Consider the following 57,671-nt stretch of genomic DNA (forward strand, 5'->3'; position numbering starts at 1 on the left):
AACGCAATCGTGTAGCCGATGAAGATGCCCCATAGCAGAAAAATACACAGTTCGGTCAGTAGTGTATTCCAACCAATCATCGTCAGCTTATCCATCATGCCAAGCGCTGGACCAACGAAGCCAAAGATGACGACCCACCATAGAAACCCATACACAACTCCCATATGCGGTCCGCGGATTCGGCCAAACAGGGCAAAATATAGCAGCGCGCTAATCATGCTGAACACAATAAACACGCCGATACCTACCGCATAACCCCACCCCGTCTTCAAAAAAGACAGTTGGAAGAATGGATCAGCCAACAAACCAGGTGTAAGCTTCGTAAATTTGAGCCAGTAGGCGACTCCGCGAAAGGTCCCCCAGATTAGTCCTGCAAAAAAACCAAGCGATAAACAAAAGGTTAGCGGGTTCGTATGGCCTTCCTTATCGCTGCTGCCGTGGGATCTGCTATTGCTCCCATTGTTACCGCCATCGTTCGAACGCGTATCTCTTGTGCTCCATACCTTCGCATGCTTGTTCATGTTGTAAGCCCTCCCCTAGCTCCTGTACATACGCCCCTTCAATTGCGCGAGCTGTACAGATTATGCAGAATGTGCAGGTTATCGTATTTAGTATGGCAAGAACCGACTAACGATAACCGCATACAGCAGGTGGCAAACGTCTATTTTATCAAGTACAATAGATGTATAGTCGCACAATCGCTTATACGCGTCATGCGCATCTCATAAGGAAGGTGAATCCCTCTTGCCGCAATCAAACAGCATATATGGCGGGCAAGCCGTTATTGAAGGCGTTATGTTCGCGGGCAAACATGTGAATGTAACTGCCGTCCGCCGTAAAAATGATGAAATTATTTTTTATGAGGTCCCTCGAACGACCAAAAGATGGATTCAGCCACTAAAAAAAATACCGCTCGTTCGCGGTGTTGTCGGCATTTTGGAATCGAGCGCTAAAGGATCGCAGCATTTGAATTTCTCAGTTGAGGCCTACGCCGAGGACGAAACAGCGGACGAGAAATCAGAGAAGGATGTTACGACTTCCAGTACGACATCTGATGCCAAGGAAGAGAAGAAATCAGGACTCAGCCTGACTGCTATATTCGGCGTCGCTATTGCAGGTATCATCTCGTTTGTAGTCGGAAAAGCAATCTTCACACTTGTGCCAGCTTTAGTTGAACAAATGCTATTTGGACAATCATTCAAGAATATAATATTACACAACCTTATCGAAGGACTTATCAAGATTATTTTCTTGCTCGTCTACTTGTACGCCATCTCCTTGACGCCGATCGTCAAACGGTTGTTCCAATACCATGGCGCCGAGCATAAAGTCATCAGTGCTTACGAAGCGGGCGTTGAGCTTACCGTCAAAAATGTTCAGCGCTTCACCAGACTGCATTACCGCTGCGGAAGCAGCTTCATTGTATTCTCCGTTCTCGTAGGTGTAATCGTCTACTCCTTCTTCACTTGGGATACGCTCTGGGAACGCATTTACTTGCGTTTGCTGCTGCTGCCGGTCGTACTCGGCGTTTCGTATGAGGTGCTTCGCTTCACGAATGCGCTTCGTGAAGTTCCAGTGCTGCGATTCCTTGGCTATCCTGGCCTGTGGCTGCAGAAGCTGACGACCAAAGAGCCAAACGACGAGCAAGTAGCGGTATCCATTGCTTCCTTCAATCGGATGCGCGAAATCGACCGTCAGGTAGAACAAGGTGAAACGACTGCCGCCGTCTCTTAAGGCGCAGAAAGTTTCATTCCGGTCAATCGAAAGCCTCTTAAATTACGTATAGGTACGGAACAATCGGCAGAGAGGGTGGGGTATTATGGTACGGCGGAACAAGGATTCAATTTGGGGCATCGTCGTAGTCGCTTTGGTATTTCTTGGACTCGCTCAGATTATGCGGTCAGGGGTATGGACGGTGTTCGTCCTCCCGGCAGTCATTCTGGGCGGAATATTATTGCTGTACTTGTACCCGCCCGGTCGAGCCCGTGGTTATCGAGCTAGCAATCCAAAGCCTAAGCCGTCTTCGCGGACTACACGTAATCATGCAAAGCCTCGCTCTCGCAAGCCGGCGCCATTCAAGGTTATTGAGGGCGGTAAGGATGACGATCAGTATCCGCGTTACCACTGAGATTGGAGGGGCTTGGCCCCTCCCACCCCTTTAATTTCGAGTTTCTCTACCCACCTAAATCCTCCCTGCTAGGGAGGACCCCCGGGGACTCCCGTCCCCGGGACCCCGGAAGGGGAAACGTGAGATGGGCAGAGACGCGATATCGTACTTAAGTGGTGGGGACCGCGTGCCCCTTTGGGGCAAAGCTAACTGTTGTTCTTGATAAGTGTGTTATAAGTTCCAATACAAGAAAAAGGCTGCTCTGACGCGATTGCGTCGGAGCAGCCTTTTCTTATCACTCGTTATCCAATTGGGAACGGATTGCGCGAAGCTCTTCAAGCCTTGTGCTGTCGAGCTTGAAATATTCGACGAGCGTCTCAATGCAAGTAATCGAATCCCAGCTTAGATGATGCTCGATTCCTTCAACGTCGCGATATATGTTCTCTTCCTGAACGCCAATTATTTCTAAGAATGATTCCAGAAGTTGATGCCTGTCCACAAGCCTCTTGCCCATCTTCTTGCCCTTGTTCGTCAAGATGAGGCCGCGGTATTTCTCATAAATCAAATAGTTGTCCTTATCAAGCTTCTGAATCATCTTCGTCACTGAGGACGGATGAACCTCGAGACCTTCGGCAATATCGGAAACTCTCGCATAGCCTTTCTCATCGATCAGCTTATAAATCCGCTCCAAGTAGTCTTCCATGCTCGGTGTCGGCACTGGAGAACCCCCTAACTCCCAATGTGCACCTTGTCTTATCGGCGCTGCTCCTAGTATCATACAACGTTCATCAAGCGACTGCAACCGAAGGGGGTGTCCATTGGGGTTAGAACTTCAACCATTCTGGCGTAAGCATATTGAGCCAAATCGTTATTTTGGTCATGCGATCGGTAAACAGCAGAATGCCCATCAGCAGCATAATAGCGCCGCCGATCTTCATTAATTTGTCCGAATAACGGAGTATCCATCTCGTCGAACCAATGAAGAACGCGAGAGCAAAGAATGGGATCGCGAAGCCAAGCGCATACGCGGTTGTCATCTGGAACCAGGTCCCCGGCGATGAAGCTGCAAGCGCAAGAATGGCCGTTAATACAGGTCCCATACACGGCGACCAGCCGGCGGCGAATCCGAAGCCGAATACAAAGGCACCGAAATAACCTGGCTTCTTCATACGCAAATACATTTTGCGGTCTTTCATCAATGCTTGCGGTTGAAAAATACCAAGCAGGAACAATCCCATCAGTATGATCAAAATTGCAGACAATTGGCGAATTAACGACGAATATTCGCTGAAGAAATCAGCGAAGCGATTCGTACCGTATCCAAGTGTATAGTAAACGACCGAGAACCCGAGTACGAAAAACAACGTATGCGTCATCGTACGCCATTTGACAATGGCAGGCTTCTCCTCAGCCTTCAATTCGGTTACGGAAACACCGGTTATGTATGACAAGTAGGACGGATACAAGGGCAAGCAGCATGGCGAAATGAACGATGCGATTCCCCCGATAAACGCAATTCCAATGTTAACGTCTGTCAACTAGAAACCACTCCAGTCTATAGTTGCTCTATCGACGCCCGTCATCCGCTTATGCGGAAACGGACGCGACCAACGAGCAGCAGCAGCAAAATTGCAATGAGCAGCAATACGATTGTGCCTCCTGGCGCCAAGTTCCAAACACCAGCGATTAATAAGCCCGCAATGACGGCAACCTCTGCCACGAGGACAACGGTGAACACGGACTGTCTGAAGCTGCGAGCCGCTACAAGACTGCATGCCGCCGGAATCGTCAGAAGCGCCGATACAAGCAGCGCGCCGACAATTTTGATCGAAGCGCTAATGACCAACGCGGTCAATACACTCATCATCAAATTATAATATCGAACAGGCAACCCGTTAACTGCAGCAGCCTCTTCGTCGAAGGTGAGCAGGAACAGCTCCTTCACATGCAGTCGGATCAGCACAAGAACAACTACCGTTACAACACCTATAACGATCAGGTCGGTATTATTCAGTGTATAGATGCTTCCGAACATGTAGCTCGTGACTGTCATATTAAAGCCTTTGCCTAGTGTAAAGAGAAAGGATGCCAGCGCAACACCGCCAGACATAATGATTGCAATCGACAGCTCTGCATAAGTCTTATATGCTTTGCGCAGCTTCTCGATCGCGAAGGATGCTGCCAATGCGAATACGAGGCCGACAGCAATCGGGTACACACCGATCAGAAAGCCCAGCGCAACCCCTGCGATGGAAACGTGCGCGAGCGTGTCACCAATCATAGATAGTCTACGCAGCACGAGGAATAGCCCCAACAGCGGCGCAGTGACACCGATCAACAATCCGCCGATCAATGCACGTTGAAAAAATTCACTTGTCAAGATGTCCAAGATGTCACGCCTTCTTTCTCTCTCTCCAGCACTTGTCTTAAGTTCTTCAAGCTGTGCGAAATATTCGTCTCCCCGCAATCTTCAAGGTCATGCGAGTGTCGAACATAAAACTTCAGCTTGCCGCATTCACGCGCAGGCTTGTCTCCTAAATAGCCTTGAATCATGTCCATGTCATGCGACACCATCAGGAACGTCATGCGGTGATGTTGATGCATATGCTTGATCAGATGAAAGAATCCCGCTTGTGTTTCCGTATCAATGCCGACCGTCGGCTCATCCAGAATAAGCAGCTCCGGATTATTAATGAGTGCTCTTGCTAGAAACACGCGCTGCTGCTGACCACCCGACAGCTGACCGATCTTCTTCAGTGCGAGATCCTCGATATTCATCGCATGCATCGCTTCATCCGCCTTGATCTGATCCGCCTTCGTCAGGCGTCTGAACAATTTGTTACGCCCATACAAACCCGACATAATCACTTCACGCACTGTCGCTGGGAACAGCGGATTAAACGAGTTCTTCTGTGGTACATAACCGATACGATGCCAGTCCTTGAACTGCGACGCTGGCGTTCCGAACAACGATATCGAACCGGATGCCGGCTTCAGCAGTCCAACGATCATACGCAGCAGCGTTGTTTTACCAGCACCATTGCTCCCGATCAACCCAACGAAGTCGCGCTGCTGTACGGAAAACGACAGCTTATCAATGACTTGCTGCGACTGATACGAGAACGCAACATCTTTCAACGTAATGATATCGGCATGGCATGTGTTTACAATCGGCTTCGTTTGCTCACGATCTATTACATAAGGTTCGGGCATATTCACCCTCCTTCCATCATCCTTCTAGTTATTGTAATGCCTTGAGCAGGTTTTGCAAATTCGATTCCATAATGGTAACATAATTGTCACCATTCTTCTGCTGTTTGTCCGTCAATCCTTCAACTGGATTCAGGACGAGCGTTTGCACATCCGCCTCGTTAGCCAACGTTTCAGCCAGCGTGCTCGACACGAGTTCCTCGAAGAAAATGTATTTCACACCGTTCTCCTTCACGAACTTCGCTAGGTTAAGCAGATCCTGTGCACGCGGCTCAGAATCCGGTGACAACCCCATAATCGATTGTTCATTCAGTCCGTAGTCACGAGCCAGGTAACCGAATGCTTGGTGAGAAACGATGATATCCTTCTTCTGGACCGCGCCCAATTCTCTTGTATACTGCTCATCAAGCGTCTTCAGTTGTTCTACAAGCTTCTCGTAGTTAGCGCTGTATTGTTCTTCATGCGCTGCGTCAGCCTTAATCAGCATTTGCTTCACATTGTCCGCCATTACAAGCATCGACTTAGGGCTTACCCACGTATGAGGGTCAACGTCCAGATCGCCATGATCATGATCATCATCCTCTTCGTGTTCCTCACTGTTACCATCCAACAGTGTAATGCCTTCGCTCATCGCGCCTGTCATGAGCTCCGTATTCTTCGGCAGCCCTTCGAGGAAATCGTCGATCCAGCCTTCCAGCCCAGCACCATTATAGAGCAGCAGCTGCGCTTTCGCAGCCGTGTCTAGATCGCGGCTCTTCGGACTCCATTCATGCGGCTCGACACCAGTCGGAACGAGATTAATAACATTCGCATATTCGCCGCCAATTTCACTTGCCAAATAATAAAGTGGATAAAAGCTTGTAACTACATTCGTTTTATCATCAGAAAGCTTCGAAGATGCCGAATTACTACAGCCAGCAATGATCAGTGCCATTGCTGCGATCATAATCAAAGTATAACGCGCTTTACTCAATCCTCGCATTGCTAGTTTCATATTGTACCTGTCTCCATTTCGTTACTCGGTTGCGAGCTTAATCGTAATCGTAATGATAACTATTACGTTTGTCATTATACGAGAGGCTCGAACAGTGTGTCAATGCCTAATCGTAGAGATTACGAAAAAGAATATTCATAACTTTATCGTCTCATAAATCTCGCAACTTCGCAGCAGGAGGTCTATTACCACTATTGGAACATTACGTCCAATCTATTCAATCCATATCCATTTGATTCATAATTCCCTCATGTAAAAGACAGCCCTGATCGTCCTACTATAGGACTTTCAGGGCTGTCTTCACTCACTTGAATTACTTCACTTTCGCACCGTTCGGCATGCTGTCTGGAACCGTAGCAAGCGTAAGTTGATCGCCTTCGGACGCAGCCAGAATCATGCCTTGCGACAGCTCGCCGCGCAGTTTCACTGGCTTCAGGTTCGTTACACAGATAACTTTGCGGCCCACCAACTGCTCAGGCGTGTAGAATTTCGCAATGCCGGATACAACTTGGCGCTGTTCGAAGCCAAGATCCAGCTGCAGCTTCAGCAGCTTATCTGCCTTCGGAACTGGCTCTGCTGCAATGACCTGCGCCACGCGCAGCTCAACCTTCGCGAAATCCTCGATGCCGATCTCATCCGCCATCTCAGGTTTCTCTTTCGTGCTTTCCGAGGAAGCTGCAGCTTGTATGGCCGGCTCAGCTGGAGCTGTTCCGCCGCTCATCGACGAAATGATAAACGCAATCTCCTCCGCTGCATCCAGACGAGGGAAGATTGGTTCGCCTTTACCGACACGCGTGCCGCCCGGCAGCGTGCCGAACTGCTTCGCGCTCTCCCATGCCGTCAGCTCGCCTGGCTCGATGCCGAGCTGCGACCACATCGATTGCGGAGCGTTCGTCAGGAACGGCTGCAGCACGATCGAAACAATGCGCAGCGACTCTGCGAGATGATACATCGACGATGCAAGCTCGCCGCGCTTCGCTTCATCCTTCGCGAGTACCCATGGCTGCGTCTCGTCGATATATTTGTTCGTACGGCTGACAAGCTGCCAGAGCGCTGTCAGCGCGACGGAGAACTCCATCTTCTCCATTGCAGCTTCAAGCGTTGCAATGGACTCTGCCGCCTGCTCGCGAAGCGGCGCATCGAATGGTGTCACATCCCCCGCATAATCCGGAATGACGCCGTCGAAATATTTGCTAATCATCGCGACAGTCCGGTTCAACAGGTTGCCGAGATCGTTCGCGAGATCGAAGTTCGTGCGCTCAACGAAGCTTTCAGGCGTGAACGTACCGTCGGAACCAAATGGCACTTCGCGAAGCAGGAAGTAACGCAGCACATCGAGGCCGTAACGGTCGATCAGCTTCACAGGGTCGATTACCGTGCCCTTCGACTTGGACATTTTGCCTTCCTTCGTCAGCCACCAGCCATGTGCGAACACTTTCTTCGGCAGCGGCAGGTCAAGCGCCATCAGCATGATCGGCCAATAGATCGTATGGAAACGAACAATTTCTTTGCCGACGAGGTGAACGTCAGCCGGCCAGAATTTACGATACAGCTCATCATCCGGCGTGTCGTAGCCCAGTGCTGTGATATAGTTCGACAATGCATCGATCCATACATAAACGACATGCTTCGGATCATTTGGTACTTTAATGCCCCAGTCGAATGTCGTACGAGAAACTGCAAGATCTTCGAGACCTGGCTTGATGAAGTTGTTAATCATCTCATTCTTGCGCGATTCCGGCTGAATGAAGTCTGGATTGTCATTGTAGAATTGAAGCAGTCGGTCTGCATATTTGCTCATACGGAAGAAGTAGCTCTCTTCCTTCACAAGCTCGACTGGACGTCCGCAGTCAGGGCAGTTGCCATCTACGAGCTGACGCTCGAGGAAGAACGATTCGCAAGGCGTACAATACCAGCCTTCATAGGCACCTTTGTAGATGTCGTCCTGCTCAACCAGCTTCGTGAAAATCCGTTCGACGACACGCTTGTGACGGTCTTCTGTCGTACGGATGAAATCATCGTTCGAAATATCGAGCTTCTTCCACAGCTCCTTGATCCCAACGACGATGTCGTCAACGAACTGCTGAGGCGTCTTGCCCTTCTCCTGCGCTTTGCGTTCGATCTTCTGTCCATGCTCATCCGTACCTGTCAAATAACGTACCTCATAGCCGCGAAGACGCTTGTAGCGTGCCATAGCATCGCCTGCTACCGTCGTATACGCATGTCCGATATGCAGCTTATCACTCGGATAATAGATCGGTGTCGTGATATAAAATGTTTTGTTACTCACCATTAATCGCTCCTTCGTTATTGAATATGTGTATTTGGACGACAAAAAGCCCCCGTCCAACATGGGACGAGAGCTCTCACTCACGCGGTACCACCCAATTTCCTTCCCAAGACGCATAGCGGAACCGCTAATGCGCTAGCATGGAAAGCTTCATTCGCCGTTCGTGTCGACGGCACATTCCTTAACGCGGAACGAAACGCCGCACCTTGCCGCGCAGTCGACTAAAGTGCTTATTGCACCTTAGCGCTTCGCATTGCTCGATAGCGGTACCTCCCGGACCATATTCCTAGCGCGTCTCATACCGGTTCTCAGCTGCTCCGGCTCTCTGGAATGACCGCTTGCTCGTACTTATCCGTTCATTGGCTGCTCATATAACCTTATGTCCAAAATATAACGAAACGATCGATAAAATGTCAAGGACTGCCGCCCTGCTGCATTCGATTTACTTTCGGTTTGGGCTCAGGCACCGGATCAAATCCGCCAGGATGGAATGGATGACAGCGACAGATCCGTTTGACCGCGAGCCAAGATCCCCGAACTGCACCATGTTGTTCCAATGCCGTCAATGCGTATTCTGAGCATGTCGGATAATAACGGCAGGTTGGAGGCTTGAGTGGTGAAATGACACGGCGATAGAAATGGATCGGCACCTTCAGCACTTTATTCATCATGTTGGCGATCCCTCCTATCCTGCAGCCGCGTCGGACGCACAATTTTATACAGATCGCTGTTCTGCTTCATCTTGTCGACAGTCTTTGCAATAACCGAACACTTCAAACTTGTGCTTCACAACTTGGAAGTTGTCCGGCACATCGGTCGCATCCATCGGGCAATGCTTAATCGGATATGTCTTGCTGCATTGGAGGCAAATCAAATGGTGATGGTGATCATGCTCACGGCAGTGCAGCTTGAAGCGTACGCCTTCTTCGAACATAACCTGCTCCAGCACACCAAGCTCCTCCATGACCCGAAGGTTCCGGTACACGGTGTCGAAGCTGAGACCCGAATAAATGCGTCCCATATATTCATATACATCCTTTGGTGTTCTATAACCAGGCGATTCGGCGAACAGCCCTGCCAGCGTCTTGCGCTGGTCGGTAATGCGCAGCCCCTGCGCAGCCATCTTCCGAACGATCTCTTCCGTCGTCATCGTTTGCAAAATAAACCCTCCGAATCAAGGAAAAACGACTGCCCTTGTCTTGTAAAAAGGCGCAATGCGTTTCATTCCAGAGAAATCCAAGCACAAAAATGAGTTGAAAACTTATACTCTCTTGTTCCTCAAGCAATCTTCTACTGTTCATAATGCCCGAAAATAGATGCATCGTCAATGCGGCGCAACAATTGCACACCTGCAGATGTATGCAAAAAGCCGCAGCCAGCATACATATTACGTACGCCGCTGCAGCTTATTAGGTCAGGAGCTGCCGTTCTATTCCATTCTACCAGCGAACCTCTGGCAGAGGGGTGAACATCAGTGAGAGCGGCAGATTGCCGCCTGGTGCGATCATAAAGATAAGTTCGACTGTCTCTTCCGTATTGCCGGTCCGATACAACACACCCGCCTCATTGGAATCGGAAATGATCGGAGTCGATATCGGCAGCGTGACGAGCTTGCCGTTCACGAGGAACGCGCCCATGTAGTACCCACCACGTGGATTAAGCGAGATGAGCGTACGTGGTGCAACATGCGACAGCTTCATTTTGTACATTACACCGAAGTTGCCTTTGTTAATCTCCAGGTTGCCTGTCAAGCCATCATAACCAGTCAAATACGGATCCAGCTTGCCATCACCAATAACGAGCCGCTGCGCTGTATTGCCTAGCGTTTCATTGATTTCGATTGAACGGTTCGTACCATCAAACGTGCCGCGTACGTGAACATCACGTTCAAGATACGTCAGGTTCGGGAGCTCAGTAACCGGGTTTTTACCGTCCTTCACGACAACAACATGGAACTCCAACCTTTGATCGGTTACGAGATCAGCGAAAGCCGAGATAACTTCATTCTGCTTAAGCGCCTTCTGGGAGATCATCGGCAATATTTCCTTCGTCTCACCAGGCTTGACGGTCTGCCAAGTCGTAGCAGGATTGGAAGCGAGCGACGTCAGGTAGCGAGCGGTCGACATTTTGCCCGTAGCCGATACTTGTGTATTCGGTCCGCCCATACCCGTTGCGCCGGTACCTACGTTCGCCGTTACGCTGCCGTAGTTCGTTGCAAGCAAGTATATTTTGACCGGTTCACCCGTGTTATTCAGGTTATGGAACATGAAGCGAATGTCACCTATCAGTTGATCCTCGTAACCAATTCCTTCGCGAACTAGCGTCTCTGGGCTGTTGCTGCGCACCATCTGAGCCGGCTCCGATACTGGCGTGTACGAAACAACGGGATAAGTCAGAACAGTCGATCCACTAATAGCATATTTCTCGCCCACCGCCGTGTAGAGGCGGTTATACTCATCGCGAGTATACAGCACTTCACTGGAAACCGTAATGTTCTTCGTTAATTGCGAAGTCAGACCATGGCGGTCCGTTACTTCGAGTGTTACTGGATATTCGCCGGCAGCGAAGAACACGCTCTCGTTACCCGACCATTTCGTCGATTCGATCGCATTCTCATCGTCCGTGCTCTTGTCGGTGTACAAAATGTTCTCGCCAATGCGATATACCGTCTTATCGGTTGTGAAATCCGCTACTGGTGCTTGGTTCGGAGCTTTAACCTCGATTGTTACCGAATACGGATCGCTCCATACCCCATTGCCGTCTTGCACTTGACGCGTAATCGTATGCTTGCCTGCTTCTTGGAAAATATCCTCGCGCCCGCTCCACACTTCATTCACGATGCCAGTTCCGCTAGGAACAACCGACTTATCGACATACTGCACCTGCGTCTGCTGCGCATAAATCTCGGTAGGCGTTACCTCGAATGCTGCAGTCGGCGCCTTAGGCGCTGTCGACCAAGAGAGCGTCATCGTCGTTCCGACAAGCGACAGCTTGGCACCTGTGAGGATCGACCATGATTTAACTGGAATCATGAACGAACCTTGCTGGTTAATCGCCGGTCCGGTCAGCGCCGTTGCGACACCATCCTTCGTAACGGCAGCCGAGTTCGGCTTGAAACGAAGCTCGACTCCATCCTTAGAAGTCGCGATCGACTCCTTCGTCGGAGCGTTGTACGTGACTTTGTAACCGAATTCAACAGCAATCGCCTTCAGTGGGATATACGAAACGCCGTTAATGAACGTCAGCGGCTGTGCAGCCGTCGTCTTCACACCATTGTGCACAATTGTTGTACTATTCTTGACCATCGTCAGCGTATCCGTGACTGAACTTGCTGCGTTCAGAGAGGGCGCATCTACTACCATCTGCATCCAAAACAAAGATAAGAGCAACAACCATTTGAGCTTTTTCAAAAAATAACGACTCCTTTATCTCTACTTCATCCTATCCGTCCTACTTGGACGTGATTGAGTAGGTAAAGGTTGCGAAAAATCGTCAGGTTGTCACGATTTTGACACAAAAGATATACGAATGCTTAACAATTCGAATTAACCATTGACTTTCATGTTAATCACAAAACTTAGTGCCATGGCAGCAAACATCACAATTGCGAGGATGCCAATCGTTCTACGAAACCGGATCGACGCGGACAGCCGAGCTTGTCCAACCTCCATACGTCTGCCTTCCGTTACCGAACGGTGGGCAAACAGAAAGGTGATAGCGCTGACAACAAACAAAATATTCGTAAAGAACCAAATTCCCGACCACATATGTACATCCTTACCCCCTAGAGATATGTGCTGTAAAATGACAAAACCTCTACCGAGTCCGCCTGTAGAAGCGGCCACGTTTAGAGGCAGGATTCATCGCTAGCAGAGCTGCCAATTCCAGCATCCGATAGCGGTTTGTTTACGATGGAAGGCGCCAAGCTGGCGCCCTGTCTGCACCTGATATTCGTCCGTCAGACGAACCAGGTATTCAGAATAATTCCGAACACGACTGCACTAATGACTGCTCCCCCAAAAGAGAACCAACCTGAGCGGAAGCGCAGCTGAAACATCTTAAGAATGCCCAAGCTAAGCAAGGAGAAAATGAGCATAATAAAAACCGCTCCGACTACGAATAAGGCAGGCGACACGCTGCTGACGTCGACTAGAGTCATTGACAATCCTCCATCATCACTATATCTCGCTACATTATAGCGGAACGTCGGGAGCGTTTCCAGTAGCGCTAGTGAAGAATTGATGACGATTGCTAGAAACTAGGCGAAACGGCTTACGCCGCCCATTATAAAGTGCAGTAAGTTTTATTCCGGAGAAATATGAGAAATACGTCTAGTAACGAATCGGTGTTTCGTAATAACGGCGGTCGAACGGCTTTTTGCGAAGCTTAATCTGAAGGACGCCATCTTGACACAATGCACGGCAGACTCGAGGATATACCTGCTTCGGCAGCTCGATCGTCTCCCTTTTTTGTTCCGGCAATCCCTCTATTCTGATCCGATCCTCCCGGACGAACAGACGCAGCGAGGATGGATGAACACCACGCGGAAGTTTCCATTTGATGACGATAAAGTGATGAGTTTCGAACGTCTCCGCATTGCTGCTGCCAGGCATCGCAGGCTTCTCTGGCATCGCATTAGCCATCATCGACTTCACGTATCGTTCAACCCAACCGGTATCCTTCAGCGCCTCGAACCCGCGAGGAAGCTGCTGTTTCTTCATCCACTGCTCCATATCATCCCACTTCACCATGAGCTGTCCCCTCCTGCTCTCGGCCGCCGAATCGTCTCTACCCTATATTCTTATGCTGCAATGGGCATGTGCGGAACCAATGGGCGAATGCCGCATACGATAACTTATATTGCGTGTTCAAAAAGTTCGGTTTTCAGCACCGAGAAGGTTGGATCAAGCGGAATGAGGATCGCAGCGTAGTGGTTTGCTACGTGAGAACCGGAAGTCGCAGCTTCATCCAGGATTCGATGCCGAATACACTTCTTGTGATACTTCGTGATCAAAAGCGAGCTGTTTGAACAACCACTTATATGGAATCGCCAGACAAGGAGGTGGAAGACCGTATGCCCGCAGTGGTAGGCTTCGTCAACATTACAAGCATCGGCTCCAGCGGAATCGTCCAGTTCGGTGATGCCGTGCAAGTATCACCGTCCAGCGCATCCAAGACTTATGCAGGAGCAGGTTCATTCTTAACAGGCAGCTTAGCAAACTCGAACAATGCGCTGAGTGCAACGAACACGATTGACCCAGACGTACAGGACAATACGCAGAATAACGTTGCAAGCGGAGTTAATGCAATATGAGCAATTGGACGATTTATCAGCAGATTACGATTCAGCAGTTGCGCGTTCAGAGCGTATCCAACAGCTCTGTACTGCAAGTAGGCAGTGCAGGCTCGATCCGATCACTGTCTCAGTTATACAATTCTGGCGGATTCACAGGTCCAGCACCTCAGTTGGGCCAAGAAACTGAGAATCCGCTATCCTTCGTCCCACTGCCTAATCCGACATAACAATGCGAGGTGCATGGGCATGGCTGTTACGAACAACAACGGACTTTACGGCCAGCCCGCCGCTTCAGCGGCGGAGCAGACGGCAGGTGCTGCATGGCCAGGATGGCCGACATGGGTAAACCAAGTTCAGCAGACGCTGCGGCATCAACAAGAGCAAATCACTATGCTTCAGAAACGTGTCGACATGCTGATGACGCAAGTGAAGGCTGCAGAAGCGAGACCAACGTATCATATTGATAAAATCGAGTATCAATTCGATCAATTGAAAATAGAAAAATTAGACGGAACGCTTAATATCGGTATCCAACCGTCTGGCGATGGCAGCGAAAGCGATATTGACCAGTTCATCGTCCAACAGGCGAAAAAAGGGGCTGCCGGACCAACTGGCGCCGCAGCAGGTGCGAATGGAGTCGGTACGGGAGAGCCAGGCTCGCTTAACAGCAAGCCGAACGTATTCCCTTCGGCTGGTCCCGCTTCGATGCAAATGCCTCCTCCATTCGGAACGGTACAGACGCGGGTGAACGAATATTTGGATCAGAAGGCGCCTATGTCACTCGTCCATTTTGAACAGGAGCTCAATGTCCCTCTTGATCCGTATCATCGACGTATTGTGATCGAGGATATTCGGCGTCAAGCACCGACACGTATCCAATTCTATATGCAGCAGGCTGCTCAAGGTGAAGACATTACAGAGGCAGACACCACAGCGCTCGAGGATCAGGTTACCGCGAAGACGATTCGCGATGTCGATATGGCGATGCGGCAGTACTTATCGAAACTATCGAGCGGCAGCGAAGCAGGAGGAGGCGTAATTACGGTATGATTTTTTATGTTGTCAATCAAGGACTTCAGGTTGGTTCAATCGAGGTGCTTGGTGTGTCCAGCTCATCGCTGCTGCAGGTCGGCGATAATGACACGGTCTCGCTCTTCTCGATGTTCGACACGCCACCAGAGTCGGTTGTTGTGGGCCAGCTTGTTGCACTCCAGCTGCCTGAGGGCGCTGAAGAAGCTGAAGGCGAAAGGTTCCCGCCAAGTCCGAGTCAGCCCGTCAACCTATCATTCGGATAATGTTCCCGCGCATTACATTCACCATTCCAGGCGCGAACCTGCCTCCGCCTGTTTTCCTAGATCTAGACTACGATAATTCTCGCGTGTCGGAAGTACAAGGCATACATCTTCTTAACATCTCCCAAGCCGGGGTCATGCAGCTGGGCGACCGATCGGAGTCGAATTCGATGCTGCGTGCAATCGCCCTCCAACGTCAAGAGGACCATCCCTACGCAGGCGACGTGTTCTTCGAATCGTATTTGATTTTCTCTCGGCCTATCCCGGATATTGTAGATGCGGATGACGATGACAGCGTTGTACAAACATACCGGCTTAATCAGAATCCGTGCATCTCGGTTGGGTGCATCCATATAACAAGCGCTGGCGCCGCATCGCAAATTGTCATCGGACGAGGACAAACCCATCGTGCCGAATCAAGAATTAAACACATCCGTCAATTCGCCGGCAAAAAGCCGCTGCCGCCGATCTGTCCTTGATAACCTTTATTTAGCCCGGGTGTTCGATCGTACAGACAAATCCCCCAGGCGATTAACATATAGGGCACTACGCCGCTTGATTCATGCGACTGCAGCGGCGGTGCAAACGCCCAATTCGATGCAATGCGGGATAAACGTCCATAACATTCCTCCACGTCCGACATACATTAGCATTGTGAGTTAAACCTTCACACAGAACCATTTAGGAGGTCATGAACTATGGGATACCCTGTTGCAGGAGCAGCTACAGGTCCAGCATACGGATACGGCGGCGTCGGCGGCGCCGGTGTCGGCGGATTTTGCACTAGCATCGGCGTTATTCTCGTTCTCTTTATCCTGCTCGTCATCGTTCTCCGCGCTATCCACCTCTAATCCGAGCGGATCTCATTTGCAATGCATAAAGGGCTTTCGTCCGCGTCACACGCGGGCGAAAGCCCTCTATGCTGTCTCTATTTATACCTGGAAGGAACATGATGCGGCTTCGCTTTAAAGCACGCAGCCCTTCTTCACAATAATGTTGGCATACTGAGCCCGCTCGCTGGTTGCAACAATCGCATATGCCTGCTTTGCACGCTCATAGAACGCGAATCGTTCCAGCTCTTCAAGCATAATCGTTTTACCTTCGTGCTTCTCTGTGAGCGCAGCGTATTGCTCCCAAATAACCGGAACAACCGGATCGCCAGGGACGACGCCCATGACAGCTGCAGGCTGGTTCACATACTGATCGAGCGGAAGCAAGCTGAGTACCGCGTCCAGCACTTCTGGCACGCCATGCCCGTCCAACCGGACAAGCCGCTGCGCGTGGCTTGCTGCTGGGAAGTTGCCGTCAGCGATCACCAGCTCATCTCCATGGCCCATCTCCATTAGTATTTTGAGCAATTCTGGCGATAAAATTGGCGGTATTGATTTCAGCATGTTGACAAGAGTCCCCCTAAATTATGAAATACGTTCCCAAAATCGGTCGGTCAGACTTTCCTGCCCATAATCACAATATCCCGCTCCGCTCCATCCATCTCGCAGACGCCCGGGAGCAATCCCCATTGCTCAAAGCCGAATTTGTTCAGCAGCTTCAAGCTTGGCCCGTTATGACCGAAGACGAAGCCAAGCAGCGTCTTAATTCCCAGCTCACCGCTGCTGCTAACGGCTCGATCCAGCATGATGCTGCCGATGCCTGTTCCTCTGCTCTTCTCCGAGATATAGATACTGAATTCGGCGGTCGCATGATAAGCCGGACGGCCATAATAGGGCTGGAAGCTCAACCAGCCAATAATTGTTTCCCTGCTTCGCGCAACCCAGATCGGGCGTGTTTTCCAGTCTCGATTATGGAACCACGGCAAGCGGCTTTCCACCGTTACCGGCTCCAGATCGGCTGTCACCATACGGCTCGCTACGGTAGAATTATAAATCTCGACGATCGCAGGCAGGTCACTCTCTTCTGCTCTCGTGATGTTAATATCGATTCCCACTGCTACTCGCCTCCTCTGAATAGGTACATGTACTTCGTTATTATCGCATAGTTGTACGATTGGCTCCAATGTACGGAAATGCTCCTTTATTGCACAAATCGTTCAATCCTGACACAAAAAAAAAAGAGCTGAACAGTATCACTTTCCCTGTTCAGCCCTCTAACCCGTCCACGCCCACCGCAACACGTCGGCTCAGCCTCCTGCTTTATCATATCTTGCGATCAGCTTCCCCGCGCTTTACCTCGCGGTACTTCTTCACGTACTTCGTCACGCTCTGGACGAACGTCGCATGCGACCAAGTAAGAGGCGCAACCGACAACGGTCCGCCGTCGTATGGGTTTAGCTGCTCTGGCAGCACACCGCTCTCCATCGCATGGTCGACAACCCACTGCAGCGTCTGCTTAGGACCTTCCAAATCATCGAGCGACTTGGCTGACTCAATCTCGAAGTTCGCGACCCATAGCGTACAAATGACCCATGGATTACCGGGAACCTTCTCGATATCACCGGATTGCTGGAAGTAGTAGTCGTTCGTATATCGCGCAACGCCTCCAACACCCGTACGAACACTCAGACCTTCTTTAATCGCGCGCATCGTGCGGATAACACGATCATCATCAACGGGCAATACGCCAAACTCCCAGATCGCAAACAAGCTGCTCTCGAGCGTCATATCCTTGACCCAGCGATTGTCCTTCTGCACGAGTCCGCGTGCGAACCTTCCCGTATCCTCATCCCAGAGATGCGTTAGGATTCCGTGCTTCACCGCCTGCGCTGTATTGCGATAATGGTCGCTGCGCTCATAATCGCCGAACAGCTCCGTGAAGAAAGCCGCAGCCATCAAGCCCCCGTACACAGACGATGCCGTATACGTCCAAATGCCATAACGCTCTTCCCACAGATCATAGCTTGGTTTGGGCAATGACAATGAATGCTCCATATACTGCGTCAAGAAGTGTGCCGCTTTACGAATCAGATTCGAATACAGCGACTGCGGCAGCTCGATCACCTGGTGGCGATTATAATCCTGCCATAACGCAAACAGGACGAGTGCGGTCTCGTCTTCTTGAATCGGCAATCTTCTGCTTCCTTGCACGATATAGGGATGCCAGCTTGAACCTACCGTACCGTCCGGATTGTACTTGTGATATAAATATCCTTCTGGCGCTAACGCTTGCGCACAAAAATGAAAAAAGGGTGCGATGACGCTATGAAAGCCCGCCCCCGACATCGACTCTGCTATTAACGCGCCATCCCTTGGCCACATGTAGCTGTAATGATCCCGATTGTATTGCAAAATATCGGTGTCATTCGCAGCAACAATCGCTCCCCGCTCATCGGTCTGCGTACGAACGATCAGCAGGCTTTGCTTGAACGTCTTGATGACTCCGGCAGGCAGATCTCCCATATCCTTCTCCGCTCGACGCAGCCAATGCTTCCAGTAGATGACGATGCGGCTGAGCAGCTTCTCCGGGTGATTGTCCTGTACATACTGGTTGAGCTCTTTTACTTCCTCCAAGCTCTTCCCGATCGACATCCAGTAATAAATGGTCTTCTCCCCGCTCGGCGGCACGATCGTTCGGAAGCTGATCGTACTGTCAACGGAGCCCTGTGCGATCGTATTGCCCATGAGGACACCGTCCTCCGCATCGCGCCACGTACCTTCAGCTGAGTGAAACCGTTTGATGCCGGTCGAATACTGCATGATGCCGCCTTCATCCGAGAAGCCGTTGAACATGAAATAATTAGACCGCTTGTAGTGGAATAACGTATGATTTTCAGGAAAATAAGCTGCCGTATCGCCGACCTCAGAGCCGTCTATCATCAGATCCTGATGGAAGAAAAGACGAAATTCGCGCGGCTCGCCCGCAAGATTGCGGACGACCACGCGCTTAATATAAATGCATTCACGCTGATGGATGCCATCATTCATGTGCAGTTGAACGCCGAGCGACTCGTTCGTCGCTCTAACGTTCGTAACCAGCGTTCCTTCAATGTAATCCAGCTCGAATTTCCAACCCGGATCATCGAGCCAGGCAAACCGTCCGGCAGCCCAAATCCCGAAGCGGCAGGTTTGACCGCCGACATGATTGAGCTGACCAACGTACGGATAATAGATGTCGCGGATAAAGCAGTGATTATCCAGATTAAGCAGCATCTTGCCGTTACCGATTACGAGATGACGGGCCATCTTTCTGTCTCCTTTCGCAGAGGCAGCAGTTCACTATAGAGGGACATGTACGACCTTGCGGAACGGCTCCAGCTATAGTCTTCTTTGGCACCATTGGCGACAATTGTCTTCCAACTCTCTTCATTCCGGTAATATTCAAGCGCTCTGCGAACCGTATGAAGCATATCGTGCGCGTTATAGTTAGCAAATGTGAAGCCATTGCCCGTTCCAGTATATTCATCGTACGGCTGTACCGTGTCTCTTAGCCCACCTGTCTCGCGAACGATCGGCACAGTCCGATACCGGAGAGCGATCAACTGGCTCAACCCGCATGGCTCGAACAAGGATGGCATTAAGAACATATCCGAGCCTGCATAGATACGGCGCGCCAAGCCTTCATCATAACCGAGGTGCAGCGCCAACTGCTCCGGACGCCACTGTGCAGCACCTCTTAGCATTTCCTCATAGCGATACTCGCCTGCGCCGAGTACGACTAGCTGAATCCCCTCATCGAGCAGCGGCTCCAGCACTCGGTCGATGAGATCAATTCCCTTCTGCTCGACCAAACGTGTCACGACGCCAATAACGGGGATCGATTCGGAGACAGGCAGACCAAGCTCGCGCTGAAGCGCGGTCTTATTTTTCCGCTTGCGGCTGATGGATCCTCGGTAGGGCGTATCAAGCGCTGGATCGTTCATCGGATCATAGCTCTCGATATCTATGCCGTTCAAGATGCCGGATAGCTCCGATGCACGCCAGCGGATGACGCCATCGAGCCGCTCTCCCCAATATTCCGTCTGAATTTCCTGTGCATACGTCTCGCTGACCGTCGTCAATCGATCTGCATACTGCAAGCCCGCCTTCATGCAATTCGCTGCTCCATAAAACTCGAGACCGCTTGTCCAGTACCAGAAATCGTCCATCCCGATAAGATCCTGCAGCAGCTTCTGACCGAATACGCCCTGGTATCGCAAGTTATGTATCGTGAATACTGTGCGCACCGAGCGGCAGAGCGGGTCAAACGAATACCGTGTCTTAAGCAGGAACGGCAGCAACGCCGTCTGCCAATCATGACAGTGAATAATATCTGGCACGAAGTCCATATGAGGCAAGCATTCCGCAATAGCAAAATTGAAGAAGACGAACCGCTCCGGATCGTCTTCGTAGCCGTACAGTCCATCGCGTTTAAAATATTGCTCGTTATCAATTAAATAAAAGGTAACCCCGCCAACAACACCGCGGAGTAATCCGCAGTATTGATGGCGCCAGCTAAAGTGAAACGAGAATGTATGGATCGTCTCGAAATGTTCTAAGAAGGACGCAGGAATGTCGGCATACTTGGGAAGCACCACACGCACTTCCGCCCCCCGTTCGTTCAACGCTTTAGGCAGCGCCCCCGTCACATCTCCCAGTCCACCGGATTTGGCCAACGGCACAGCCTCCGAAGCGGCAAACAATACTCTCACGACACTTTCACTCCTTACATCAGGATCTTTGAACGGAGTTCAAAGTCACTCTGATTTAGTAAATTGCATTCGTTAAATGATTTTTCGTTTACCCGCGACGAACGGCGAACCCGCCGCACCGCGAATATCTCTTCCTTGTTCAATGACGACGTCCTTATCCAGAATCGCGTAATCGAGCATACTGTTCTCTCCTACAACACCATTCTGCATAATAATGCTGTTGCGGATAATTGCGCCTTTACGTACATGTACCCCTCGGAAGATGACGCTGTTAATGACCGTACCTTCAATTACGCACCCATTGGCAACGATCGAGCCGGACACCTTTGCCCCTTCCAAGTAGCGGGCAGGCGGCTCATCCTTCACCTTCGTGTAGATTGGACCCGGACGGAAGAACAGTTCCTTCCATACGTCAGCGCGCAGCAGCTGCATGCTGTTGTAATAATAGCTCTCAAGCGTGTTGACCATGCCAAGATAGCCATCATAGATATAGCCATACACGTTTAACTGATCAAGTCGAGTCATAATCGCATGACGAACCAAGTGCTCCTGTCCTTGCGCCAGCGATGATTCCACCAGCTCTAGCAGCAGCTCCCGCCGCATCACATAAATCTCGGTCGACATGAGATCGGTATTCAAACGTCCATAATGATCCTGCATCGCCACAACACGGCCTGCCGAGTTCAACTGAACCTTCCTACTTTTGCCTGGAAGGCTCGGTGAATGCTTCTTGCAGACGACTGTAATATCGGCCTGCTGCTGCTCATGGAACGCAACAACAGGCTCTAGATCGATATTGCAGATCACGTGGCTGCGGGCAAGGACGACATATTCATGATGACTGCGAGTCAAATAATCGCGGTTTTGGAACATATGATAAAGGTCACCTCGGCGCAAATCCTGGGCATCATCCGACGTCGGCGGCAAAATGAATAAGCCGCTCTGACGATTGTGAAGATCCCAATGCTTGCCGGAGCCAAGATGGTCCATTAAAGAACGATATTTCGTATGCGCGAGTACGGCGACGCGGGAAATGCCGCTGTTCACCATATTCGACAGCACGAAGTCAATCAGTCGGTAACGGCCGCCGAAAGGTACCGTTGCCGGGCACCGGTTCGCTGTAAGACCCTCCAGCTCATCCGGCTCATGGATTAGATTAATTAGGCCCATTACTTTATTTTTCATCACGATGGCTCGACCTCCAGCAGTGTTTTGTAGCTCGCAATAAACTCATCACTGCCAACGACCGTAACGCCGCCGTGCTCAGGATGACCGATCGTTACGCCATCCGCGATAACTGCGCCGTCGCCAACGATTGTGCGATACAGCCGTACGCCTCGGCCAATTCGTGCATTCGGCATCACGACCGACTCACGAACGTAGCTATCAATCCCCGTCTGCACCCCGTAGAACAGAACAGAGCGATGTACATCACCTTCGATCAAGCAGCCTTCATTCACGATCGATGACACGATACGCGAGCTTGGAGCGATATACTGCGCCGGACGATTCGGACTTACGGAGTAAATCCGCCATTCCGGATCAGTCAGATCAAGCGCAGGATGATCATCAAGCAGATCCATGTTTGCTTCCCACAAACTTTCGATCGTGCCGACATCCTTCCAATAGCCTTTGAACGGATAGACGAACATGTTGAGACCATCCTTAAGCATCGCCGGCAAAATATCTTTGCCAAAATCGTTGGAGGAATGGCGGTTCGCCTCGTCACGAATCAAATAGCGCTGCAGCACATGCCACGAGAAAATGTAGATGCCCATCGATGCCGTGTTGCTCGTCGGCACCTTCGGTTTCTCTTCGAATGCCGTAATCCGATCCTCGTCATCGCAATGCATAACGCCGAATCGGCTCGCTTCCTTCCACGGCACTTCGATGCCGGCAATCGTTACTTCAGCGCCGGTCTTCTTATGGTGATCAAGCATTTTCTCATAGTCCATCTGGTAAATGTGATCGCCTGAAATGACAAGCACATATTCCGGGTCATAGCGATCTATAAAGCCCATGTTTTGATAAATGGCATTCGCTGTGCCTTTGTACCAAGCGCCGCCCTTCTGTTTCACGAAAGGAGGCAAAATGGCCATCCCTCCATCACGGCGGTCCAGCCCCCATGGGCTTCCAATGCCCAAATACCGATTGAGATCGAGCGGTTGATATTGCGTTAAAACGCCTACCGTGTCAATGCCCGAATGAGCGCAGTTGCTCAGCGTGAAATCGATAATTCGATATTTCCCGCCGAAGTAAACAGCCGGTTTCGCCAAATCCTTTGTCAATACGCCGAGTCTTTTTCCTTCTCCCCCAGCGAGCAGCATCGCGACCATTTCTTTACGCCCCATAGCATCAACTCCTAAATGTATTCAATTATGTCTTGCTTTTTACCACATAAGAATTTACAAGTTTCCTAGCTACAGAAAGAACAAATTCTTATTGGCATCAAAACTTACCTCTAAGCGCGGTCGCTCATCACTGAATGACTTCGATAGAAGTTTTTATATAGTGAAGCATCAGACAGGAGAAGGGCTTGAGCGTAATTTGAACGCTGTAACCGCGTCCGTGGTAGGGGATTTCGTCACTCGTGATTGGAGCGAAGGAGCCCTGCGCAGACACTTCCTCACCGCTGTGCATCAACAGCTCGTAGCTGCCCGGCATCGGTACGCCGATTCGGTAATTGCCGTAATCATTGCGGGAAAAATTGCATACGACAACGACGATTTCATCCGCTGCAATGCCGCGTCGTTCGAAGGAAATTACGCTTTGCTCTGCATTATGTACATCAATCCAGCGGAAGCCATCGTAATCGCAATCTCTCTCCCAAAGTGCTGGCGTTGCGTGGTATACACGATGCAGACGTTGCACGTATTGCTGCATATCTTGGTGGAGCGGATAGTCGAGCAGCATCCAATCGAGCTGATCAAGATCTTTCCACTCGTCGAACTGACCCCAATCGCTGCCCATGAACAGAAGCTTTTTGCCGGGGTGGGTCATCCAATAACCGTAAAGCAGTTTTAACTGTGCGAATTTTTCTTCGTAGGAGCCTGAGATTTTGTTAAGAAGTGATCGTTTGCCATGTACGACCTCGTCATGTGAAAACGGCAGTACATAATTTTCGGAGAAGGCATAGAGAAGTGAGAACGTGATGAGATGATGGTGGTGCTTGCGGTCGGCCGGATCGAGCTGCATATAGCGCAGCATATCGTTCATCCAGCCCATATTCCATTTGTAGTTGAATCCGAGTCCGCCAAGGTAGGTAGGTGATGTGACTGCTGGCTGTGCGGATGAATCTTCGGCAATCATGAGCGTCTCGGGATGATAGTGAAATACAACTTCATTGAGCCTCCGAAGGAATCGGAGCGCATCTAAATCTTCTTTGCCGCCGTACGGGTTTAATGTTCGGAGCTCTTCCGGTTTATCCATATGGAGATCGACCATATGAGCGACTGCATCAACCCTGAGGCCATCTATATGAAAATAATCGAGCCAGAACAAAGCGTTAGAGATTAGAAATCCAACAACTTCGTTACGGCCAAAATCGAAGGATAACGTTCCCCATTGCGGCTTATCCGCCTTGCGCCAATTCGGCCCTTCATAGAGCGGAGATCCATCGAACTCTCGCAGACCGTGATCATCGCGGCAGAAATGTCCTGGCACCCAGTCAAGGATGACACCAAGTCCCTTCTGATGACATCGGTCTACAAACTGCATGAACTGCTTTGGTGTTCCATATCGACTCGTTGCAGCGTAGAATCCGGTAATTTGATAACCCCAAGAGCGATCGAATGGATGCTCCGCAATCGGCATAAGCTCGATATGGGTATATCCCATTTCTACGGCGTAATCAACGAGTTCGATAGATAATTCGGCATACGTAAGGAATTGCTCCTTGCCATGAATCTTCCAGGAGCCCGCGTGAACTTCATAAATGAGGAGCGGTCGATCGAAGAGAGCTTGCTTGCGGTTCATCCAGTCCGAGTCGCCCCACTCATATCCGTTCAAATCGGTTACGATCGAGGCTGTATGGGGTCTTAATTCGGAGCTGAACGCGTAGGGATCGGATTTCAGCAGCTTCTGCCCCGCTGCTGTTACGATCTCATATTTGTACCGCTCGCCGTCCTTTAATCCGTGTACGAAACATGCCCAAACGCCCGTATTTCCAAGCTGTTCAAGCGTATGATTCGTACCGTCCCATTTATTGAAATCCCCCACAACACATACAGATGCAGCATTAGGGGCCCAGACGACAAAGCGAATACCTGTCTTTCGTTTCCACTTTATCCGATGAGCGCCGAAAGTCCGATAGCTTTGATAAAGTACGCCTTCATTGTACAAATATAGATCTTCCTGCGAGATCCCGAATGGCAGTGTTAGTACCGTCGTCAATATGACACCTCCTGTTAGGAATATTTCATGATCAGGGGGATGCTCGTGGAGATTTACCTCCATTATACAGGAACCTTGAAAATTTGAAACCCTATTTTCAAAATCATGTCAATGAATTTTACTTTAAAATAACGCAAAGTTCACATATATGTGACACATATTTTACACGGATTTCGCATAGTTTGTCCCTTTGCGCGAATTATGTAGAACGATTTCGAATCCTCTACCACCTCCGATATCGAAACCTTTTCGCCCCCCTTTTCATAGGCACATCTAATCTTAGCGGGTATTTCTTCCAGGATAAAGCGCCGTATAAGCCCGCTAAGCACTTGTCATCTTTGGCACAGGTTCGATTTAACTCGCTTACGTCCAGATCGTATGGGCGGATTTAAATTTTTAAAGAACCAGCAAATGTTAACGCTTCATTCACATTATTTAGATATATCGTAGTATTGCCCTAGCTGATGGGTGCGCCTATACTTGTGTCGTAGTGGAAATTATAAGTGGTTGCTCAAAAAGCCCACTTTTGATCACGAAGTTAAAAGAGGGGAATGGTAGTTTATCTTTCGGCAAATATTTCAAACGATCAAGCAGCCGCTTGCGATCGTTCGCCGCCTAGGCCGTTCCTTTATGATTACCGATGCGAATCCTGCCTTTGTCCAGCTATGCGGTTACGAACGCGAAAAGCTGCCCCACATTCCGTTCCGTCACCTATTCCCTCGAATCGCTGATTTGAGGGGAGCCGTACTCCCCGAGGATTTCACAGAAACAATCATTGAAACAGGAACAAGAGCACAAAAGCCAATTCTATTGGACGTTAAGCCGCTCGAAACGAATTCGGACGGTGGACCTTACTATTTATTGACTGCAACAGACCTAAGTGCCGAGCATTGGCTCGAACAGCAGTCGAAGTCCGGAAAGTCGTTTTATGTCGGAATAATGGACACACATTATATAGTAAGGAAATTTCATGTCAATTACGCGCCGGCTGTGGAACCTGCTGACGTAACGCTGCTCAATCATTCGATCTTTGACTTCTTGAACGTTGCAGAGCACGAGCAGATTAAAGCGCAGATGAGACAATGCGTGATCGACAAAACACAGCGGGATTTGTTCATGCACACGCTTCGTTTCGATGAACTTAGCGAGCTCGCCCTTCGTTCGACGATCTGCCCAATCTATGACGGTTTCGGAGAAATCGAGTGTTTCGCCTTCTCGATCTGGGAGATGCAAGAATCAAGCAGCAGTGAACAATCAAGCACAAAGCTCAAAATATGGATGGCCAAACGCGACTTGTCCGCCAGTCAGTTGTCATTGTCGACTGGTATCTCACTTCAGACGATTTCCAAACTTCGCAATGGCAAGATCAGCAAGCCGCAGCGGCTGACGGCTGAGCTGATCGCATCTGAGCTTCGCGTTGATGTACAAGAGATTTGGCCGGAGCTTGTACGCCGATAAATCAAGTGCCGAATTATTATATTCACACCTTCAATTGTTATATGTATGCAATCGTTAGAATGCTGTAAACTAACAATACATCAATTGAAGGAGCTGAGCAGTTTGTTATCATCTAAACTTACCAAAATGTTATATGGCGGCGACTACAACCCAGAGCAATGGGATAAAAGTGTATGGCCTGAAGACATGCGAATGATCCGCCTCGCGGGCATGGACATCGCAACGGTTAACGTATTCTCCTGGGCAATGCTGCAGCCAAACGACGATACCTACGATTTCTCCACGCTGGACGAAATCATGGATATGCTTCACGCAAACGGCATCTATGCTTGCTTGGCTACGAGCACAGGCGCTCATCCAGCATGGATGGCACGCAAATACCCTGAGATTCTCCGTGTAGACTTCGACGGTCGCAAACGTAAGTTCGGCGGTCGTCACAACTCTTGTGCGAATAGCTTGGTCTATCGTACATACTCGGCGAAGCTCGCTGGTAAAATCGCTGAGCGCTACAAGGATCACCCCGCCCTGCTGCTGTGGCACGTATCCAACGAATATGGCGGAGAATGTTACTGTGACAACTGTGCAGCTGCATTCCGCGTATGGCTGAAGAAGAAATACGGTACGCTGGACAAGCTCAATGAGCAGTGGAATACACGTTTCTGGGGTCACACGTTCTACGATTGGGACGAGATCGTACCTCCGAACATGCTCAGCGAGCAATGGTCGCCGCGCCACACGTGCTTCCAAGGCATCTCGCTCGACTATACCCGCTTCAACTCGGACAGCATGCTCGACTGCTACAAGCTGGAGTATGACGAGCTGAAGAAGCATACGCCTAACGTGCCAGTCACGACGAACCTGATGGGCGCGTACAAACCGCTTGATTACTTCAAGTGGGCGAAGCACATGGATATCGTATCGTGGGATAACTATCCATCTGCCGATACGCCAGTCAGCTACACAGCAATGATGCATGATCTGATGCGCGGCCTGAAGGGCGGCGAGCCTTTCCTGCTCATGGAGCAAACACCAAGCCAGCAGAACTGGCAGGCATATAACTCCCTGAAGCGTCCGGGTGTAATGGCACTGTGGAGCTACCAAGCGGTCGCTCACGGCGCAGACAGTGTAATGTTCTTCCAGCTTCGCCGCTCGGTTGGCGCTTGCGAGAAGTACCACGGCGCACTCATCGAACACGTTGGCCACGAGCATACACGCGTATTCCGCGAATGCGCACAACTCGGCAGCGAGCTGTCCCAGCTTGGCGACAAGCTGCTGAACTCGCGCGGCAGCGCAAAAGTCGGCATTCTGTTCGATTGGGAAAACTGGTGGGCAGTTGAGTACTCCTCCGGCCCATCGGCTGCTTTGAAATATACGGACGAAGTCCACAAATATTACGATGCGCTCTACCAGCAGAACATCGCAGTCGATATGGTCGCGATGGACGCTGACTTCAGCCAATACGATGTACTGATCGCACCTGTGATGTACATGGTGAAGCCAGGTGTCGCAGCACGTCTGGAGCAGTTCACGCAAACCGGCGGCACGTTCATCACGACGTTCTTCAGCGGCATCGTGAACGAGAACGACATCGTTACGCTTGGCGGATACCCAGGCGAGCTGCGTAACCTGCTCGGCATCTGGGCAGAAGAAATCGACGCGCTGTTCCCAGACCAACGCAACCGTATCGTCATGAACGATACGCTGGGCAAATTGAGCGGCGAATACGAATGCGGCCTGCTGTGCGACCTGCTCCATAGCGAAGGCGCGGACGTTATCGCTACGTATGGCGAAGACTTCTACAAAGGCATGCCAGTTGTTACGCGCAACCGTTTCGGTCAAGGCGAAGCTTGGTATGTTGGCTCCAGCCCTGAAGCATCGTTCCTTCAAGGCTTGCTCGGCCAAATCTGCGAAGCACGCGGCATTACCCCCATCCTCCCTGCTGTTGCAGGTGTTGAAGTCGTTAAACGCGCGAAGGACGGCCAATCGTACGTATTCGTGCTCAATCACAACGCAGATGCACAAAGCTTCGATCTGGGCAGCGTAAGCGGCACTGAACTGCTGACAGGCGCGAAGCTTAGCGGCAGCGCTGAAGTAGCTGGTCGCGGCGTACTCATTATCGAAGAAGCGAAGTAATGTAGGTAGGCACTGATAGATAAAGCCCCCGCAGTTCCACGGTGACGTGGCTGCGGGGGCTTTTTGACATTTTAAATAACAGGCGCTTGAGTCTTCGAAATAATCGTTTCATCTACTCTCCGACACCGTCTCACCATTCTGAAACGGACTTTGCGACTGAATGATTGCCCGCTCCTTCTTAGCTGCAGCAATGTACGCAGGCTCGCTGCCGAGCAACATCCAAGCATTCGGGATGAAGCGGAACGCGAGGTGCACAACGACAATCGAGATTACTAGCGCAGCTGCATACCCTCCCCAGATCCAAAATACATACTCTTTGACGAAGGTCGAGATGCCAAAGCTGTATTTGCGATAAATCGCTAGAACGATCGGATGCACCAGATAGATGCCGAACGACAATTGCCCGATGACAGCCAACGTCCGATAGAGAAGCTTCCCTTCGAACAGACGATGCAGCTGAAATGCCGCCAGAAGCAGCACAAACGCAGTCAATAACGTCTGCACATTCCATAGCAGCTCATACCACAACGTATTGTAGGAGGTATGATAAATTCTATAACTATGCCAGATCGCAACATGCGCACCAGATACCGCAAACCAAATCATTAGCAGTCCGATCACGGTGCAGCGATCCGATTTGCGTCTTTCCTGCCAACCCCGAACCATCCAGCCATGCCAACGTTCGTAGTAAATCGCCAAGCTGGCACCAAGCAGATAGTAGGATGCATAAGAGACTGATAAGCTGCCCTTCGGCATCCATTGATAGTGATAATAATGGTTAAGGAGCACATAACCCCACTGCAGCATCATACCGATCGGAAATGCCCATGCAGACAAGCTCTTGAACCGCTTTAGGACAACGAGTACGAGCGGGAATAAAAGATAGAATTGTGCGTTTACGAATACAAAATATAAATGGGTATGTGCCGATCCCGTCGCCAGCTTGTTCACCAAGCTCGAAAATTCACTATTAAACCCCATCCACGGTTTATGATTCATCTGGTGATTGAACACGAAATAGACAAGTGAAATGAGTACGTACGGAACGATGATATATAGTAATCGTTTACGATAAAATTTTCGAATCAATGAGCCTGTGTCTGAACGGTCGTAGTAGTTGTAGAACAAAACGAAACTGCTGAGAAAAATAAAACACGGTGTTCCGAATTTGAAAAATATATTCATGATATTAAAGATAGGAAAATACTTGGAGTGCAAAGCGCTCACGGCAGCCGCGGTCGAAGATGAATGAACACTGATGACGCCGAATAAGGCGAACGCGCGGAACAAATCAAGCTGTGGCAGCTTCGACCTCACGCGCTGCTTGGCAGGTTGAACAGTTTTCACAAAAAACCCTCCCTAATGCTCACAATAAGCCTCCCACTTCCAGATTCGAAATGAATTGTATACTTTTAGGAGATCCATGAAAGTAGACGCTTACAATCGTACAAAGGTTGCTGTATTTTGTTTATTTTTTTTAATAGATTCTCTAAGTATACAATAAATCTTTCCAGAAAGTGACTCCAAGCCCGTTTACATCATAAAAAAAGCTTGCCACCCACAATGGGCAGCAAGCTCTCCACATCCATTTCATTACCGACAATTAAGCAAGTTTCTCCGTGTATAAACGGCTCGTCTCGCTCCAGGAATCACCTGGCTGCAGCAATACGAAACCTTTCGTCTCGTCTGGCAGGTCTACGTTTGGCGCGTCTACCAGGTTGATTTGCGGCTCTGGGCAGAAGAAGCCTGCCGAAGCGCCGTTGTTCCAAATCATCCACTGCTTGTAGTTCACACCTGCATCATACACCAGCTTCACGCCGATACGGTGGTCAACAACCTCTGCGAAGTTGCGGCCATTTACTGGCGCTGCCGAGTAGTGGTTATCCAGCGACTCTGCATAAGGCGATCCACCTTGTGGCGATTTCATCGCTTCTTCTGCAGCTGTCATCGGAATTGTGCCACCTGTTGGCAGCATACGCTCGTCGAGCTCCCAACGTACGCCGGTCGTTACGTGTGCTGTTACATCAGCTTTCGAGCTCTCTGGCGCGAATGGTGCGTTAATGGCTGTGTGGTAGCCAAGCAAGCAAGGAAGCTGTTTGTCGCCATTGTTCGTAACCGTGCTCTTCTGTTCCAGTCCGTTAGCCGACAATGCATAACGAATTTCGATCTGGAAGCGGTGCGGCAGTACGCTGTAGACGCTGTCGTTCTCGTCTACAACATAACGAACGACTACGTAGCTCTCTTGATCGTTGGCACCTTGGTCCACAACGTCCCAAGCCGCTTTATAGAAGAAGCCGTGCAGATGGTTGCCCGTCGCCGTCTCATTCACTGGAAGGTTGTACGAGATACCAGCCGCTTCGAACTTACCGTCACGGTAACGGTTCGGAGGGAACAACACCGGGATGCCATACACAGCTGGTGCTTCACGGAACGAATCCATTGCTGCCTCTTCCGGCTCACGCAGGAACTTATATCCTGCTTCTACGTCGCGGAATGCAACGAGGTTCGCACCGATCTCTGGCAGCAAAGCTGCTTCATACTTACCAAAGCGAAGCCATACGGCCTTCTCGCCGTAGAACGATCCAATTACTGCTTCATTCGCCATTTTCAATCACTGCCCCTAATCCATTAATAGATTTATTACATACTTCACGTTTTTAATTATACGAAGGATAAGGTGTCAGGGGCAAACGTTTTCAACCGTTTCCTACCGTTTCACCGAAACTTTTTCCATACAAGGACCGTTAAAGATGGCAAGAAACGTTCCATTATACAAATAGAACATGATATTAGAGGGGGCTTCATCATGAATTACAAGCGTATCGCTTTCATTGGGTTAGCGTCGCTTCTACTTGCTGGAAGCTTAACGGCATGCGGCAGCTCCAAGGCAAAGTCACAAGCAGCTATCTCGATGGAGAATCGAGATAAGCTGGCAGCACAAGCTGATCAACCCATTATCCAAGCTTCAAACAACCTCGGCCTTCGACTGCACCAGCAGTTATTGAAAGAGAAGCCTGGCCAGAACGTATTCCTATCGCCGGTTAGCATCTCCACTGCGCTTGCTATGGTCTATAACGGCAGCGGCGGTGAGACGAAGACTGAGCTTGAGCGCGTGCTTGGGTGGACGAACAAGTCGGTTGACGAGATCAATACTGGCTATCGGGAGCTGCTAAAGCTGCTTAACCAGCCGGGTGAAGGCATTACGTTGAACATCGCCGATTCGGTCTGGCATAACTCGCGGATCGCAGTTGATCCGAATTTCTCCTCTACCATAAAGAACAGCTATGAAGCGGAAGAACAAGCAATCGACGTCGACAAGCCAGAGAAGTCCGCCAAACAGATCAACGATTGGATCTCTGATCATACGTCCGGAATGATTGACAAACTGATTGAGCCCGATTCAATTGATGCTAGTCTTGTCATGGTTCTTCTCAATGCCGTCTATTTCAATGGAACGTGGAAGGATCAGTTCGATGCCAGCTTTACGATGGATCATGAGTTCCTGCTCGCAGACGGTTCGAGGCAGTCGTTACCGTTCATGAATCGATCCGGTCGATATTCGTACACGAAGAACGATGATTATGAAGCGATTCGTCTACCTTACGGCCAAGGACAAATGTCGATGGTGATCCTGCTTCCTAGCGCGGGCAGCACGCTTGAAGCTCTTCAAGACAAACTATGGAACGGCAAAATTGGATTGTTCGATCAATGGCGGGAAAGTTACGGTCAGATCCGTCTGCCGAAATTCAGCATCGGGTACACCACATCTCTGAAAGAAGCCCTTCAAGCACTGAGCATGAAGCTCTCCTTTACGGATGCAGCTGACTTCTCTAGCTTATCCAGCGAGCCAGATGTGTTCATCTCTGAAATCAAACACAAAAGCATCATTGACGTAAGCGAGGAAGGCACGAAGGCTGCTGCTGTCACATCAATTGAAGCGACCACATCCTCTGCAGAAGTCGTTAACGAGCCCTTCGATATGGTCGTCGATCGTCCATTCTTCCTTGCTATTGTTGATGAGCAAAGTGATGCTTTGTTGTTCTCCGGCTCGATCTACAACCCGGCGGATACACAGTAGTCGTTGTAGTCATAACATGGAAAAGAAGCTGGCCCCTATCGATTATTCGATCGGAAGCCAGCTTCTATTCTTAATCATTCAATTAAAATAAGATCGTTGTTATACAATCTCGTTCCAGAACGTTACTTCTTCTAGTTTCAGACGAACGGATGCATGTGCTTCAACTGCAGCTTTACCTACTGCGATCAGCATAACCGTCTCGTACCGTTCTGGCACTTGGAACATCTCATTGAATTGCGCTTTGTTGAAGCCGCCCATCGGTACGGTATCATACCCGTGCTCTTTTGCTACGAGCATGAACTGCATCGAGACAAGACCTGCGTCGACAAGACCGATATCTTTGGCAACGTCCGTCTTACGATAAGGCGAGCTTTCGCTTACAATACGTTCAACCATGCGCGTTTTCGTCTCTTGATCCATAAAGCCAATCTCAACAGCGCGGGAGTAAATCGTCTCTGCGTGACGATACGATTCTTTGTCAGCCAGGATCGCAACGATATGCGAAGCATTCACGACCTGCTGCTGGTTGAAGGCGATCGGAAGCAGCTGTTCTTTCTTCGCTTGGTCATCAATGACGAGGAAACGCCAAGGCTGCATGTTGCTTGACGATGGAGCGAGAGTCGCTTCCTCGATCATTTGCTTCATTTCTTCCGTCGAGATGCGGAATGTTGGATCATATTTGCGAACAGAGTGACGCTCGCGGATGACCGTCTGGAAATCTTGTTTTTCTACTTTTGTTTGTACCATTTGGAATCCCTCCACTATCCGTGTAAATTTCTGCACAGTTAACCTTAAAAAAGGCTGCTGATGGCCGTCTACGTTCGTCGCTAAGCATTAACTGTTAATAATAATCCACAGTATATGCGATAAATAACGGCGCTGTCAACAACGCCGTGATCAGATGTATAAAGTGCTGTTCAACCCCGCAATCGCGCTGCATATTGCTCTACCGTGTGCTGCTGCATAACCGCAAGCATGCTTTGATCGAGCTCCGCCAATAGATCGCTGAATGCTTCTTTCATTTGCATGCCGAATGGATGCGGGCCTGTAGCCTCTCCCATCGTCCTGCACAGCTCACCGTTAATTTGCAGTGCGCTGTAAATGTCAGCCAACGTAATCGTGTCAGGTTGGCGCAGCAAGCGATATCCGCCGTCCCTACCTTCCCGCGTCTCGATGAGTCCAGCTCTTGCAAGCTGTCCCATAATTCTGCGAAGCAGCGTCGCCTCTGATTGAAGCCGCTCTGCTAGCACGCAGCTCGGGCACGACTGAGCATTAATCGCAAGAACAACCATAGCTTGCACCGCTAATCCGAAGGTACGAAAGCTCGGCGGACAGCTCTTACGAATTTCCGTCATGTGGTGTCCTCTCTCCTTATCTTAAGTTCGCTACATGTCGATCTCACTCACCTACTATAGCTCATCAGCAATGTTTTGACTAGAGTGCAATCGTACAAGCATAAAACCTAAACAGACCACCATAAATTGTTAGTACGCCTACCAAATCCGACGATCGGCGGCGTAAGAGGGAGGAATCACCATGAATACCGATCCTGTGTGGAAAACATCGTCAAGTAAGGCAGATGTACAGCACAAAGACGCTGATGCTGCTGATAACCGATTCGAATTCACACTGCCGTCTGCATGGCTGGGGCGGCAAGAACCCAACGCTTGGGCCGGGTTATTCGTGCATTCCGGCAGCGTCAAGCTCGATGCAGTTCCTGGGATGTCTCATACCTTCCATGTGATGACGCAGGCCGCTTCGAATCAAGACCACGAAATCGATGAAACGAGCCCTCGCATCGTTTCGCTGCAATCCATTGTAAGACGTCTAGATAAGAGCGAGAGCGAACATACAGAAACGGAAACACCACTACAGCAGCTGGATTGTCTACGTTTCGTTCAGGCAGACATTGCAAAACTCCCTTATGAGGATGGCAAGTACGACATCGTATTCGGACTATCGGTACTTCATCGGCTCAATACCGAGGATGCACAAGAAGCATTGGACGAATTTCTACGCGTGTTAAAAATGAGCGGATTGCTTGTCCTCACATTCGATGAAAGCTTCTCCGACTTCCCCACCTTCGCACGTATGGTCCGCGCATGCGGCTTCTCGTTTGCTGGCGAGTTCGATTCCTACCTGCCCGATGAAGCCCATAAACCCGGAGCGAAGGGAAGACTGTATGCATTTCGAGCAGAGGAGACTTTCCCTTCGTAGTAAACCAGGAAACAAAAGACCGTTCCAATCGCGATTAAGCGAACACGGAAACGGTCTTTTTTGTTGCCTAATAAGCAAATAATTAAGAGCAGCTGCCTGGCTTCTTTTTCTTCGGTAAGTTGCCGCTTTCTCCCGTTAATCCCGCGCCAAATTGCTCGACACGAGATGGAGAAGCCGCTGGGCCGTCATTTCTCGGCTTGCTGTTGCGACCTGACATGACATCACCTCCAACAGCATTTAGGATACGCTAGCGGGGTGATGAGCATGCGAGCTAGGTTTTACCACTCTGGCATTTGAAACATACCTCACTGCTCAAGAAAGGTGAATGCTGTGACTTGTTACCGAACATGCTTATGAACAATTTCTTCGACATGCTGCAAATGCTCCCGCATCGCTTCCGATGCCAACTGCGGCTCACCGGCTGCTATAGCCTCATAGATCGCAGAATGCTCACGATACAATTGCTGCGCAATATCACGATTGGCGTATATTTCAACGCGACGAACATCACGTATTGCATTTGCCGTTTGCAGCATAATCGTCTCAAACAGCTGCACAATAATTGAATTGTGCGTCGCATGCGCAAGTCCTTGATGGAAGGCGAGATCCAATCGTTCGCCTTCTGCATCGTTTCCTGCTGCCTCTTGCATTTGATCGACGATCGCCTTCAAGTTGGCCAGATCGGCCTCGGTCCGTTTACGTGCGGCAATCGCTGCATTCGAGCTCTCGAGCGACTGCCTCGCTTCGAGCAGCTCAAGCAATGTAGATCCTTGCAGTTGAAGCGCATCGAGCGCACCAGCAGCTTCGCTAAGCGGTTGTTCTCGTATAACGCGGCATACGCCGCCCTGCCGAATCTCCAGAAGACCTACGGCCTTAAGCGCGCTCAGTGCTTCACGCATCGTCGAGCGGCCGACACCAAACCGCTCCGACATCTCCTTCGTGGAGGGCAGCTTGTCGCCTACCTTCAGCTTGCCGCTCGTAATCATGCCACGAATTTGTTCCGTTATCTCTTCGTAATGGTTACGCCTCTCCAGCTTCTCTATCTCCACGCCAGCAAGCCTCCGTTTCTACGTCACCTTATCCGACGAATAGGGCGTAGACGACACCCGGTCCATGGACACCAATCGTTAGATCGTTCTCGATGTCCGCCGATCGGCTCGGCCCAGAGATGAAGTGAATGCCCGCCGGCAAGTTCTCGCGGCCAGCTTGATCAAAGTTGATAAGCGCTTCGCCTAGGCGTGTTTTCAGCCGTTCCACTGGAATGATTGCGAATAAAACAGTTGGCAGCAAGCTAACGGAACGTCCCTTGTTTGCCGCAGACAGTACAGTAATCGATCCAGTATAAGCAACTGCATAGTCTGCAACGACAACACCAAAGTCCGCTTCAGCCGCGCGAGCCCGCCAGTTCTCTTCCTCATCGGTATTCCATACCGTAATTTGAGCATCTGGAATTGCATCCTCAAGCTTCATCGTCTCAAGCTCAGGTTGGCCTTGGCGAATAATGTACTTCGCGCTCATCTCCGAGGCTTTGTCAGCAATGAACTGCTTCGCCTCTTCAAAGCTGGCTAGACGGGCAACATGACCGCCTGCCGCTTTAAAGTTCGCGCCGAAACGCTCAATACGTTCTTCGACCGGCCATTCAAATGTCCGCCAGAAGTCCGGCGCACCACGGAAAGGATGCGCTGGCTTCTCCGTGGGACGTGAGCGTCCAAGCTTAGATGAGATACTATCGATGAACGACTTCTGCTTCGTCTTCGAAGCCGTCTCCATCTGTTCCAACCATTCCTTATGCGTGCCCGCCATGACTGCTTCCTCCTCCTTGCTTACGCTGCGCAACAAGCGCCTCCATCCGAGCTTTCATTGCTGGGTCAAGCGTTACCTCTTGCGTGTTTGTTTCCTTCTGAATCGTCGACCAGCGATCGCGGAACGACTGCTTCGGCAGGCTAGGCGTTACACGATACGTGTTCCAGCCTTTCAATGGGCCGAGCTTGATGCGAATGCCGCCATCTCGTTCAACGAGCTTCTGACCGAGTTGTCCGAGTCGGATGACGCCGCGCATCCGCTTCGAGCCGCCTAGCAGCGTCGAGAAGCCTTTCATGCCAACCGCTTCCATCAGGTTGCCATTGCCGCTCTCCACCTTCCGTCTGCGGAGGTAGACGAGCATGTCGTGCAGCGGGATTTTGACCGGACAAGCCTCATAGCAAGCACCGCACAAGCTCGATGCATTCGCGATATCATCCCACTGCGATTCGTCCTTCTTCAGCGCTGGCGTCAGTACCGCACCGATCGGACCGCTGTACGTGCCGCCGTATGCGTGACCACCGATATGACGATATACCGGGCATGCGTTCAAACAAGCGCCGCAGCGAATGCAATTGAGCAGCTCTTGGAATTCCGGATCGCCAAGCTGGTTGGAGCGTCCGTTATCGACGATAATAATGTGCATTTCATCCGGGCCGTCCGCATCTTCCGTGCGGCGAGGGCCAGTAATACCGGACATATAGACAGTCAGCTTCTGCCCTGTCGCAGAGCGCGGCAGCAGCGTCGCCATCACTTCCAGGTCTTCGAACGATGGGATGATCCGCTCCATCCCCATCAACGTAATTTGCGTCTTCGGCACAGTGGAAACCATGCGCGCGTTGCCTTCATTTTCGAACAAAACCATCGAACCTGTCTCAGCAATGGCGAAGTTACAACCCGTCATGCCGATATCCGCTTCAAGAAATTTCTCACGGAGCTTCTTGCGGACGAAGCCAGCTAGAATCTGAGTATCGGGAGCCAGCGTCTCGCCTGCTTCAGCGGACAGTAGATCAGCAATCTGGTAACGGTTCTTATGGATAGCCGGGATAATGATGTGCGACGGGGTTTCACCCGCCAGCTGGATGATGTACTCACCAAGGTCCGTCTCAATCGCTTCTACGCCGATTGTCTCAAGCGCATGGTTTAAGTGAAGCTCTTCCGTGACCATGGACTTGGATTTAACGACCGACTTCGCTTGCTTACGCTCTGCGATCTCGAGTGCGATCTTCACTGCATCCACGTCAGTCTCTGCAAAATGTATATTGACGCCATTCGCACGCGCATTATCTGCAAATAGATTCAAATAATAATCGAGATGGGCAATCGTATGGAGACGAATTTGTCTGCCGCGCTCGCGCCAGTCATCCCAGTTGCCATGCTCCTCGGAAGCTGTCTTTTTGCCGGAGCGCAGACGTTCTGTCGTGAATTTGACCGCTTTACGCAGAAACTCGTCATTCAGCGCTAGTCCTGCCCGTTCTTTGACGGTCCCGGGTTTCGTGTTTGTTGTACTCACGCTTACTTCACCCCTTCATACAGCAGTTCTGCCAAGTGCATGACACGCACTGGTTTGTCCCGGTATCGCAAGTTGCCCGCAATGTTCATCATGCACGCCATGTCGAGACCAACGAGCACTTCCGCTTCCGTCTCCAGCACATGATCGACCTTCTCCGTAACCATTGCGCCCGAGATGTCCGCCATCTTCACGGCGAATGTACCGCCGAACCCACAGCAATCTTCTGCAAAAGGAAGCGGAACGAGCTCCAGCCCGCGTACCTGCTTCATAAGCGCAATTGGCTCTTCCTTCACGCCAAGCAGACGCGAGCCGTGGCACGATGGGTGATAGGTTACCTTGTGCGGGAATGAAGCGCCAACGTCCGTTACGCCGAGCACTTTAACGAGAAATTGCGTGAACTCGTAGCTTTTGGCTTGCAGCCGATTCGCTCGTTCCAGCATGACCGGGTCTTTCTCAAACAGCTTCGGATAGTGGTGGATCATACCGATGCAGGAGCCCGAAGGTGCGATGACAAAGTCGCTATCCTCGAAGGCTTCGATAAGCGTTGTTGCTGTTTTGCGTGCGTCGTCCCAATAGCCGCTGTTGAAGGCTGGCTGTCCGCAGCATGTTTGTACCGTCGGGAACTCAAGCTGTACGCCATATCGCGCCAACAGCCGCACCATCGCTTCCCCTACTCGTGGGTAGATGGCGTCGCTAAGACATGTGATGAATAAGGACACTTTCATGATGGGGAACACCTCACTTTGCCGCGTTTCTCGGCAGGTTGTTTGATTATTTCTCTGTTTTTGTTTGTAGTTTGTTGCAGTGCCTGAATAGAAAGATATTGATGGTAAGAACGATTGAAGTAAGCTGCTTTGAAACCGATCACAGAACATGAGATCAAGCGTTGGTTAACATTTATGATATCAGGTTATCAGACAAGTTGAAAGAGAAAAAGAACCTAACTTGTCCGCATGGTTGTTGGTGGTATGCGTTTTCATAGTTTCATAAGACTAAAGTTATGGCGGTACGCTCGCTGACGCGCCATGTGGTGCATTTCTGCACCTTATTGTCGCGGGTTGCTCATGTGAACCGCCATGGACATCATACTCGCATACCTCGCACCATACAACCGCATATCCGAATCTACTATGAGGCAGAAGAAACCTGCTGCTTCCGCTCATTCCAGAGAGCAGGCTCCTTTTTCCTTCACAATTGCTATCCAACTTCCTAATTAACTTACACGGTTAATAAGGTAATCCCCTGCTCGGTGAGCTTGTCGGCCGTTTCCCGGGAAATGCGGCGATCTGTCACGACAGTGTCTACTGTCGAGAGATCTGCTACATGCGTAAATGAGGTGACGCCGAATTTGCTGGAGTCAGCCAGCAGGAAGACGCGTTCCGCGATTCCAATCATTTGCTGCTTCAAACGCGCCTGTAATTCATTCGACTCACTAATGCCGCGATCGAGATGAACGCCTTTGCCAGAAAGGAACAACTTATCAACGAAGTACGTCTCCAGCGATCGCTCAGCCAGTGGGCCAACAAAGGACAGCGAGTTGTTCGCCAGCTTGCCGCCGGTCACGATGACTTCGATCTTCTCCTTCGAACTGAGCTCCGTTGCAACCTTGATGGAGTTGGTCAACACCGTCAACGGGATATCCGGCAAGCGCGCTGCCATATACCATGCCGTTGTGCTCGCATCCAGCAATATACGATCCTTCGGCTCAATGAACCGAATGGCTTCCTCCGCAATTCGCCGCTTCTCTTCAGCATTCGTAATTTCGCGTTGTGTATATGGAATTTCGGGTTGAGACGCCCCCTCCTGCTTTACGCTCACCGCACCGCCATGGGAGCGGCGAAGACGTCCCTCCGACTCCAGTCGGTCCAAATCTCTGCGAATGGTTTCTTCTGTTACGCCGCACTGGACGCTCAGCTCCGTCACTCGCACACTGCCTTTCTCTTGAACCAGTCGGACTATCATCTCATAGCGTTCGGCTGCCAGCATCGTACGCGTCTCCTTCCCTACATATGGTCATTCGTTCCAATACTCTATTGTGCCTGAAATCCTTCTAATACGTCAACCTTCCTGAAACTAGCGGATCGGGTACCCCAGCGTCGACATTAGCGCATTCTCAGCTTGCGTGGAGTCAAGTCGGCTATACTGCACGATAACGGGCACATCACTCGTTACTTGAATTGCATAAGGTACACCTTTAGGGATCGATTCGCCGCCAGCGGACAGCGATGCAGTACGAATATGCTTCGTTCTCCGGCCTGGCACAATATACTCCATATGTTCAATTGGATCGCGGTCTTCAAAATAAATCGTAAATTCCAGCTTTGCCGCCTCTGTTCCGCAGTTGAGTACACAAACAGATTCATGGCTTTCCAGCTCGCCTGAGCTCGTTGGCGGAATATAACCGTCCGGAATAATCCAATGTGTTGCACCGATTGCTTGTGCCATCGTGTGTCCTCCTCATCAACTTGTCCGATTATTTTTGATTCAGTCCGTTTATCTGTATTTTAAAGCATTTGTTTTATTTTGAATAGAGCATATTTTGCGGAAATCAAAAATAAAACAAAGAAAGCTGCCTAACAAGCTATTCACTCATAACTTGTAAGACAGCTTTTACTTTCATTATTAACGGCGTTTGTTCCAATGCTTTCACCCGATCAGCGCCGATGCGAATCGATCATCTCACTTAATCGTTTGCCATATTGCACGAGATCCTCTTCATTTAATACAGCCATCTCTGTTCTCGATCCCTCATAGACTTCAACCGCACTGTTCACGATAGCATGCAGCTCCGCCGGAATGTTCTGCAGCGCCCATAATCCCGCTTCTCGCTTGGATAGAATCTCGCCTGTCTCCAAATACGATAAAACTCTGCTCAGCGTCAGTACCCCATACACCGGATTCGAATGCAGAGCATTCACGCAATAGTTACTATCACTCATGATCGATGAACGGAAATCCTCTTCCGGCACCACCGGGATTGCTTCATCAATGGTCTGTCCATAGACACAGATTCCATATCTTCGTACCAAGGTCAAGTGGCAGGCAAGATCGCTATCTGTTGGTGTCCCTGCCCAGAAGCTTTTATCTCCCGCTGCCAGACGTTCTTCGTATCTCGCCCTCCAATATTCGCTGCTGTGCAGCTAGAACGGCGTGGGATGCTGCCACGGTTCGATTGCCGAACTGTCACGAAGCCTCTTTACTTGATCTTTTGTTTCCTGTGGACTGTCCACCCAACTCATTAATACCATGATGACGGCTCCTTATGTGCTTAATCTTTAATGCTATCAACATCCGGTCTACGGATTGCAAACACGGCTTTCGTAAGTCTGAAATAAGTAACAGTGATTGGTTTGTCCAGCTCCGCTGTTTTCAAAATTTCATCAAACAACCTGTTTGTCCGAAACTTCCGAAGCTTCTCTTCACCTGCAGCTCGAACTCGAATCTTCCAGCCGTTATTAAACTGTCTCTTCTCAATCAATCTGGCATCGATGATGATGTGGTCCTTCCTGATAAGGTCAGATAAAATGCATGCCACTATTACGAGAAATACAATCGTCATGCCGTATTGTACAATTTCCAGCCACATCGGCTTATGAGCCGAAGGGATCCAGAAAATTTGCAAGAGCATTAATACCAGCAATATGAAATTACTAACTAATTGAACCTTAAGCTGCGCAACTGTTGAAAACAATCATCCACTTCCTTCCTGTAAACAGCTAGCCAAACTTGCAAGTGGACAAAATAACTCAATGATCGACGTGCTCATGGTCCACTCTGCGAAGGGTAAAAACTGCGCGGGTTAACTTAAAGTGCTTCACCGTTGACATCTTCGATTAATCGTCGCCCCCTTGCAAGCATGCAAATTATGCCATTCGTTCCATATGAGAGCTATTACGTGCATTTATCGTTAAAAGTTGCGCCCGCCAACGATTCGCTTACTCTTATTGCAAGCTCCCGCCGCTGATCTCATCATCCATTTCAACAAACCTACGCACTATCGAGATCTCTACGTCTCACTCCATGAATCATTCACACCATTAACCAAACGTTATCCTAATGAAATGAAATTGAGAATAACGAATAATTCATTCATCTTAAAACCCATCAGAATTACCTACTAAAGACCAACCCGTCTCACACAGACGATCCCTCTCCATAGCCTAGAGAAACCAAGCTTCTTTTCAATAATTTCACAAACAGTCCGCCCCTTAAAAACGCTTGCAAAACACCTAACAAACCATTAACCTAACGTTAGAAGTTGTTATTATTAAACATAACAATAAACATCCTTGCTTGGATTTGGACTTATTCCGTCGATAGAGGAGCGCTAGAATGAAGAGCTGGAACGAACAAACGTACATAGCAGGCATGACGTGGGGCTGGACTGGCATTCGCGGTACATGGGCAACGAAGGAAGCCGATCAATCAATGGCACGAATGAAGGAGCGCCTAGGCGTCAACTGGACGGCCATCTCATTCGCGGCGCTGCAGGCAACGCCTCAATCGACGACAATTCCATTCACAGTGGCGCCAACGGTAACCGAAGAAGAAGTGCGGCATGCCATAGCCGAAGCGAAGCGCAATGGGCTGAATGTGTGCTTGAAGCCCGTTGTGAACTGTGCGGATGGGACGTGGCGGGCGCACATTAACTTTTTCGACTATGACGTGCCTTGTGAGCCGAAGTGGTCCGACTGGTTCGTATCGTATTCGACGTACATTCTCCACTATGCCCGTGTAGCAGAAGAAGCGGGATGTGAGATGCTGTGCATCGGCTGCGAGATGGTTCAGACCGATCGCCGTGAAGCTGAATGGCGTCAGCTCATTGCCGAAGTACGGAGCGTATACAGCGGAATCGTGACCTACAATTGTGACAAATATCAAGAGGACCGCGTGCAGTGGTGGGATGCAGTCGACGTCATTTCATCTAGCGGCTACTACCCCGTAGGCGATTGGGAAGCTCAACTGGATCGCATCGAGAAGGTTGTGCAGCGCTTCAACAAGCCATTCTTCTTCATGGAAGCAGGCTGCCCTAGCCGCCGCGGCTCCGAGCATCTTCCGAATGATTGGGGCTTGCAAGGTGAGACGGACGGAGCTGCCCAGCTTGAATTCTATGAAGCCATGTTCGGCAGCGGCGACAAGCGGCCATGGGTGCAAGGTTTTATGCTGTGGGATTGGCCTTCGATTCTGTATCCAGAAGAACAAGCAGCAAGCAATAATGACTACTGCATGTTCGGCAAACCCGCCGAGCCGTTCATTCGCAACTATTATGCAGGCAAGCTGGCGCAGCTGATCAATAGCAAATAGCTAAAAGAAAGGCGGAAATCAACTTGACGATGAATACGAATTTGAACTCGCAGGCAGAGGCTTGGCGTCAAGATATTCACGATGAGCTGACGAATAATATTTTGGCCTATTGGATGAATCATACGATCGATCATACGCACGGGGGCTTCGTCGGAGCAATTGATGATCACAATCAGATCGTACCCGGCGCGGATAAAAGCTTAGTGCTCAACGCGCGCATTCTGTGGACGTTCTCGACGGCCTATCGACTGCTCATGAACGAAGCCTATCTTCGCCTCGCCGAGCGCGCCTATCATTATTTGATTCAACACTTCATGGATGCCGAGCACGGTGGCCTGTATTGGATGGTGGATGCCCAAGGTGCGCCAGCTTCCACGCAGAAGGTGGTGTACGGTCAAGCATTCACCATCTATGCCATGTCCGAATATTATCGAGCGGCTGGCAAGCAGGAAGCGCTTGATCATGCCATTCATCTTTATGAATTGCTAGAAACGCGCAGTTACGACAAGGACTATGGCGGTTATTTCGAGACGCATACACGAGACTGGCAGCCGAACAACGTTTCCGATTTAAGCAACAACACGCTTAATGAGAAGAAATCGATGAACACCCACCTGCATGTGCTCGAAGCGTATACCAACCTTTATCGTGTGTGGCCTTCGGAGCAGCTTCGCCAATCGCAAAGCGAGCTGATTAAAATAACGATTGAGCACATCGTCGATAACGAATCGGGCCACTTCAAGCTGTTCTTCGATGAACGATGGAACAGCTTGTCCGGCCATATTTCGTATGGTCATGATATCGAAGGAAGCTGGCTGTTGGTAGAAGCGGCAGAAGTGCTTGGCGACCCCGTGCTCATCGCAAATGCCAAGACGGCAGCCATTCATATGGCTAAATCCGTCCTGCTCGAAGGGATCGATGCAGATGGCGGCATTCTGAATGAAGCTGACGCAACTGGCATTATCGATAGCAACAAAGACTGGTGGCCGCAGGCAGAAGCAGTCGTCGGCTTTTACAACGCATATGAAATGACTGGCGATACACGTTATCTCGATGCAGCACGTGCGTCATGGGCATTCGCGGATCACTATATGATCGACCATAAAGATGGCGAATGGTATTGGAGCGTAACACGAGAAGGCATTCCTACGACAGGCAAAGGCAAAGTGAATGCTTGGAAATGCCCGTACCACAACAGCCGCGCATGCTTCGAAATGCTGGAACGCTTAGAGCGAACGCTCGCCCACGCGGCAAGCGAATAATAGGAGGCTATGTCCGATGAACATGACCTACAATTTAAGACGCGAAGCACTGACGAAACAGCATGAGCAGCTTATCCAGCGTACGAATCGCCCCGTACCGCTAGGCAATGGCATTTTCGACCGATATGAGCATCCGGTTCTAACTGCTGACCACGCCCCACTGACTTGGCGCTATGACTTCAATCCGGAGACGAATCCGTATTTCATGGAGCGTCTTGGTATTAACTGCGTCTTTAATCCAGGCGCGATCTACTTGAACGGCAAGTTTTATTTGGTCGCTCGCGTCGAGGGCAATGACCGCAAATCGTTTTTCGCTATCGCGGAGAGCAGCAATGGTACGGATGGATTCCGATTCTGGGACGAACCGATTGTAATGCCCGAAACGAATGATCCGGACATCAACGTGTACGATATGCGTCTCGTTCAGCATGAGGACGGATGGATTTACGGATTATTTTGTACCGAGCGCAAAGATCCGGACGCCCCACGCGGCGACTTATCCAGTGCCATCGCCCAATGCGGCATTGCGCGTACACGCGACCTGAAGAGCTGGCAGCGGCTGGCCGATCTGAAAACAGCTTCGAATCAGCAGCGCAACGTGGTGCTCCACCCTACCTTTATCGATGGCCAGTATGCATTCTACACGCGTCCGCAGGATGGTTTCATCGACACGGGCTCAGGAGGCGGTATCGGCTGGGGCTTATCCGAATCGATCGAGCAAGCCGTTATCGAGCAGGAGATTATTATCGACGAACGGCATTATCATACGATTAAGGAGGTAAAGAACGGTCAAGGTCCCGCACCGATCCGAACCGATCGCGGCTGGCTCCATATCGCTCATGGCGTCCGCAATACGGCGGCTGGTCTGCGTTATGTCCTGTACGCTTTCTTGTCTGATCTGGATGAACCCCAACGCGTCACCCATCGCCCGGGCGGTCATCTGATTGCACCGCAAGGCGAAGAACGCGTCGGCGACGTATCCAATGTGACCTTCTGCAACGGTGTCATTGCCCGCGACAACGGTGAGGTGTACATCTACTATGCTTCTTCGGACACACGCTGCCACGTTGCCGTGTCAACAGTCGATCGCTTGCTTGATTACGTGATGAACACGCCAGAGGATCCTCTTCGTTCCTATGCTAGCGTGCAGCAGCGGGTATCGCTAATCGAGCGCAACCGAGCTTATCTGTCGTCGGAGACAGCCCAAGTCTAACCGACTAGTTACGATCGCATTTATGTCTCTCCTATTCGCTGCTCTTCTGCAAACGCAATCGCGCGTGTGCTGAAGAGTTTTTTTTCGTATAAAAGGGTTGCATTATTTCGAAATGAACGTTAAAGTAAACGTAAATGAACCAAAATAAACTTAGTTACACCAAATGAACTGGAGGCCTCTTCTAATGGAAATCCGTTATGCTGCACACCCAAATGATGTTAAATCGTATGACACTTCGCGCCTGCGCCAAGAGTTTCTGATCGAGACGCTGTTCGTACAAGACGAGCTTACGCTCACTTATTCCCACGTTGACCGTTTCATCGTTGGCGGTGCGTTCCCTGTATCGAAGCAAGTGAAGCTCGAAGCTGATACGCACACGATTGGTGCTGCAACCTTCCTCGAGCGCCGTGAGATCGGTATCATCAACATCGGCGGCCGCGGCTCCGTTACGGTAGACGGCACGACTTATGATATGGAACCGAAAGACTGCCTGTATGTTGGCCTTGGCGCTCAAGACGTTGTATTCGCAAGCGCGGATGCATCGCAGCCGGCGAAGTTCTACCTGAACTCCACGCCAGCTCACAAAACGTACCCTACGGTTAAAGCTGCAATCAGCGAAGCTTCCCCGAACCATCTCGGCGCGCTGACGACGAACAACGAGCGTACGATCTACCGCTACATTCACACGAACGGCATTCAAAGCTGCCAGCTCGTAATGGGTATGACGCTCCTGAAGCCAGGCAGCAACTGGAACACAATGCCTTGCCATACGCACAACCGCCGCTCGGAAGTTTACCTGTACTTCGATATGGCAGCTGACGGCAACGTCTTCCACCTGATGGGCGAGCCGCAAGAAACGCGCCACCTCGTCGTTCGCAACGAGCAAGCGATCCTCTCGCCAAGCTGGTCGATTCACAGCGGTGTCGGCACGACTAGCTACACGTTCATCTGGGGTATGGGTGGCGAGAACCAAATCTTTGAAGACATGGACGCAGTAGCGCCACAGGATCTCAAATAAAATGATGCATTCGCATCGCCGCCATGAATTGATCATGGAAGCCCTGCTCGCTTCTCAAGAGGTGACCGTTACCGAACTCAGCGAACGGCTGAACGTAACGGGCAAGACGATTCGCGAGGATCTTGCCAAGCTGGAGGAGAAAGGGCTGCTCATGCGCATTCATGGCGGTGCTGTATTAGCACAACATGATCAGCTCGGTATCCTGTCCCAGCAGGAGCCGCTCGTTCGCCACGCCTCAGAGAAAACAGAGATTGCCGAGCTTGCGCTGAAGCTGATCGAGCCCGGTGACATTATTGCGCTGGATGGCGGCAGCACTACGCTCGAAATCGCTAGGAAGCTTGCCAACAAGCCTCTTACAGTGGTAACGAACGATGTGCACATTATCGCGGAGCTAGCCCGCAAAGACGAGATTCGTCTCGTCGTCCCGGGCGGCTACCGCGTACGCAACATGCTCGCAGGAGCGGAAGCGACCGCCTATATACGGAAGCTGAACATCAGCAAAGCGTTTCTGTCTGCGACAGGCGTTCATCCCGAGTTCGGCTTTACGATATATACCGGCGAACTCGTCGACTTCAAACGAGCACTTATTGAAACGGCTAAAACCGTCTATGCTGTAGTCGATCACCACAAGTTCGGCCAAGGCGCCCTATTCACTTTCGCTAGTTTTCATGAGATTGCAGCTGTCCTGACGGACGCGGGCATGACGAAGGAAACTGCTGATCAATACCGACAAGCCGGCGCTGCGCTTCAAGTGTACGCCGATCAGGAAAGGTAGGAATTTACAATGCTATTCGACCTCACAGGCAAGACAGCGCTCGTTACTGGCACATCCGGCGGCCTCGGCGCTGCCATGGCAATCGGACTCGCAGAAGCTGGCGCTTCTGTCGTAGCGATCTCTTCTTCGAACAGCAACAGCACGGTCGAAGCGGTACGTGCGATTGGCGGTCAGATCGAACAAATCTCTGCCGATCTCTCCAAAGCGGACACGCTGGAATCCGTATTCGAGCGTGCAGTAGGCTGCTTTGGCAAAATCGATATTCTCGTCAACAATGCCGGCATTATCCGCCGTACCCCTGCTGCCGACCATTCGGCGAAGGATTGGCAGGACGTTATTGACCTGAACCTGAATTCCGTGTTCTATCTGTCCCAATTGGCAGGACGCCACATGCTGGAGCGCGGCAGCGGCAAAATCATCAACATCGCCTCCATGCTTTCCTACCAAGGCGGCATCAACGTTCCTGGCTATACGGCTAGTAAACATGCCGTTGCTGGTCTCACGAAGGCACTGGCTAACGAATGGGCTGGCCGTGGCGTGCAGATCAATGCGATTGCACCTGGCTACATGACAACGAATAATACGGCGCCTATCACTGCTGACGAAGCGCGCTACAAATCGATTACGGAACGTATTCCAGCTGGACGCTGGGGATCGCCTGACGACCTGAAAGGTCCAGTTGTGTTCCTCGCATCGGCAGCATCGGATTACATGAACGGCCATGTACTTAATGTGGATGGCGGATGGCTGGCGCGTTAAGATTTCTACCCACCTAAATCCTCCCTGCTAGGGAGGACCCCATGGGACTCCCGTCCCCTGGACCCCGGAAGGGGCTGGTGGCGGGACTGAGGCGTGTTTGAGATACTGCGTGCTGGGAGTCGCGTGCCCCTTTTGGGGCATAGCTTTTGTTCGAGCTTATTAGGAAAAAGTGCTGCTGAGCAGCACTTTTTTCTGTTTTATATAGATAGCAAGGAACACACAAATAGAACATCGAATAAAGACAGACTTATTAATCCTTGTTATCCCTTTATGCCAGAGGAGATTGTGAAATGAACGAACTGACCATTCAAATATGTACGGACGAAGATTTAGGCCTTCTCGCCACTCTCAATAAACAACTTATTGAGGATGAACAGCACGACAATGCCATGGATATGGAGCAGTTACGAGATAGAATGCGCATGTTTATCCATTCGGACTACACGGCTTATAAATTTGTTCAGCAAGATCATGTTGTTGGCTATGCATTGGTGAATCGCACAAGGCAGCCTTTATATCTAAGACAATTTTATATTTGTCGGGATTTTAGAAGAAGCGGTTACGGGAAGATGGCGTTCCAGAAGCTGCTTGAAGCGTTAGATACAAATCAGCTTGATATTGAAGTCATGCATTGGAATCATGTCGGACAGTCATTCTGGCGATCGCTTGGGTTTCAAGAACGAAGTATCTATATGAGATTGGACGGATAATTGTCGTCAAAAATAAAAAGCCGAGCATGGCATCCGTGCGCTCTGCAGCGCATGAATCCAGCTCGTCTTTTCGTTCGATCTATGACTGCTCCGCCGCTCGAATCGTATCGAGCAGCTGAGACAGCCGCGTCAGTCTCGCAATCGGCTCGACGCCGCGTGAAGCAAGCTCCTCATCCTTCGTCTGGTAGCCGACGAATCGGATGCCAGCATCGATCGACCCTCTCCCATCGATCCAGGAGTCTCCAATCGACAACCACTGCTCCGCTGGAATGCCTGTTCGCTTCACGACTTCATGATAGCCCGATGGTCCGGGCTTCATCTCGGTCATGCCTTCTCGCCCAACGATGAGCTGAAACCGCTCAGCAATGCCCGTTCGAGTCAAAGCCTCCCTTGCCGCTTCCTCTGCATTGTTCGTGACAACGGCAAGGACATATTCACCCTCAAGCTCAGAGAGCAGCCATTCCGCCTCAGGCTCCAAACTCGCATCGCTCATACCAACAATCTCATGCTGCCTTGTGATGCGCATCGTCTCTTCATATCGGCTGGCATCCAGCCCTTGTCTCTTGGCCTGTTCAATGAGCATAGAGGTTGTATATTCCGTCAACGGCAGAATGGCTTCCAAGAAGCCTTCCGCATGCAAATACGTATACACATCCCGCTTCATCGCACCGAAGTCAATGCGCGACTGCAGCAGCGTATTGTCCATATCGAAAATAATGCCTTTTATAAAACCGATCTAGCCCACCCCGCCAACAAACGATTATTGCGCTTCGCCAACGACAGTGAAGCGGCGGTTCTGATGCTTCGGCTGCTCCAATTCATCAATGATCGCAATCGCATAGTCCGCATAGCTAATATAGCTGTTGCCTTCCGAGTTGACAAGCAATTGGTCTTGGCCAGCTGTGTAGGAACCCGTTCGCTTACCAGCAGGATCGAAGAAAGCCGATGGGCTGACAAACGTCCATTGTACGCCTTCCGATTGTTGAAGTTCTGCCAAGTTTTGACCTTGGCTGCGCGCCGTAGCAAGGTAAAGCGCTGGGAATTCAGGCGTATCATATAGGCGAGTTGTGAGAGCTGGATCTACGAACAAGCTGCCTGCGCCGCCTACAACGATCAGACGTGTAGATGGTGCACCTTTGAGTGCTTTAATCAGCGCTTGACCCGCTTCAATGTGCAGATGCTCTTGACCGCCTGGTGCTCCGAACGCATTCACAACAGCATCGAATTCACTCAAATCTGCTGCTTGAAGCTGGAATACGTCTTTCTCGACCACTTTAACCGACGAGTTTTGTACTTTCGATGCGTCACGAACAATTGCTGTAACTTCATGACCACGTACCGCTGCTTCTTTCACGATTTCTTGACCTGCTTTGCCACTTGCCCCGATAACTGCGATTTTCATAATTCATTGCCTCCTAAAAGTTATTTGCTACCTCTTCGTGGTACTTCCTTGCAAGCAAATAACTTGCTTCGGAAGCATTCACTTAAGTTATTTGCTACCTCTTCGTGGTTCTTCCTTGCAAGCAAATAACTTGCTTCGGAAGCATTCGCTTAAGTTATTTGCTACCTCTTCGTGGTTCTTCCTTGCAAGCAAATAACTTGCATCGGAAGCATTCGCTTATTTGCAGCTTTTAAACAATTTGTAACCATCACAGTTACATTTAAGGGTAAAAAAAGGACTAGCCTTGTGAAACGATCGTACCTGTAATATCTGCGACACTCGTTTTGGCTAGCGACTGCTCCAGTTCACGCTGAGCATCAAGCAGCGGCTGCGTCAGTGCGTGTTGAATATTGCGGCCCACCAGACATTTGACATTCGTGTTCTGATGAACCGTGAACAACACGTTATTCTCTGGCAGCTCTACAGCATGATACACATCATACAAAGTGATCTCAGATAGTGGGCGAACAAGCTTAATACCTGTTACGCCTGGACGCGATTCGATTAGTCCTGCTTTGCTCAGCAAGCTCATAATCCGACGAATGACAACCGCATTGGTGTTCACACTTCCTGCGATACGCTCCGACGTTATTTTGCCATCGTGTACGTCAATCAATGACAAAATATGAATGGCTACGCTAAACTTGCTGCTAATCACGATCGAGTTCCTCCCGCTAATACGTTGTCGTCTTGATTGTAACTATAACAGTTACATTACGGAGTTGTCAATCGCTCTTGATCAAATAAGTGACTAGGCTCTATCTTCTGCTAATGTACAAGCAACCATACATGCCCTTCACAAGAATGCTCCAGGCATGTATGTAGCGGTAGGTTCATCAACTTTGTTACGGCAGCGACGGCAGCGTGCTTTGAACACCACGCTCCGCAGGCACTTCCTCTGGGAGCTGCTTAGAAGCATGCGGCACTTCACGCGGCTTATAGTGAATCATTTCATTCGAATAAATCGACACATGCACTTGGCCATGCTGCGCAAATGCGCGGATGAGAACCGGCAGGCTGTATTTGTTCTGGAAGACAAAATCAGGCCCATACCAGCTCACCGTTGCATCGCGACCCGGCGGAACGTATGGCACATTACGGCTGTGTGAATAGCGCTGCACGATATGAAGACCTGCTCGATCGGCCGCATTGAACAACGTTGATGAGATTTGGCAAATACCGCCCCCGATATCTTCCGAAACTTCACCGCGCACGATGACAGGCGCCTTCATATAACCCTTCTCCGTTGTCCGTTTACCAACTATCGCATTGAAGGAAAATGTTTCGCCTGGGAACACAACCGTATTATTGATAGCGCTAGCCGCAAGCGAAATATTGTGAGAGCGATTCTTGTTATTCGAATTGTAATAAGTCGCGTAATGGCCGATCGATTTCTCTTTGATTTGCGCGAGTAATTCGCTGTCCACTTTCGGGTAAATGGGCAGCTGAGGAACTTCCACCTGCGTACGACCGCCTTCGATCATAAACCGATAGATAGTTTCAGCTAACAGCGCTCGATCCAGCCTTGCGCCCGCCCTCTCGCTTATGATCCGGCCCGCCCCATCAAGCTTGGCGTTGACCGCAGGCCGATCAGTTCGACGCGCGACATCAGTAGTCAACTTGTCCACCTGTGGTTCGTTTACGAATGGCGATCCCATTCCAGCAATCGAAAAATTCCGTCGATCAATGGTTGCGATCGTCTGCCCTTGATGGACAATTGCCAATGTCTTAGGAAGCTCAGGCTGATAAGGCACTGGAATCGGCTGTGGTTGCTGCATGAGCATAATCATTACTGTCAGCCAAGATAAGAACATTCTCGCATACCTCCTGCATTTATCCCCTGCTAATGTGCCTTACTTTCGCTCCTCTTATGCCAGTTGCAGTAATATCCAATTGAAGTAATGACGGGAAGGCTACATATCGCAGACATTAAGGGACAACAATACAAGACGGAGTATAACCAAGGGAGGAGAAACGCAAGGTGAAGCAGCATCATCCATTATTACGTAACAAGCTTATTGCTATCGTCACCTGCTTGCTGTTAGCTAGTCTCTTGTTCCCAACGGATTCATTCGCCTCTTCGGAAGCTGCTGCTCGCCGACCTGCGGCTCAGCCGTTGAAAGTAGTGATGACGGTTCGTGTGGATCCAACTGCGCAGCTGGCAAGCAGCTTGTCAATCGACAGTCCCGCTCTAACGAAGGCGCTGCTCCGAGCGAAATATGAACCGGCGGATCAAGTCACGGTCTATCCCGACGTCGAGATCTCGATCACGCAGCAGCAAGGCCAGCAGAAGTTGTATCGATTAGAGAAGCAGGGTAATCTGTGGGATGAAACGAATCATCAGCGCCTTGTTCCAACGACGGAAGCAGCCAATCAACTTCGATCGTTAGCCGAGCTGCTTCGCAGTCAATATTATGGCAAGCTAATTGACTGGTCGAGTGCCCGCGAGCTTGTGCCGCGGAAAAGTATTTTTACCATTACCGACGTTGCTTCAGGAAGGTCCTTTCGCGTACAACGACGAGCGGGCAGCGATCATGCTGACGTACAGCCGATAACGAAGGAAGATTCCCGTATCATGAAGGAAATCTATGGCGGAGCATGGAGCTGGAACCGGAAAGCCGTACTTGTTCATTCCGGCGACAATTGGATCGCCGCGTCGATGAATGGGATGCCCCATGGCGGTGATGGCATACCGGATAACGACTTCTCCGGTCACTTCTGCGTTCACTTCCTTGGCAGCACGACGCACAAGTCTGATAATCCCGATGTAGCACATCAGCTTATGATCCACAAGGCAGCAGGTTTGGTCCGAGATTATTTGGACCAAGCTTCTCCCGCACTGCTCGCATCAAGCTTCGTCGAGGCGTTGGATCATGATGAGCCTTATCTGCTAGCGCAAATTGCTAACGGTTTGTCGGCAGAAAAACTGACGAGTTGGACGGATCAAATGCCTTCCATTCGTTCAATTCGAGTCGATAAACCTAACAAATCAAAAGAAGCGCCTTACGTTGACGACGGCGCCCTAACCGCACAGATCCGTCTCAACATAACCGAGTTGCGTCAGTCCGAGCATCGTACATCGTATCTGTTTCAGTTCAGTCGTCCGACCGCGAAATCAAGCTGGGTGCTGACGGATGTGACATCCGGCAAATAAACGAAGACCGCAGCTGTCGCAATTGACAGCTGCGGTCATTAATTGAATAAGATCTAGTACCAGTCCCTCGTCGACCAATGATGAAGCCTTGTTACTGCTTGATCTGAACTCGAGCAGACAGCGAGCTTATAAGTGGAATCGAGAGCAAGGAGCTTGCCCGCATATTGCGTGTAGGGTTCAGGAGCGCTTAAGTTGTAACAGCCCTCACTTGCACCGTAACTGAACATGAAGGAATCAAGTGGCATGGATAATCCCATACCAACCGCCTTCACGAAGCTTTCCTTCAACGTCCACAGCTCATAGAACCGTTCCAACTGCTGTGACTCGTGAAGTTCCATGAGCTGAGCATGCTCCACAGGCGAGAAAAATCTTCGAGACACTTCCAGATCGATCGGCTGAATGAACTCAATATCTATCCCGACTGGCCCATCACTTAATGCACAGACTACCCAGTCACCGGAATGAGATACGTTGAACTGAAGCCCCGCTGGATGAACCAGTTCAGGCTTGCCATACGAATTTGCACCGAAGATGATCCCATCGTTACTTATCCCACAGCGTTCTATTATAATTCTGCGAATGACTAGCTCAGCGAATAGGCTTCGGATCGCGTCTGCTTGCATTCGGTATCGCTCATATTTGGAACGTCGCTCGGTAGAAACAAGATGGAGCAGCCTTCCTAATACTGATGGTTCGACAGGCTTAATTCGAACAGCAAACAATTCGAGCATTCAAGAAACTCCCCCAGGAAAAGTTTGGTGTTTATTTCAAAACTCCTATTTTGATTAAACCATATCTTGGGACTTAATAGTAAGATACATTTCATCTCTACGAACAAAAAGAGCCAGCATCCCAGATGCTGACTCCCTCATATAAACGATTATTCACCTCTCGTTACTTTGAAACGACGATGCGATACGTCCCGGAGCCTAGCTCCAGCAGCAGTCCGCCATCCTGCTCCTTCACAGAGAGAATGCCGGCGGCTTGCTGTATGCTTACATCATTTACTTCTGCTGCTGAGAGTGCCGCGCCATGCAGCCATGCTTCTGCCGTCGTATTCGGAGGCAGCTCGAATTCGTAAGCCACTTGGCTCTCATCGCTAATTTTCCATTCGCTTCGAATTAGTCCGTACGAAGATGCATACGATGCTTTCGCATATTCCAGTCCTGAGTCCGTACGTGGTGCGAATCGAATACGCTTATAGCCTGGCTGAGATTCATCTAGATCAAGACCCGCAACAATCCGATATAACCATTCACCGATAGACCCGTATGCGTAGTGATTGTACGAGTTCATATCATCGCTCCAGAATGTACCATCCGGTTTGATGCCGTCCCAATGCTCCCAGATCGTTGTCGCACCTTGATGGATCGAATAGAGCCATGACGGATAATCCTCCTGCTGCACCAGCTTCACAGCTACATCATGATACCCGTTCTCTGACAGTACCGTACATAAGTATGGCGTACCAACGAAACCAGTTGTCAGATGGTAGTTCTGCTCCTTCACGTACTCTGCAAGCGTACGTGCCAGCCTCTCACGAACCGATCCCTTCACCAGCCCGAACATAAGCGGCAGCACATGACCTGTCTGCGTATGTGCGGCCAGACGACCGCTGCCCGTCAGAAACTCTTGTTCGAATGCAGCTACAATTCCTTCATACAGCTCACGATAATGTGCCACATCCTCTGTACGTCCAAGGACTTCTGCCGCTTTCACGAACAGTTCCGTCGAGTACGCATAGAAGCAGGTTGCAATCAAATCTCTTGGCGTAGCACCGATATAGCTGCCTTCCTTCGCATCCAAGCCGAGCCAATCACCAAAGTGGAAGCCCGTGTTCCACAAATATTCGTTATCCCCTTGCTGCCGGATATACTCGACCCAAGCCTTCATGCTGTCATACTGCTCTTCAAGAATACGTTTATCTTCGTAGCAGAGGTATATCGTCCATGGGCAAATGACAGCTGCATCCCCCCATGCCGATGAGGAATGCGATTTCTCATCGAGCACATTCGGAATGACGAAAGGCACGCCACCATCGTTACGCTGGTCCGCCTTCAGGTCTCGCAGCCATTTGGTAAAGAATGGTCCGACCCCATAGTTGAACGCCGCCGTTCGAATGAACACCTGTGCATCACCGGTCCAACCAAGCCGTTCATCCCGTTGCGGACAATCGGTCGGCACGTCGAGGAAGTTACCACGCTGTCCCCAAACGATATTGCGCTGCAGCTGGTTCAACAGTGGATGCGAGCATTCGAACGTACCGGACGGCTCCATATCGGTATGAATGACATGCCCTGTGAACAGCTCCAAGTCCAGTGGAACCTTCTCCGGCCATCCTTCTACCTTCACATATCGGAAGCCTTGGAACGAGAAATGCGGTTCGTATTCTTCTCCCCCGCCCTTGCATGTATATTGTACGGTCTGCTTCGCATTGCGAAGATTGCCGATATAGAAGTTGCCGTTGCGATCCAGCACTTCTGCATGTTGGAGAGTGAGGCATGTTCCTGTTGGCAGGTCGAGCTTCAGATGAATGCGGCCGACCATATTTTGACCCATGTCCAGGACGGTTTCGCCCGCAGGTGTATGAATGAGCGCAATCGGTTTGATCCGCTCCGTAATTCGTGAAGGCTCACTCTCTTGCATGACAAGAATATCCTTCGTGTGGGCCAACTCTTGAACGGCAGCCCAATTCCCATCCTCATATGCAGCCGTACTCCAACCTGTCTTCTCCAACCGAGCATCATAAGTCTCCCCGTGGTACAACTCAGACAGAAGGATCGGACCTGTTGCAGCCTGCCAAGTATTGTCGCTCACAACGATTTCCGACGTTCCATCTGCATAATCGATATGAAGCTGCATAATCAATGCTCGCTGATCACCGTAAATATTGTTTTTCTTCTCCCAAGCCAAGTTACCCTTATACCAGCCATTCGCAAGCGCTGCACCGATCGCATTATGCTCCCCACTGTGAATGAGCGAAGTCACATCATACGCTTGTACCTGCAGCCGATTGCTGTAGCTCGTCCAACCAGGCGTATACTGCCAATCGCCTATTCGCTGGCCGTTCAACTCTAATTCATATATGCCGAGCGCTGTTGCATAAACCGTTGCCCGATTAACGTCATCGCGGACATCGAATGTGTTCCTTAACAGGAAGATCTCCTCCGACTGAGGATCGATATGCGCCGAATTCGGCGTAATCCAAGCCGCTGACCAATCCGACTGCTGGAGCAGCCCCATTTCCCAATATGCCGGTTCACTCCAATCCGATTCCGTTCCTGCCTGATCCCATACCTTCACACGGTAATGGCAGCGTACACGAGAGTCGAGAAGTTGTCCTGCATATTCCACCAATACGGACTGCTCCGATTGTACCTTGCCGCTATCCCATAAAAGTTCGTTAGTATTGAAACCATTAATACCAGAGGAAACCTGTATATGATACGCCTGCTGCATCACGTTTACGCTATCCGATTCCAGCTGCCAGCTGAATCGTGGGAGGGTTACGCCTAATCCGATCGGGTTGTTTCGGTATTCGCATCGTAATTGCTTAACAAGCAGCTTATTCATCGTCTCTCATTCTCCTTCGAAACATAGATCGTATGCCTGCTCTACATTCGGCACCGTTACGTTCATTCTAATCCGATTGGCTAATGCATTCAGGGGTTATT

General features: G+C 50.3%; 59 protein-coding genes (1 of these 59 only partly in view). 20 read left to right on the forward strand and 39 right to left on the reverse strand.

The features are described from left to right. Window positions 1-521, reverse strand: partial view of a YqhR family membrane protein gene (locus DFQ01_RS08690; RefSeq protein ID WP_110043507.1) — the 5' portion only. Its footprint begins 61 nt before the window's first position; the window shows 521 of its 582 coding nt (coding positions 1-521); its start codon is at window positions 519-521; the stop codon falls past the left edge of the window. Between the two features lie 223 nt (window positions 522-744). Here DFQ01_RS08690 and DFQ01_RS08695 point away from each other — a divergent pair, with 223 nt between their 5' ends. Further along, window positions 745-1,734, forward strand: a complete 990-nt coding sequence (locus DFQ01_RS08695; RefSeq protein WP_110043508.1) for a DUF1385 domain-containing protein — start codon at window positions 745-747, stop codon at window positions 1,732-1,734. Between the two features lie 85 nt (window positions 1,735-1,819). Continuing rightward, window positions 1,820-2,128 carry a hypothetical protein gene (locus tag DFQ01_RS08700; protein ID WP_110043509.1) on the forward strand — a complete coding sequence of 103 codons (309 nt, stop codon included), beginning with the start codon at window positions 1,820-1,822 and terminating at the stop codon, window positions 2,126-2,128. Window positions 2,129-2,402: 274 nt separating this feature from the next. On the opposite strand, the gene mntR is transcribed toward DFQ01_RS08700, so the two are convergent. From mntR to DFQ01_RS08760, 12 genes are all read right to left on the reverse strand, one after another. Beyond that, window positions 2,403-2,825 (reverse strand): transcriptional regulator MntR, encoded by a 423-nt coding sequence (mntR, locus tag DFQ01_RS08705; RefSeq protein WP_110043510.1) that lies wholly within the window; start codon window positions 2,823-2,825, stop codon window positions 2,403-2,405. Between the two features lie 106 nt (window positions 2,826-2,931). Beyond that, window positions 2,932-3,645, reverse strand: a complete 714-nt coding sequence (locus DFQ01_RS08710; protein ID WP_110043511.1) for a cytochrome c biogenesis protein CcdA — start codon at window positions 3,643-3,645, stop codon at window positions 2,932-2,934. 41 nt (window positions 3,646-3,686) lie between these two features. Then, entirely contained in the window at window positions 3,687-4,496 is an 810-nt protein-coding gene (locus DFQ01_RS08715; RefSeq protein ID WP_110043512.1) for a metal ABC transporter permease, read from the reverse strand. Continuing rightward, a complete protein-coding gene (locus tag DFQ01_RS08720) occupies window positions 4,484-5,320 on the reverse strand; it encodes a metal ABC transporter ATP-binding protein (RefSeq protein WP_110043513.1) in 837 nt (278 codons plus the stop codon). The genes DFQ01_RS08715 and DFQ01_RS08720 overlap by 13 nt, the downstream gene beginning before the upstream one ends. A gap of 28 nt (window positions 5,321-5,348) precedes the next feature. Further along, window positions 5,349-6,311, reverse strand: a complete 963-nt coding sequence (locus tag DFQ01_RS08725; RefSeq protein WP_245946580.1) for a metal ABC transporter solute-binding protein, Zn/Mn family — start codon at window positions 6,309-6,311, stop codon at window positions 5,349-5,351. 313 nt (window positions 6,312-6,624) lie between these two features. Next, window positions 6,625-8,604: a methionine--tRNA ligase gene (gene metG, locus DFQ01_RS08730; protein WP_110043514.1), complete on the reverse strand. Its 1,980-nt coding sequence runs from the start codon at window positions 8,602-8,604 to the stop codon at window positions 6,625-6,627. A gap of 410 nt (window positions 8,605-9,014) precedes the next feature. Continuing rightward, entirely contained in the window at window positions 9,015-9,269 is a 255-nt protein-coding gene (gene yidD, locus DFQ01_RS08735; protein WP_110043581.1) for a membrane protein insertion efficiency factor YidD, read from the reverse strand. A 47-nt stretch (window positions 9,270-9,316) separates the two neighbouring features. After that, window positions 9,317-9,751: a Fur family transcriptional regulator gene (locus tag DFQ01_RS08740; protein WP_110043582.1), complete on the reverse strand. Its 435-nt coding sequence runs from the start codon at window positions 9,749-9,751 to the stop codon at window positions 9,317-9,319. Between the two features lie 289 nt (window positions 9,752-10,040). Further along, a complete protein-coding gene (locus DFQ01_RS08745) occupies window positions 10,041-12,011 on the reverse strand; it encodes a stalk domain-containing protein (RefSeq protein ID WP_110043515.1) in 1,971 nt (656 codons plus the stop codon). 135 nt (window positions 12,012-12,146) lie between these two features. After that, window positions 12,147-12,368, reverse strand: coding sequence for a hypothetical protein (locus DFQ01_RS08750; RefSeq protein ID WP_110043516.1), 222 nt, complete (start codon window positions 12,366-12,368; stop codon window positions 12,147-12,149). A gap of 191 nt (window positions 12,369-12,559) precedes the next feature. Next, window positions 12,560-12,760 (reverse strand): hypothetical protein, encoded by a 201-nt coding sequence (locus tag DFQ01_RS08755; protein ID WP_110043517.1) that lies wholly within the window; start codon window positions 12,758-12,760, stop codon window positions 12,560-12,562. Window positions 12,761-12,932: 172 nt separating this feature from the next. Continuing rightward, window positions 12,933-13,352, reverse strand: a complete 420-nt coding sequence (locus DFQ01_RS08760) for an Hsp20/alpha crystallin family protein (protein ID WP_110043518.1) — start codon at window positions 13,350-13,352, stop codon at window positions 12,933-12,935. A 323-nt stretch (window positions 13,353-13,675) separates the two neighbouring features. Between DFQ01_RS08760 and DFQ01_RS08765 the strand changes: the two genes are divergently transcribed. The 6 genes from DFQ01_RS08765 (at window position 13,676) to DFQ01_RS08790 (ending at window position 16,040) form a co-directional block, all read left to right on the forward strand. Next, on the forward strand, window positions 13,676-13,915 hold the full coding sequence (locus DFQ01_RS08765; protein WP_110043519.1) for a spore germination protein: 240 nt from the start codon (window positions 13,676-13,678) through the stop codon (window positions 13,913-13,915). Next, window positions 13,912-14,124, forward strand: a complete 213-nt coding sequence (locus tag DFQ01_RS08770; protein ID WP_110043520.1) for a spore germination protein GerPB — start codon at window positions 13,912-13,914, stop codon at window positions 14,122-14,124. Before DFQ01_RS08765 ends, DFQ01_RS08770 begins: the two co-directional genes overlap by 4 nt. A 19-nt stretch (window positions 14,125-14,143) precedes the next feature. After that, entirely contained in the window at window positions 14,144-14,947 is an 804-nt protein-coding gene (gerPC, locus tag DFQ01_RS08775; RefSeq protein ID WP_174812643.1) for a spore germination protein GerPC, read from the forward strand. After that, window positions 14,944-15,192 carry a hypothetical protein gene (locus tag DFQ01_RS08780; protein WP_110043522.1) on the forward strand — a complete coding sequence of 83 codons (249 nt, stop codon included), beginning with the start codon at window positions 14,944-14,946 and terminating at the stop codon, window positions 15,190-15,192. The genes gerPC and DFQ01_RS08780 overlap by 4 nt, the downstream gene beginning before the upstream one ends. A gap of 83 nt (window positions 15,193-15,275) precedes the next feature. Further along, window positions 15,276-15,668, forward strand: a complete 393-nt coding sequence (locus DFQ01_RS08785) for a spore germination protein GerPE (RefSeq protein WP_174812642.1) — start codon at window positions 15,276-15,278, stop codon at window positions 15,666-15,668. A gap of 219 nt (window positions 15,669-15,887) precedes the next feature. Further along, window positions 15,888-16,040, forward strand: a complete 153-nt coding sequence (locus tag DFQ01_RS08790) for a sporulation protein YjcZ (RefSeq protein ID WP_110043524.1) — start codon at window positions 15,888-15,890, stop codon at window positions 16,038-16,040. Between the two features lie 114 nt (window positions 16,041-16,154). Here DFQ01_RS08790 and DFQ01_RS08795 read toward each other — a convergent pair whose 3' ends face one another. The 7 genes from DFQ01_RS08795 to glgB form a co-directional block, all read right to left on the reverse strand. Further along, entirely contained in the window at window positions 16,155-16,583 is a 429-nt protein-coding gene (locus DFQ01_RS08795) for an RbsD/FucU family protein (protein WP_110043525.1), read from the reverse strand. A gap of 50 nt (window positions 16,584-16,633) precedes the next feature. Further along, window positions 16,634-17,134 carry a GNAT family N-acetyltransferase gene (locus DFQ01_RS08800; protein WP_110043526.1) on the reverse strand — a complete coding sequence of 167 codons (501 nt, stop codon included), beginning with the start codon at window positions 17,132-17,134 and terminating at the stop codon, window positions 16,634-16,636. A gap of 208 nt (window positions 17,135-17,342) precedes the next feature. Beyond that, a complete protein-coding gene (locus DFQ01_RS08805) occupies window positions 17,343-19,325 on the reverse strand; it encodes a glycoside hydrolase family 15 protein (protein ID WP_110043527.1) in 1,983 nt (660 codons plus the stop codon). After that, window positions 19,307-20,770 carry a glycogen synthase GlgA gene (gene glgA, locus DFQ01_RS08810; RefSeq protein ID WP_110043528.1) on the reverse strand — a complete coding sequence of 488 codons (1,464 nt, stop codon included), beginning with the start codon at window positions 20,768-20,770 and terminating at the stop codon, window positions 19,307-19,309. Before glgA ends, DFQ01_RS08805 begins: the two co-directional genes overlap by 19 nt. 72 nt (window positions 20,771-20,842) lie before the next feature. Next, window positions 20,843-21,955, reverse strand: coding sequence for a glucose-1-phosphate adenylyltransferase subunit GlgD (glgD, locus tag DFQ01_RS08815; RefSeq protein ID WP_110043529.1), 1,113 nt, complete (start codon window positions 21,953-21,955; stop codon window positions 20,843-20,845). Then, a complete protein-coding gene (locus tag DFQ01_RS08820; RefSeq protein WP_110043530.1) occupies window positions 21,955-23,121 on the reverse strand; it encodes a glucose-1-phosphate adenylyltransferase in 1,167 nt (388 codons plus the stop codon). Before DFQ01_RS08820 ends, glgD begins: the two co-directional genes overlap by 1 nt. 127 nt (window positions 23,122-23,248) lie before the next feature. Continuing rightward, window positions 23,249-25,162, reverse strand: coding sequence for a 1,4-alpha-glucan branching protein GlgB (glgB, locus tag DFQ01_RS08825; RefSeq protein ID WP_245946581.1), 1,914 nt, complete (start codon window positions 25,160-25,162; stop codon window positions 23,249-23,251). Window positions 25,163-25,735: 573 nt separating this feature from the next. On the opposite strand from glgB, the gene DFQ01_RS08830 reads away from it, so the two are divergent. Next, complete coding sequence (locus DFQ01_RS08830; RefSeq protein ID WP_281271994.1) at window positions 25,736-26,620, forward strand: helix-turn-helix domain-containing protein; 885 nt, start codon at window positions 25,736-25,738, stop codon at window positions 26,618-26,620. A gap of 102 nt (window positions 26,621-26,722) precedes the next feature. Beyond that, on the forward strand, window positions 26,723-28,753 hold the full coding sequence (locus DFQ01_RS08835; RefSeq protein WP_110043533.1) for a beta-galactosidase: 2,031 nt from the start codon (window positions 26,723-26,725) through the stop codon (window positions 28,751-28,753). 108 nt (window positions 28,754-28,861) lie between these two features. Here DFQ01_RS08835 and DFQ01_RS08840 read toward each other — a convergent pair whose 3' ends face one another. After that, window positions 28,862-30,100: an acyltransferase gene (locus DFQ01_RS08840; RefSeq protein WP_110043534.1), complete on the reverse strand. Its 1,239-nt coding sequence runs from the start codon at window positions 30,098-30,100 to the stop codon at window positions 28,862-28,864. Between the two features lie 256 nt (window positions 30,101-30,356). Continuing rightward, on the reverse strand, window positions 30,357-31,358 hold the full coding sequence (locus tag DFQ01_RS08845; RefSeq protein ID WP_110043535.1) for an aldose 1-epimerase: 1,002 nt from the start codon (window positions 31,356-31,358) through the stop codon (window positions 30,357-30,359). A gap of 201 nt (window positions 31,359-31,559) precedes the next feature. Here DFQ01_RS08845 and DFQ01_RS08850 point away from each other — a divergent pair, with 201 nt between their 5' ends. After that, window positions 31,560-32,831, forward strand: coding sequence for a serpin family protein (locus DFQ01_RS08850; protein ID WP_110043536.1), 1,272 nt, complete (start codon window positions 31,560-31,562; stop codon window positions 32,829-32,831). A 99-nt stretch (window positions 32,832-32,930) separates the two neighbouring features. Here DFQ01_RS08850 and DFQ01_RS08855 read toward each other — a convergent pair whose 3' ends face one another. Together DFQ01_RS08855 and DFQ01_RS08860 are read right to left on the reverse strand one after the other, a co-directional pair. After that, window positions 32,931-33,578, reverse strand: coding sequence for a nitroreductase family protein (locus tag DFQ01_RS08855; protein ID WP_110043537.1), 648 nt, complete (start codon window positions 33,576-33,578; stop codon window positions 32,931-32,933). Window positions 33,579-33,748: 170 nt separating this feature from the next. Next, window positions 33,749-34,186, reverse strand: coding sequence for an Rrf2 family transcriptional regulator (locus tag DFQ01_RS08860; protein ID WP_110043538.1), 438 nt, complete (start codon window positions 34,184-34,186; stop codon window positions 33,749-33,751). Window positions 34,187-34,367: 181 nt separating this feature from the next. On the opposite strand from DFQ01_RS08860, the gene DFQ01_RS08865 reads away from it, so the two are divergent. After that, window positions 34,368-35,048 carry a class I SAM-dependent methyltransferase gene (locus tag DFQ01_RS08865; RefSeq protein WP_110043539.1) on the forward strand — a complete coding sequence of 227 codons (681 nt, stop codon included), beginning with the start codon at window positions 34,368-34,370 and terminating at the stop codon, window positions 35,046-35,048. A gap of 82 nt (window positions 35,049-35,130) precedes the next feature. Here DFQ01_RS08865 and DFQ01_RS31865 read toward each other — a convergent pair whose 3' ends face one another. From DFQ01_RS31865 to DFQ01_RS08905, 9 genes are all read right to left on the reverse strand, one after another. Then, on the reverse strand, window positions 35,131-35,265 hold the full coding sequence (locus DFQ01_RS31865) for a hypothetical protein (protein WP_263576125.1): 135 nt from the start codon (window positions 35,263-35,265) through the stop codon (window positions 35,131-35,133). A 121-nt stretch (window positions 35,266-35,386) separates the two neighbouring features. Beyond that, complete coding sequence (locus DFQ01_RS08870; RefSeq protein WP_110043540.1) at window positions 35,387-36,097, reverse strand: FadR/GntR family transcriptional regulator; 711 nt, start codon at window positions 36,095-36,097, stop codon at window positions 35,387-35,389. A 28-nt stretch (window positions 36,098-36,125) separates the two neighbouring features. Further along, window positions 36,126-36,851, reverse strand: coding sequence for a LutC/YkgG family protein (locus DFQ01_RS08875; RefSeq protein ID WP_110043541.1), 726 nt, complete (start codon window positions 36,849-36,851; stop codon window positions 36,126-36,128). After that, window positions 36,835-38,361, reverse strand: a complete 1,527-nt coding sequence (locus DFQ01_RS08880) for a LutB/LldF family L-lactate oxidation iron-sulfur protein (protein ID WP_110043542.1) — start codon at window positions 38,359-38,361, stop codon at window positions 36,835-36,837. Before DFQ01_RS08880 ends, DFQ01_RS08875 begins: the two co-directional genes overlap by 17 nt. Before the next feature lie 2 nt (window positions 38,362-38,363). Further along, entirely contained in the window at window positions 38,364-39,086 is a 723-nt protein-coding gene (locus DFQ01_RS08885; protein ID WP_110043543.1) for a (Fe-S)-binding protein, read from the reverse strand. Between the two features lie 493 nt (window positions 39,087-39,579). Beyond that, window positions 39,580-40,347 carry a DeoR/GlpR family DNA-binding transcription regulator gene (locus DFQ01_RS08890; RefSeq protein WP_110043544.1) on the reverse strand — a complete coding sequence of 256 codons (768 nt, stop codon included), beginning with the start codon at window positions 40,345-40,347 and terminating at the stop codon, window positions 39,580-39,582. A gap of 87 nt (window positions 40,348-40,434) precedes the next feature. Then, the gene (locus DFQ01_RS08895; RefSeq protein ID WP_110043545.1) at window positions 40,435-40,806 is read right to left on the reverse strand and encodes a sensory rhodopsin transducer; all 372 of its coding nucleotides are present in this window, start codon (window positions 40,804-40,806) and stop codon (window positions 40,435-40,437) included. A gap of 209 nt (window positions 40,807-41,015) precedes the next feature. After that, window positions 41,016-41,333 (reverse strand): aminoglycoside adenylyltransferase domain-containing protein, encoded by a 318-nt coding sequence (locus tag DFQ01_RS08900; protein WP_110043546.1) that lies wholly within the window; start codon window positions 41,331-41,333, stop codon window positions 41,016-41,018. A 296-nt stretch (window positions 41,334-41,629) separates the two neighbouring features. Next, a complete protein-coding gene (locus DFQ01_RS08905; protein ID WP_110043547.1) occupies window positions 41,630-42,052 on the reverse strand; it encodes a hypothetical protein in 423 nt (140 codons plus the stop codon). 641 nt (window positions 42,053-42,693) lie between these two features. On the opposite strand from DFQ01_RS08905, the gene DFQ01_RS08910 reads away from it, so the two are divergent. The 7 genes from DFQ01_RS08910 to DFQ01_RS08940 all read left to right on the forward strand — a co-directional run bounded on the left by DFQ01_RS08910 (window position 42,694) and on the right by DFQ01_RS08940 (window position 49,402). Next, window positions 42,694-43,665: a glycoside hydrolase family 113 gene (locus DFQ01_RS08910; protein WP_110043548.1), complete on the forward strand. Its 972-nt coding sequence runs from the start codon at window positions 42,694-42,696 to the stop codon at window positions 43,663-43,665. Between the two features lie 29 nt (window positions 43,666-43,694). Beyond that, window positions 43,695-44,927: an AGE family epimerase/isomerase gene (locus tag DFQ01_RS08915; RefSeq protein ID WP_110043583.1), complete on the forward strand. Its 1,233-nt coding sequence runs from the start codon at window positions 43,695-43,697 to the stop codon at window positions 44,925-44,927. Window positions 44,928-44,943: 16 nt separating this feature from the next. Further along, window positions 44,944-46,140, forward strand: a complete 1,197-nt coding sequence (locus DFQ01_RS08920; RefSeq protein WP_110043549.1) for a glycoside hydrolase family 130 protein — start codon at window positions 44,944-44,946, stop codon at window positions 46,138-46,140. Window positions 46,141-46,324: 184 nt separating this feature from the next. Beyond that, entirely contained in the window at window positions 46,325-47,158 is an 834-nt protein-coding gene (gene kduI / locus DFQ01_RS08925; protein ID WP_110043550.1) for a 5-dehydro-4-deoxy-D-glucuronate isomerase, read from the forward strand. 4 nt (window positions 47,159-47,162) lie between these two features. Further along, window positions 47,163-47,933, forward strand: coding sequence for a DeoR/GlpR family DNA-binding transcription regulator (locus tag DFQ01_RS08930; RefSeq protein WP_110043584.1), 771 nt, complete (start codon window positions 47,163-47,165; stop codon window positions 47,931-47,933). Window positions 47,934-47,942: 9 nt separating this feature from the next. Continuing rightward, on the forward strand, window positions 47,943-48,692 hold the full coding sequence (gene kduD / locus DFQ01_RS08935) for a 2-dehydro-3-deoxy-D-gluconate 5-dehydrogenase KduD (RefSeq protein ID WP_110043551.1): 750 nt from the start codon (window positions 47,943-47,945) through the stop codon (window positions 48,690-48,692). A gap of 290 nt (window positions 48,693-48,982) precedes the next feature. After that, window positions 48,983-49,402 (forward strand): GNAT family N-acetyltransferase, encoded by a 420-nt coding sequence (locus DFQ01_RS08940; protein WP_110043552.1) that lies wholly within the window; start codon window positions 48,983-48,985, stop codon window positions 49,400-49,402. Window positions 49,403-49,481: 79 nt separating this feature from the next. Here the strand turns inward: DFQ01_RS08940 and DFQ01_RS08945 are convergent, their stop codons facing one another. From DFQ01_RS08945 to DFQ01_RS08960, 4 genes are all read right to left on the reverse strand, one after another. After that, entirely contained in the window at window positions 49,482-50,138 is a 657-nt protein-coding gene (locus DFQ01_RS08945) for an HAD family hydrolase (protein WP_110043553.1), read from the reverse strand. A gap of 24 nt (window positions 50,139-50,162) precedes the next feature. Next, window positions 50,163-50,804, reverse strand: coding sequence for an NAD(P)-dependent oxidoreductase (locus DFQ01_RS08950; protein ID WP_110043554.1), 642 nt, complete (start codon window positions 50,802-50,804; stop codon window positions 50,163-50,165). 277 nt (window positions 50,805-51,081) lie between these two features. Then, on the reverse strand, window positions 51,082-51,504 hold the full coding sequence (locus DFQ01_RS08955) for an Rrf2 family transcriptional regulator (protein WP_174812743.1): 423 nt from the start codon (window positions 51,502-51,504) through the stop codon (window positions 51,082-51,084). Window positions 51,505-51,688: 184 nt separating this feature from the next. After that, window positions 51,689-52,657, reverse strand: a complete 969-nt coding sequence (locus DFQ01_RS08960) for a VanW family protein (protein ID WP_110043556.1) — start codon at window positions 52,655-52,657, stop codon at window positions 51,689-51,691. A 167-nt stretch (window positions 52,658-52,824) separates the two neighbouring features. On the opposite strand from DFQ01_RS08960, the gene DFQ01_RS08965 reads away from it, so the two are divergent. Then, window positions 52,825-53,997, forward strand: a complete 1,173-nt coding sequence (locus tag DFQ01_RS08965) for a hypothetical protein (protein WP_110043557.1) — start codon at window positions 52,825-52,827, stop codon at window positions 53,995-53,997. A 53-nt stretch (window positions 53,998-54,050) separates the two neighbouring features. Here DFQ01_RS08965 and DFQ01_RS08970 read toward each other — a convergent pair whose 3' ends face one another. Together DFQ01_RS08970 and DFQ01_RS08975 are read right to left on the reverse strand one after the other, a co-directional pair. Next, window positions 54,051-54,728 carry a 4'-phosphopantetheinyl transferase family protein gene (locus DFQ01_RS08970; protein ID WP_110043558.1) on the reverse strand — a complete coding sequence of 226 codons (678 nt, stop codon included), beginning with the start codon at window positions 54,726-54,728 and terminating at the stop codon, window positions 54,051-54,053. A 163-nt stretch (window positions 54,729-54,891) separates the two neighbouring features. Continuing rightward, window positions 54,892-57,570 (reverse strand): alpha-L-rhamnosidase, encoded by a 2,679-nt coding sequence (locus DFQ01_RS08975; protein ID WP_110043559.1) that lies wholly within the window; start codon window positions 57,568-57,570, stop codon window positions 54,892-54,894. Window positions 57,571-57,671: the final 101 nt, after the last annotated feature.

Origin of the sequence: Paenibacillus cellulosilyticus (assembly GCF_003182255.1) — a bacterium.
In the GTDB taxonomy this organism is placed as follows: domain Bacteria; phylum Bacillota; class Bacilli; order Paenibacillales; family Paenibacillaceae; genus Paenibacillus_T; species Paenibacillus_T cellulosilyticus.

Excerpts from the sequence above, each read along its gene's own strand:
- DFQ01_RS08700 (WP_110043509.1), top strand. The coding sequence starts at position 1,820 with ATGGTACGGCGGAACAAGGATTCAATTTGGGGCATCGTCGTAGTCGCT.
- DFQ01_RS08720 (WP_110043513.1), bottom strand. The coding sequence starts at position 5,320 with ATGCCCGAACCTTATGTAATAGATCGTGAGCAAACGAAGCCGATTGTA.
- DFQ01_RS08725 (WP_245946580.1), bottom strand. The coding sequence starts at position 6,311 with ATGAAACTAGCAATGCGAGGATTGAGTAAAGCGCGTTATACTTTGATT.
- metG (WP_110043514.1), bottom strand. The coding sequence starts at position 8,604 with ATGGTGAGTAACAAAACATTTTATATCACGACACCGATCTATTATCCG.
- yidD (WP_110043581.1), bottom strand. The coding sequence starts at position 9,269 with ATGAATAAAGTGCTGAAGGTGCCGATCCATTTCTATCGCCGTGTCATT.
- DFQ01_RS08740 (WP_110043582.1), bottom strand. The coding sequence starts at position 9,751 with ATGACGACGGAAGAGATCGTTCGGAAGATGGCTGCGCAGGGGCTGCGC.
- DFQ01_RS08750 (WP_110043516.1), bottom strand. The coding sequence starts at position 12,368 with ATGTGGTCGGGAATTTGGTTCTTTACGAATATTTTGTTTGTTGTCAGC.
- DFQ01_RS08755 (WP_110043517.1), bottom strand. The coding sequence starts at position 12,760 with ATGACTCTAGTCGACGTCAGCAGCGTGTCGCCTGCCTTATTCGTAGTC.
- DFQ01_RS08760 (WP_110043518.1), bottom strand. The coding sequence starts at position 13,352 with ATGGTGAAGTGGGATGATATGGAGCAGTGGATGAAGAAACAGCAGCTT.
- DFQ01_RS08765 (WP_110043519.1), top strand. The coding sequence starts at position 13,676 with ATGCCCGCAGTGGTAGGCTTCGTCAACATTACAAGCATCGGCTCCAGC.
- DFQ01_RS08770 (WP_110043520.1), top strand. The coding sequence starts at position 13,912 with ATGAGCAATTGGACGATTTATCAGCAGATTACGATTCAGCAGTTGCGC.
- gerPC (WP_174812643.1), top strand. The coding sequence starts at position 14,144 with ATGGCTGTTACGAACAACAACGGACTTTACGGCCAGCCCGCCGCTTCA.
- DFQ01_RS08780 (WP_110043522.1), top strand. The coding sequence starts at position 14,944 with ATGATTTTTTATGTTGTCAATCAAGGACTTCAGGTTGGTTCAATCGAG.
- DFQ01_RS08790 (WP_110043524.1), top strand. The coding sequence starts at position 15,888 with ATGGGATACCCTGTTGCAGGAGCAGCTACAGGTCCAGCATACGGATAC.
- DFQ01_RS08795 (WP_110043525.1), bottom strand. The coding sequence starts at position 16,583 with ATGCTGAAATCAATACCGCCAATTTTATCGCCAGAATTGCTCAAAATA.
- DFQ01_RS08805 (WP_110043527.1), bottom strand. The coding sequence starts at position 19,325 with ATGGCCCGTCATCTCGTAATCGGTAACGGCAAGATGCTGCTTAATCTG.
- glgD (WP_110043529.1), bottom strand. The coding sequence starts at position 21,955 with ATGAAAAATAAAGTAATGGGCCTAATTAATCTAATCCATGAGCCGGAT.
- DFQ01_RS08820 (WP_110043530.1), bottom strand. The coding sequence starts at position 23,121 with ATGGGGCGTAAAGAAATGGTCGCGATGCTGCTCGCTGGGGGAGAAGGA.
- DFQ01_RS08845 (WP_110043535.1), bottom strand. The coding sequence starts at position 31,358 with ATGGCGAATGAAGCAGTAATTGGATCGTTCTACGGCGAGAAGGCCGTA.
- DFQ01_RS08850 (WP_110043536.1), top strand. The coding sequence starts at position 31,560 with ATGAATTACAAGCGTATCGCTTTCATTGGGTTAGCGTCGCTTCTACTT.
- DFQ01_RS08855 (WP_110043537.1), bottom strand. The coding sequence starts at position 33,578 with ATGGTACAAACAAAAGTAGAAAAACAAGATTTCCAGACGGTCATCCGC.
- DFQ01_RS08860 (WP_110043538.1), bottom strand. The coding sequence starts at position 34,186 with ATGACGGAAATTCGTAAGAGCTGTCCGCCGAGCTTTCGTACCTTCGGA.
- DFQ01_RS08865 (WP_110043539.1), top strand. The coding sequence starts at position 34,368 with ATGAATACCGATCCTGTGTGGAAAACATCGTCAAGTAAGGCAGATGTA.
- DFQ01_RS31865 (WP_263576125.1), bottom strand. The coding sequence starts at position 35,265 with ATGTCAGGTCGCAACAGCAAGCCGAGAAATGACGGCCCAGCGGCTTCT.
- DFQ01_RS08875 (WP_110043541.1), bottom strand. The coding sequence starts at position 36,851 with ATGGCGGGCACGCATAAGGAATGGTTGGAACAGATGGAGACGGCTTCG.
- DFQ01_RS08885 (WP_110043543.1), bottom strand. The coding sequence starts at position 39,086 with ATGAAAGTGTCCTTATTCATCACATGTCTTAGCGACGCCATCTACCCA.
- DFQ01_RS08890 (WP_110043544.1), bottom strand. The coding sequence starts at position 40,347 with ATGCTGGCAGCCGAACGCTATGAGATGATAGTCCGACTGGTTCAAGAG.
- DFQ01_RS08895 (WP_110043545.1), bottom strand. The coding sequence starts at position 40,806 with ATGGCACAAGCAATCGGTGCAACACATTGGATTATTCCGGACGGTTAT.
- DFQ01_RS08910 (WP_110043548.1), top strand. The coding sequence starts at position 42,694 with ATGAAGAGCTGGAACGAACAAACGTACATAGCAGGCATGACGTGGGGC.
- DFQ01_RS08915 (WP_110043583.1), top strand. The coding sequence starts at position 43,695 with ATGAATACGAATTTGAACTCGCAGGCAGAGGCTTGGCGTCAAGATATT.
- DFQ01_RS08920 (WP_110043549.1), top strand. The coding sequence starts at position 44,944 with ATGAACATGACCTACAATTTAAGACGCGAAGCACTGACGAAACAGCAT.
- kduI (WP_110043550.1), top strand. The coding sequence starts at position 46,325 with ATGGAAATCCGTTATGCTGCACACCCAAATGATGTTAAATCGTATGAC.
- DFQ01_RS08930 (WP_110043584.1), top strand. The coding sequence starts at position 47,163 with ATGCATTCGCATCGCCGCCATGAATTGATCATGGAAGCCCTGCTCGCT.
- kduD (WP_110043551.1), top strand. The coding sequence starts at position 47,943 with ATGCTATTCGACCTCACAGGCAAGACAGCGCTCGTTACTGGCACATCC.
- DFQ01_RS08940 (WP_110043552.1), top strand. The coding sequence starts at position 48,983 with ATGAACGAACTGACCATTCAAATATGTACGGACGAAGATTTAGGCCTT.
- DFQ01_RS08950 (WP_110043554.1), bottom strand. The coding sequence starts at position 50,804 with ATGAAAATCGCAGTTATCGGGGCAAGTGGCAAAGCAGGTCAAGAAATC.
- DFQ01_RS08960 (WP_110043556.1), bottom strand. The coding sequence starts at position 52,657 with ATGTTCTTATCTTGGCTGACAGTAATGATTATGCTCATGCAGCAACCA.
- DFQ01_RS08970 (WP_110043558.1), bottom strand. The coding sequence starts at position 54,728 with ATGCTCGAATTGTTTGCTGTTCGAATTAAGCCTGTCGAACCATCAGTA.
- DFQ01_RS08975 (WP_110043559.1), bottom strand. The coding sequence starts at position 57,570 with ATGAATAAGCTGCTTGTTAAGCAATTACGATGCGAATACCGAAACAAC.